The sequence below is a fragment of the Luteibacter yeojuensis genome, from assembly GCF_000964085.1.
GTDB classification, from domain to species: Bacteria; Pseudomonadota; Gammaproteobacteria; order Xanthomonadales; family Rhodanobacteraceae; genus Luteibacter; species Luteibacter yeojuensis_A.
This window is the reverse complement of sequence record NZ_JZRB01000009.1, coordinates 1-57,671: the sequence shown is the minus strand read 5'-3', so window position 1 is coordinate 57,671 and position 57,671 is coordinate 1. Positions and strand designations below refer to the sequence as shown.

Sequence of the window (57,671 nt, the reverse complement as noted above, 5' to 3'; positions counted from 1 at the left end):
TCAAGATTGTTGAGCTGGTCGGCCGGTTCGCGCAGGTAGTTCGCGGGCAGGTAGATCTCCGCCGAGCTGGCGTGTTCGATGCCGCCGGCGGAGAAGTTGTCGTCCAGCACCACCAGGCCGTCGAAGTGCGCGTAAGGTGGCGGGCCCATCACGGCGCGCGTTTCGCGCACCAGCTTGCGTAGCTTGCCGACAGCGTCTGGTGCGACGGGCAGATCGGCTGGGTCGGTGGCGATCAGGTCCAACTGCATGGCCGGCTGGTTCGGGTCGCCCAGCGGTACGCGTTGGATATGCCGCGCGGCGAAGGCCGGTGAATCGAGCAGCGTTTCCAGCGTCGTTTCCGCGAAGCGCGTGGTGGTGCCGCTGGTGCCCGAAGCGGTAAGCGAGGTCGCGACCGAAAGGCCCCCGGGCACCTTAAGGCTCGCCTGCACGGGGATGTTCCGTGCGAACCAGCCCGCCGGGTACACAAGCAGGCGTTGCCACGCCACGTTGACGAGGTCGTCGCGGATCAGCGCGTCGTCCGCCCGCGTGATGAACTGGAAGTCCACCACCAGGTTTGCCGCGCCGGGCGGCACGTCCACGTGGAAGGCGTGCATGTCGACGGGGTCGCGTTCCCACGCGACAGGCTGGCCACCGGCGGTGACCACCAGGCCGGCAAGGTTCGCCGCCGAGACGGTTCGGCCGTGGCTCGAGAGTTCCCACTCCGGGTAGAGGAGGGTCACCGGCCCCGGCTGCACGGGCAGCGTTTCGTGGATGCGGAAGATTTTCTGCACGGTGTCCGTCGCGTCCACCGCCAGTTCGATGTGGCCGGGGAACGCGTGGTCGACCGGAGCAGGGATGGTTGATGCGAAGGGTGTGTACGTGGGGCCGTCGGTGGCTAGCGCGGCGAAAGGGCAGGCGGCGAGCCAAAGGCACGCGGCAAGACGGATCTTCAACGGCGTTTCTCCCGACGGGACGCCTCGGCCCCGTCAGCGTGGAATTCGATGGCCACGACGGCACCGTTCGCATCCCGTGCCACATGGATGAAGTCGGTGCCGTCGCCGGCGTAGTAGAGGATGTCGCCCTGCGCGGTGACCAGGCCTTTGGTCGGGCCGCCGCTGCGCCGGATGCGCAAGGTACCGCCCTGCACGGTGATGACGTGCTGGCTGCCGTCGCCGATGTCATAGCTGCCAGCCACGGATGCCAGTGCCGTCGAAGACCACGTGGCAGGCGTGAATGTGGGGTAGGGCTTCCCGATCGCCAACGCGGCGATGCGGCGGGCGAGGGCGCGCGCGGGGACCGCCGGCGCATCGGAGTTTTCGAGAACGGCCACGCTGGTGTCTTTACCGGGTATATAAACGTAGTGCGCGGTGAAACCTTCGATGCCGCCCGAATGTTCGACCACCGGCGTACCGCGCAGCGTGCCCGGCACCGTGCCGAGGCCGTACGGGAGCATGGTGTCGCCCACGCGCGCCGGCGTAGCCATGGCCTTGAACACCGACGGCCACGGGGCTGCGGCCGTCGCGAGCTGGTGCGGCAGCAGCGCGACAGCGCGCGCATCCGCCGTGAGTGAGCCGGCGGCACCGGGGCCGGCGATGCTGTAGAGCACCGGCCGCGCCAGCTTGCCGTCGGCGCCAACTGTGTAGCCGGCCGCGAGGCCCGGTATCACCGCGGTGTCGCCGTGGTACCCCATCGTGGGGATGCCGAGCGGCTGGAGCACCAGGGCTCGCTCGGCCTCGTCCCACGGCTTGCCCGTGATCTTCTCGAGGATCGCGCCCAGCACCATGTACCCCGAGTTGCTGTAGCTCCAGTCGGTGCCGGGTGCGAAGCCGGGCTTTGCCTTGCCGATCAGTGCCAGTCGCGCCGGCGTATCCAATACGTCGGTGAGTGGCGCCTCCCATTCATCGCTGACGCCCGAGGTGTGGTTGAGCAGCTCGCGCACGGTGATGGCCGTCGCGTTGGGAAACGTAGGCAACCACGTGGCGATCGGCTTGTCGATATCCAGCCGGCCGTCGGCAGCCAGGCGCAGGATGGCGGCGGCGGTGACGGTCTTCGTGATCGAGCCGATGCGGAACTGCGTGGCCGGCGAAAGCGCCGCGCCGAGCTCGACGCTGGCGAAGCCGCGCGAGGCTTCATAGGTCACGGCCGAGCCCTGCGTCACGACTACCGCGGCCCCCGGCCCATCATTCGGTATAGCAGCGAGAAGGGCATCCGCCTGCGCGCGCCAGGCAGGCTTCGGAGCCGTTACCGCCATAACGGGAAGGGCGAGGAGCGCCGCCGTAGCTAGCAAGAATCCATTCGTGCGCATGGTGTCCTCTCAGCGATGGGTAGCGGCATGATCGCACCATTCGCTCGAGGTTGAGATGGATCTCACGAGTCGCCGTCTGCTGTATGAATGGGCGATTTTACGGGTGGCGCTCGTTTCATCGAGTCGCCCTAGGATGGCGATTGTTTTCCTGACCCGTGAGCAACATGCTCGTTGATTATCTCGAAACGATCCGGCACCGGATCGAGAAAGATCCTGCGTTCGCCAAGGCATTGCTCACCCCCGATACCGCAACGCCTCCACCAGCAACGAAAGCGCCGGCGAGCCCTGTCGGCGGTTAGGGTAGTAAAGGTGGTAGCCGTCGAACGGCTCGCACCACTTTTCCAGCACGCGCACCAGCGTGCCCTCGGCCAGGTGCGGTAGCACCAGGTCCTCCGGCACCCATGCCAGGCCCAGCCCGCGCAGTGCCGCGCCCAGCATCTGCGTGCCGTTGCTGACGACAAGCTGGCCGTCGACGCGCACCTTCACGTCGCGCCCGCCGCGGGTGAAGTCCCACACGGCGAGGCCACCATGCGTCGGCAGCCGCAGGTTGATGCAGTTGTGCGCGGTGAGGTCCTGCGGGGTCTTCGGCGGCTTGCGGCCGTCGAAATACGATGGCGCCCCGACCACGGCCATGCGCATGTCGGGCCCGATGCGCACCGCGATCATGTCCTTTGCCACCTGCTCGCCGAGGCGGATGCCGATGTCGAAGCGCTCGGCGACGATGTCGATCATGCCGTAGTTCACGTCCACGTCGACCGAGATATCCGGGTACCGCGGCAGGAAGGTTTCAAGCACCGGCCAGATGATGGTGTTGGCCGCGTGCTCGGCCGTGGTGATGCGCAGCTTGCCGGCGGGCTTTTCGCGCAACTCGCCGAGGGCGTCCATCGCCTCCTCGATCTCGTCGAGGCGGGGCCCGACCGACACGAGCAGCCGCTCGCCTGCCTCGGTGGGGGAGACGCTGCGCGTGGTGCGGGTGAGCAGCCGCACGCCCAGCCGCGCCTCGAGCCCGCGCACCGTGTGGCTCAACGCCGACTGCGAGGTGCCGAGTTTCGCCGCGGCGCGTGTGAAGCTGCGTTCGCGGGCGACGGCGATGAAGGCGATGATGTCCTGGATATCCTTGCGCATGGTCATTTATATCAGGATTTCATAAGCCCTAGCTTAGTGATGTGGCTAGTTCACCAGCGGGCGTGGGCCTACATTGGGTGTCTACCTTCCCCAATGCCCCCTTCCACGAGGTGATTTATGCAGAAGCGCACGCTAGGCAACAGCGGGCTGGATGTCTCCGCCATCGGCTTTGGCTGCATGGGCCTGAACTTCGGCTACGGCACGGTGACGCCGGAGGCCGAGGCCATCGACCTCATCCGCGCCGCGTTCGATCGCGGCGTGACGTTCTTCGACACGGCCGAGGTGTATGGCCCGTTCACCAACGAAGTGGTGGTGGGCAAGGCGTTGGCGCCGATCCGCGACCAGGTGGTGATCGCCACGAAGTTTGGCTTCGCCATCGATGCCGATGGCAAGCAGCAGGGGCTGGATAGCCGCCCGGAACATATCAAACAGGTGGCCGATGCCTCTCTGAAGCGCCTGGGCATCGACACCATCGACCTGCTGTACCAGCACCGCGTGGACCCGAACGTGCCCATCGAGGAGGTGGCGGGGGCGGTGAAGGACCTCATCACCGCGGGCAAGGTGCGCCACTTCGGCCTCTCGGAGCCGGGCGTGGAAACCATCCGCCGCGCGCACGCGGTGCAGCCGGTGGCCGCGCTGCAGAACGAGTATTCGTTGTGGACGCGCACGCCGGAGACCAACGGCATCCTGGCCACGTGCGAGGAGCTGGGCATTGGCCTGGTGGCCTACAGCCCGCTGGGCAAGGGCTTCCTCACGGGCGCCATGAACAAGGAGACGCCGATCGGCGAAGGCGATTTCCGCAAGATCCTGCCGCGCTTCACGCCCGAGGCCATGCAGGCGAACCAGGCACTGGTGGACCTGCTGCAGGCCATCGCGAAGGACAAGGCCGCGACGCCCGCCCAGGTGGCACTGGCATGGCTGCTTTCGCGCAAGCCGTGGGTGGTGCCTATCCCGGGTACCACCAAGCGCCACCGGATGGAGGAGAACGTGGCGGCGGCCGGGCTGGTGCTGTCCGCGCAGGATCTTGCGCACATCGAGGCGGCCGCCGCCGCCATCGAGGTGACGGGTGAGCGTTACCCCGAGCACCTGGCGAAGCTGCTGGGCCGGTAAGGGTTTGTGCGCGGGTAGGCACTTTTAATGTGACGTACGTCTCAATTACTATCGCGTCCGGCCGATAACCGACTATCGGCCGGCTTTTGGTCGACGTAATGGACGACAGGGGCGTCAGGCCTATCGCGACGAGATGACAGGGGCTGGGGGGCGGTAGCCGGCAGGGCCGGGCCGTTAAATGAACCACACGAGTGCGCGACCACCAACCGCCCCGCGCGGCCTGAGGTGGCGCCGCCGTGCATGCGTTCGCCAGTGCCACCTGCGCATGCCGTTGCCGGCCCCCAAGCGGGGGCAAGGCGGTTGCCGCTGTACGTCCGGCCTCTCATGAGAGAACAGGACGCACTTCGCAATGAACCACATCTACCGCCTCTGCTGGAACCGTACCCTCAAGGCCTGGGTTCCGGCCTCGGAACTTGCGAAGAGCAACACCGGCGGGGTGCAGCGCAGCCCGCTCGGCCGCCGCGCCCTCCTGCTCTGCTTCCTGTCGGCCTCGCTTGGCATGACGGGGCTTGCCCAGGCCGCGAACGCGCCGGGCGGCGGCCAGGTGGTGGCGGGCTCGGGCTCAATCAACCAGGTGGGCAACACGACCACCATCCAGCAGGGCAGCCAGAAGCTGTCGATCAACTGGCAGACCTTCGACATCGGCGCCGACCAGACGGTCAACTTCGTGCAGCCGGGCGCCAGCGCCATCGCGGTGAACCGCGTGCTGGGCAACAGCGGCAGCGAGATCTTCGGCCACCTCAACGCCAACGGCCAGGTGTGGCTCATCAACCCGAACGGCGTGCTGTTCGGCAAGGATGCCCAGGTGAACGTGGGCGGCATCGTCGCATCCACGCTCGACCTGGCCGATGACGGCTCGGCATCGGGCACGGTGCGCTTCGCCGGTAACGGCCGCGGCAAGGTGGTGAACCAGGGCAGCATCACGACGGCGGCGGGCGGCTATGCCGCGCTGCTCGGCAACGACGTATCGAACCAGGGCGTGATCCGCGCGCAGCTGGGCACGGTGGCGCTCGCCGGCGGCACCGCGGTGACGCTCACGTTCGCCGACAACCACCTGATGCACCTGGTGGTGGACGAAAACACCGTGCGGAGCCTGGTGGAGAACCGCCACCTCATCGTCGCCGATGGCGGCACGGTGCTCATGACCGCAGGCGCCCGCGCCTCGCTGGTGGCCAGCGTGGTGAACAACACCGGCGTGGTGCAGGCCCAGGCGGTGCAGGAGCACAACGGCACCATCACCCTGCTGGGTGGCATGGAGGCGGGCACCGTCCAGGTGGGCGGTACGCTCGATGCCAGCGCCCCCACGGGTGGCAACGGCGGCCTCATCGAAACCTCGGCGGCGCACTTCGAGCTCGCCCATGACGCGGCCATCCGCGCGTCCGCGCCGAAGGGCGCGGCGGGCACCTGGCTGGTCGATCCGGTCGACCTGACCATCGACGCGGCCGCCGCGTCGACCATCTCAAGCACGCTCAACAGCGGCACCAATGTGACGGAGACGACGACGGCCACCACCGCGTCGGGCCCCGGCACGCAGGCGCCTGGTAACGGCGATATCAACATCAACGCCGCCGTCAGCTGGAACAACGCCGCCGCCACCTTCCAGCTGGATGCGTTCCGCAACATCAACGTGAACGCGGGCGTCACCGGTACCGGCGGCATCGTGATGAACGCGCCGAACGGCACGCTGGCCATCGGCAATGCCGGTGGCCTTTCCGCGGGCGCGGGCGCGAAGCTGCAGGCCAGCAAGTTCACCAACAGCGCGGGCGCCGGCGCGCTCGGCAGCAACTGGAAGCTTTACACGGTTAACCCGGCGGCCAACACGCTGGGCGGCCTGGCCCCCAACTTCATCCAGTACAACGCCAACACCAGCTCGACGCTGGCCGGCACCGGCAATGCGCTGGTGTACTCGGTGGCGCCGACGGTACAGATCACCGGGCTAACCGGCACGGCGGCCAAGGTATACGACGGCGGCACCTCGGGCACCATCGGCACGTCGAACATCACCGCCACGGGCCTGCTCGGTGGCGATACGGTCGCCTCCGCCACCGGCACCTGGGCATCGGCCGACGTGGCGACGGGTATCAATGTCACCTCGCCCTCGTCGATCGGCAACATCGCCATCACCAACAACGGTGCCACCGTTTACGGCTACACGCTGGGCGGCGCGCCGGTCACGGCCGCCATCGGCCAGGTGACGCCGAAGCAGCTGACGGCCTCCATCGTGGGCAACCCCACCAAGGTGTACGACGGCACCACCACCGCCACCCTGTCGTCGTCGAACTACCAGATCGACGGCTTCATCGGCAGCGACGGCGCCACGGTGAAGCAGCCCAGCTCCATCGCCTACGCGGGCTCGGATGCAGGCGTGGAGGCGGTCAACGCGACCTTCTCGGTGACGAACTTCACCGCCACCGGCAGCACCAAGCTGTCGAACTATGCGCTGCCCACCGCGGCGACGGGCCTGGGCTACATCAACCAGGCGCCGCTGCTGATCAGCGGGCTGCTGGCCAACAACAAGACCTACGACGGCACCACCAACGGCTCGGTGAACACCAGCGGCGCCAAGCTGTTCGGCGTCATCGCGCCCGATTCGGGCCAGGTCACGCTCGACAGCAGCGCGGCCGTCGGCACGTTCTCGCAGGCCAATGTGGGCAATGGCCTCGCCGTGTCGCTTTCCGGCTTCGTGCTCAATGGCGCGAAGAAGAACAACTACGTGCTGACCCCGCCCACGAACCTCACGGCGAACATCACGCGCAAGACGCTGAGCGTGGCCAGCGGTTCGGTCACGGTTGGCAACAAGACCTACGACAACACCACGGCGGCCACGCTGAACACGGCCGCTGGCCGCCTCAGCGGCGCCATCGCCGGCGATGACGTGAGCCTGGCCACGGCCGGCGCCACGGCGCGCTTCAGCCAGGCCAACGTGGGCAACAACCTGACGGTGACCGCCACGGGGTTTGGCCTGGGCGGCACCGCCGCCGGCAACTACGCGCTGAACCAGCCGACGTTCGTGGCCGCGATCACGCCCGCCGTGCTCACCATCACCATGCGTGGCACGCCCGAGAAGACCTACGACGGCACCAACGCCGTCACGCTCGGTGCCGCCAACTTCACCATCGCCGGCTTCATCGGCACGCAAAGCGCCACGGTGGCCCAGAGCTCCGCCACCTACGCCAGCGCCAACGCCGGCAACGGCATCGATGTCACCGCCCGCCTGCAGCCGTCCGACTTCACGCCGGCGTCGGGCACCCTCATGTCGAACTACACGTTCGTGCCGACGGTGCTGGGCTCGGGCCTTGGCAAGATCGACCCGCTGCAGCTGACCGGCCAGGTCGTCAACAACCCGACCAAGGTGTACGACGGCACCACCACCGCGGCGCTCGCTGCGAACAACCTGGCCCTGAACGGCTTCGTCCCGGGCGAGGGCATCAACGCCAGCTTCGGCGGTACTGTCGCCGGCGCGTACGACAGCAAGGATGCCGGCGCACGCGGCGTGACGCTGGGCTCGGTGGCTGCGGGTAACTTCACCGCGGCCAACGGCACGCTGCTGTCGAACTACCTGCTGCCCACCACCTGGACCGGCTCGGGCACGATCACGCCTGCGCCGCTCACCGGCTCGTTCGTGCTCAACGCGGGCATCGTCAACGCCACCAAGGTGTACGACGGCAGCACCAGCATCACTCTCAACAGCAACAACTTCACGCTCAGCGGCTTCGTCAACGGCGATAGCGCGGTGGTGAACGATGGTATCCAGGGCACGTTCGGCCAGAAGAACGTCGGCACCAACGTGCCGCTCTCCGCGCAGCTGGCGATCACCGACCTCACGGGTACCAACGGCACGACGCAGCAGGAGCTGGGCAACTACCAGATCAACACGCCGGTGCTCGGCGTGGGCAACATCACGCCGGCCGCGCTGGTGGTGTCGATCACCGGCACGCCGACCAAGGTCTACAACGGCTCGACGGCCGTGGCGCTGACCTCGGGGAACTTCACCATCGGTGGCTGGGCCAGCAACGAGGGTGGCTCCATCAACCCGACCGCGACGGCGGGCTACGATTCGGCCAACGCGGGTGCGCGTACCGTCACGGCACAGCTCACCCCGGGTAACTACCTGGCCAACAACGGCACCCTGCTGTCGAACTACACGCTGGCCACCAGTGCGCAGGGCCCCGGGCAGATCAACCAGGCGCCGCTGTTCATCACGGGCATCTTCGCCAATAGCCGCACGTACGTGTCGGGCTCGACCACCGCGACGCTCAACACCGGCAATGCCCGCCTGGCCGGCCTGGTCGACAGCGACGCGGGCGACGCCAGCAAGGTGGCGGCGAACTTCAGCGGCGTGACCGCCAACTTCGCCACCGCCAACGCGGGCAACGGCGTCGCCGTGACGGCGACGGGCTTCGCCATCACCGGTTCGCAGGCCGCCAATTACCTGCTGCAGCCGATCACCGGCCTCAGCGCGAACATCAACAAGGCCACCCTGACACTCAGTGGCATCACGGCCAACAACAAGGTCTACGACGGCAACGCCAACGCGGCGCTGACCATTGCCGGCAACGCCGCCCTCAGCGGCGTACAGGGCAGTGACGTCGTCGGGTTCGACGGCACCAACGCCAAGGGCACCTTCATCACCGCCAACGCCGGCGATAACCTGGGCGTGACGGTCACCGCGTTCTCGCTCACGGGCGGCAGCGCCAGCAACTACGCGCTCACCCAGCCGGCCGGCCTGAAGGCGACGATCAACCCGGCCCCGCTCACCGCCGTCATCATCGGCAGCCCGACCAAGATCTACGACGGCACCAACTCGGCCACGCTCACCGCCGCCGATTACCGCCTCGACGGTTTCGTGGGAGCCGATGGCGCCACGGTGCCGCAGTCGGCGACCGCGAATTACACCACCAAGAACGTCGGCACCGGCCTGGGCGTGGAATCCACGCTGGTCACCTCCGACTTCCTCGCCAACGCGGGTACCAACCTCGCGAACTATGCGCTGCCGTCCACGGGTGCCGGCAACAACGGCATCATCCAGCCCAAGGCCATCGACCTCACCGGCAGCCGCGTGTACGACGGCACCACCACGGGCGCAGGTTCGCTGTTTGGCGTGCTGCAGGGCGTGAATGGCGAAACCCTGGGTGCCACGGGCAGCGGCACGCTTTCCAGCAAGAACGTGGGCAACCGCTGGTCGTTCAGCAGCCTGGGCAGCCTGGCCCTCACCGACGGTGGCAACGGCGGCCTGGCCAGCAACTACACGCTCGTCGGCGGCACCGATTGGGTGACGATCACGCCGCGCGCGCTGTCCGCCACCTTCACCGCCACGGACAAGACGTACGACGCCACCACCAACGATGTGCTCACCAATGCCGCCCTGACCACGGATAACGGCACGTCGGGCCTGGTCGCGGGCGACGACGTGGTGCTGAACAACGCCACCGTGGGCAAGTTCGATACCAAGAACGTCGGCACCAACAAGCTGGTGACCGGCAGCATGACGGTCGGCGGCGCCGACGCCGGCAACTACACCTTCACCAACGGCACGGCGCGGGCGGCGATCAACGCGCTGCACATCACCGCCACGGCCACGGGCGCCAACAAGCAGTACGACGCCACCGTGAACGACCCCGGCGCGACCGTGGCCAGCGCCGGCGTCATCGCCGGCGATACCGTCAACTTCATCTACGGCTCGGCCACGTTCAGCGACAAGGACGTGGGCAACGGCAAGACGGTGACCGTCACGGGTGTCAACAAGAACGGCACCGATGCGGGCAACTACGTCATCGACAACACCACGCTGACCACCACGGCGAATATCACGCCGCGCGTCATCAACCTCACCGGCACGCGGGTCTATGATTCGACGACCCACGCCGATGCCGGTCTCTTCACCACGGGCGGGCTGATCAACACGGGCTTCGGTGGCGAGTCGCTGGCGATGAGCGGCAGCGGCAACCTGGCTGACAAGACCGTCGGCAACAACAAGACGTTCTCTCTCGGCACCCTCGCGCTGGGTGATGGCAACAACGGTGGGCTTGCCAGCAACTACACCCTCATCGGTGGCACCGACAAGCTCACGGTGACGAAGGCGGCGCTTACCTACGCCTTCACGGCGGCAGACAAGGTCTATGACCGCACGACCGCGGCCACGATCAGCAACCAGACCCTGACGGGCTTGTTCGCCGGGGACACCATCTCGATCATCAACCCCAATACCGCGCACTTCTCGGACAAGAACGTCGGCAACAACAAGACCGTCACCGGCGACATGACGTTTAGCGGTACCGATATCGGCAACTACAACGTCACGGTCCAGACGGCGCAGGCCAGCATCACGCCGGCCACGATCACCGTGGGGGCGCAGGGCGTCAACAAGGTCTACGACGGCACCACGGCTGCCACCACGCTGCTGAGCAGCGCGGGCGTCAAGGCGGGCGACACGGTGAACTTCGCTGGCACCAGTGTGTTCGACACCAAGGATGTGGGTAACGGCAAGAACGTGGCGGTCAGCGGCGTCAACGCCAGCGGCACCGACGCCGGTAACTACACGCTTGCCAATACGACGGCCAGCACCACCGCCAACATCACGCCGTACATCATCAACCTGCACGGCACGCGCGTTTACGACGGCAGCACGGTCGTGGCCTCGGGCCTGTTCGGCAGCAACGGCACGCTCAACGGCGTGGCGGGCGAGCAGGTCATGCTGACCGGCAGCTCCACCGTGGCCAACAAGAACGTAGGCATCAACAAGGGGTTTGCTGGTGCGACGGACATGGCCCTGCAGGGCGTGAACGGTTCGCTGGGCAGCAACTACGCGATCGGCACGTCCAGCCTCGACATCACCCAGCGCGCGATCACTGGCGCGATCACGGCTGACAACAAGGTCTACGACAGCACGCGCACGGCAACGACCCATGGCACGCTCACGGGCGTGCTCAATGGCGATACCGTGGCGTTCATCACCGGTGGTACGTTCGGCGACAAGAACGTGGCCAATGGCAAGCAGGTGAGCCTTGCCAGTTCGCTGGGTGGCGCCGACAGTGGCAACTACAGCTACACGGCCAATGCCACGACGACGGCGAACATCACCCCGCTAGGCATCAACGTGGTCGCCACGGCGGCGGACAAGACCTACGACACCACCACCTCCGCGCTGCTCACGGGCCTTGCGAGCCAGGGCGTGCTGGCCGGCGACCAGGTGCACTTCACGGCGGCCTCGGCGGATTTCAACGACGCGAACGTCGCCAACGGCAAGACGGTCAACGTCGTTGGCATTGCCAAGAGCGGCGCGGACGCGAACAACTACACCATCAATACCACCGCGCAAACGCTGGCGAACATCACGCCGGTGGTCCTCAATCTGTCGGGTACGCGCGTTTACGACGGCAGCACGGGCGCGGCCGCTGGCCTGTTCGGCAGCAATGGCGTCATCGCTGGTATCGCGGGGCAGACCGTGAACCTGGTGGGCGCCGGCATGCTCGGCGACAAGAACGTGGGGAACAACAAGCCCTTCGCCAGCCTGGGTACGCTGGCCCTGCAGGATGGTGGCAATGGCGGCCTGGCGCAGAACTACACGCTGGTCGGGGGGCTGGATTCGCTGACGGTCACGCCCAGGGCGTTGACGGCCACGAGCACGGCGCTGAGCCGCGATTACGACGGCACCAACCTTGCGGCGCTCAGCGGCTCGGCGCTGTCGGGCCTTATCGCAGGCGACGACGTCGCGCTGGGTAACGCCACGGTGGGCACGTTCCAGGACAAGTCGGTCGGGGCAGGCAAGGATGTCACCACGAACATGACGATCTCGGGTGGCGATGCCAGCAACTACCTGTTCACGCAGCCGTCCAACCTCTTCGCGAACATCAACCCGCTGGCCATCACGGTGGCCGTTGCGGCCGCGGACAAGAACTACGACACCACGAGCAATGCCGTCCTCACCTCGATCGGTAGCAACGGCGTGCTTGGCAGCGATGATGTGAACTTCACGTACGGCTCGGCCATGTTCTCCGATGCCAACGCGGCCAACGGCAAGACCGTCGCGGTCACGGGTATCGCGAAGAACGGCCAGGACGCGGCCAACTACGTCATCAACACCGTCGCGCAGACCACGGCGAATATCCTGCCGCTGGTCCTTGATATCTCGGGCACGCGTGTCTACGACGGCACCAACGGCGCCGCCGCGGCGCTGTTCGGCAACCACGGTGTGATCACCGGTATCGCGGGCCAGACGGTGCAGCTGGTGGGCAGCGGCACGGTGGGCGACAAGCACGTGGGTAACAACAAGGCCTTCACCAGCCTGGGTACGCTTGCGTTGCAGGATGGCAGCAACGGTGGGCTCGCCCAGAACTACACGCTGGTCGGTGGCACGGATGACCTCACCATCACGCCGAAGACGGTGGCAGTGGCAGGTGCCGTCGCGAACAAGGTGTACGACACGACGGCGGACGCCACGGTCACCTCGCTGACCAGCGGTGGCGTGGTATCGGGCGATGACATCACGTTCGCGTCCTCGGCGGCGATGTTCGGTGATGCGCATGCCGCCAACGGCAAGACGGTGACGATCTCGGGCATCACGGCCAGCGGCCAGGATGCCGGTGACTATGCCTTCGCGGCGAGCACCACGGCGCTCGCGGACATCACGCCCTACGTGCTCGACCTCGCCGGTACGCGCATCTACGACGGTAGCGTCGACGCCGCGGCCAGCCTCTTCGGCAACAACGGCGAGCTGGCCGGGCTGAATGGCCAGACCCTGAACCTCAGTGGCACGGGCCATGTCGCCGACAAGAACGTGGGCACCCACAAGGCCTTCGCGAACCGCGGCACGCTGGCGCTGGCCGACGGCAATGGTGGCCTGGCCAGCGATTACACGCTGGTGGGCGGCAACGACACGCTGAGCATCACGCCCAAGGCGATCGACGTGGTGGCCACGGCGGGCAACAAGGTCTACGACACCAGCACGGGCGCGACGGTCACGTCGCTTACCAGCCAGGGCGTGGTGGCCGGCGATAGCGTGGCCTTCACCGCCGGCGGCGCGACGTTCGGTGATGCCAACGTGGCCAACGGCAAGACGGTCACCGTGACCGGCCTTGCCGCGGGCGGCACGGACGGCGGCAACTACGTGCTCAACAGCACCACGGTGGCCGCGCTGGCCAACATCACGCCCTATGTGCTCGACCTGGCTGGCACGCGGATCTACGACGGCAGCGTCGACGCCGCCGCCGACCTGTTCGGCAACCACGGCGTGCTGGCCGGCCTGAACGGCGAGACGCTCAACCTTTCCGGCACGGGCCATGTCGCCGACAAGAACGTGGGCGCGCAGAAGGCGTTCGCCAACCTCGGTACGCTGGCGCTGGCGGATGGCGGCAACGGCGGCCTGGCAGGTAACTACACGCTGGTCGGCGGCAACGATACGCTCAGCATCACGCCGAAGGCCCTGGGTGCCACGGCCACGGCGAACGACCGCGTCTACGACGGCGGCACCGTGGTGGGCCTCTCCGGCGCGGCCCTGGTCGGGCTCGTGGCGGGCGACCAGGTGACGCTGGGCAACGCGGCGCAGGGCACGTTGCAGGACAAGAACGTGGGTACCGGCAAGGCCGTGGCCACGCACATGACGGTGGCTGGCGCCGACGCGGCGAACTACACGTTCACCACGGCGACGGGCCTCACTGCCAACGTCACGCCCAAGTCGATCCTGGTCAGCGCCACGGCCGGGGACAAGGTGTACGACACCGGCACGCGCGCCACGGTCACGTCCCTGGGTAGCCAGGGCGTGGTCGCCGGCGACGTGGTGGCCTTCGGGTACGGCTCGGCGAACTTCAGCGACGCCAACGCCGCCACCGGCAAGGCGGTGCTCGTGGCCGGCCTGACCAAGATGGGCGTGGATGCCGGCAACTACGTGCTCGGCAGCACCACCACCACGACCACGGCCAGCATCACCCCGTATGTGCTCGACCTCACCGGCACGCGCGTCTACGACGGCACGGTGGATGCCGCGGGCAGCGTGTTCGGCCAGGGCGGCGTGCTGGCGGGCCTCAACGGTGAAACGGTCAGCGTGGCCGGCACCGGCCACGTGGCCGACAAGAACGTGGGCAACGGCAAGGCCGTCACGTCGCTCGGCTCGCTGGCGCTGGTGGATGGCGGCAACGGTGGCCTCGCGGGCAACTACACGCTGCTCGGTGGCAACGACACGCTCACCATCACGCCGCGTGCCATCACGGTGGATGCCACCGGCACCAACAAGATGTTCGACGGCAATACGCTCGACGTGGTGACGCTGGGCGCGAACAACGTGGTGCCGGGCGACGTGCTGCAGTTCCTCATGGGCGGCGCCAACTTCGACACCGCGAACCTCGGCACCGGCAAGCCGGTGCTGGTGACCGGGCTGGCGCTGGGCGGTGCCGATGCAGGCAATTACACCCTGACCAGCACCACGGCGATGACCCAGGCGGATATCACCGGCGCCCGTGGCCCGGATTTCGGCATCGACCAGGGCGTGGTCGCGCAGGCGTATGCCGTCACGGGCCGCGCGGTGCTGCCGACGCCGTATGGCCTGGCCGACGACGACACCGTGGGCATCTACACCGGTAACAACAAGAAGTGGCACCGCCAGGTGGAACGCAACCGTTCGCGCGACGACTTCACTTCGGGCATGGCCCTGAAGGTGGTCGACGGCGGCGTGCGCATGCCGGCGCAGGTGCAGTAACCGCATGACCCACGCACGCATTCCCATGGAACACATGAACACGAAGCCTTTCCCCCTGGCCCGCCTGGGCGCGCTGGCCATCGCTACCGCACTGGCCTTCCCGGGCGGCGCGCACGCCCAGTCCCTGCCGGGCGGCACCCAGCTGCCCAACGCCGGCCTGCTCATGCAGCAGCTGCCGCAGCAACCGGCCACCGTGCCGCCGTCCGACCTCGACCTGCGCATGGCGCGGCCGGGCTACCAGCACGCGAAGGATACGCACGCGTTCCAGGTGAACGGGATCCAGGTCGTCGGCAACACCTTGCTGCCGGCCGGGACGCTGCACGCGCTGGTGGCGGGCAGCGAAGGCAAGCGCCTTTCGCTCGATGACCTCGACGTGCTGGCCGACCGCATCAGCGACGCGTACCTGAAGGCGGGCTACCCGCTGGTGCGGGTGTATGTGCCGGCGCAGACGCTCGAGAACGGCATCGTGAAAATCGCCGTGGTCGAGGCGCGTTACGGCAAGGTGGTGCTGCAGAACGGCAGCACGGTCAGCGACGATACGCTGCGCGCCACGCTGGCGCCGCTGCAGGCCGGCTCGGCCGTGGCCAACGGCACGCTGGAGCGCAGCCTGCTGTTGCTGTCGGATATCCCGGGCGTGCAGCCCAGCTCGGCGATCCGCCCGGGCGACGAGCCGGGCACCTCCGATCTCGTGGTCGACGCGGCGGGGACGTCGCGCTACACGGGCACCGTGGGTGCCGATAACTTCGGCAACGCCTACACGGGCCGTGCGCGCGTGGGCGGCAACTTCTACGTGAACAGCCTGCTGCACCGTGGCGACTTGCTCGATTTCAGCGCACTGAGCTCCGGCGGCGGCATGAATTACTTCCAGGGCGGGTACCGCTACCTGCTCAACGGCCAGGGCACCACCTTGCGTGCCGCCGTGTCGGCGCTGCATTACCACCTCGGCGACGACCTGTCCGCGCTCGATGCCTCGGGCTCGGCCAAGGTGGCCAGCCTGACGCTGACCCATCCGTTCGTGCGCACCACGGCCGGCAACCTGTACGGCCAGCTGGAGTTCGACCACAAGCTGCTCAAGGACGATATTGGCCTGGTCGATATCAATAACGACCGCCACGCCAATGTGTGGGTCGCTTCGCTGGCCGGTGATGAGCGCGATGACCATGGCGTGACGAACTTCAACGTCAGCGCCTCGCACGGCAAGGTGACGATCACCGATGGCCTCGCGTCGCTGATCGATACGCTGACCGCCCGTACCAGCGGCACCTACAACAAGTACAGCCTATCGCTATCGCGCCTGCAGCAGCTGGGCGCGAACGATGCGCTCTACGCCGGTTACAGCATGCAGTGGTCGAGCAAGAACCTCGATACCTCCGAGCAGTTCTTCCTCGGTGGCTCGAACACGGTGCGCGGCTACGACACGGGCGCGCTCTCGGGTTCGCAGGGCAACCTGTTCACCGCGGAATACCGCCACGATTTTGGCTTCGCCAGCGTGCCGGGCCGCTTCCAGGCGTCGCTGTTCGCCGATTCGGGCCGGGTCGCGCTGTACAAGGATGCCTTCACGCCCGGCGTCAACCGTGGCCGGCTGAGCAGCGCGGGCCTGGGCCTGCGCTGGGCGGCACCGGGCAACTGGATGGTCGCGGCCACCGCGTCGCACAAGATCGGCAACACGCCGGTGGTGCTGCGCGATGCCGACACCAAGTCCCGCTTCTGGATCCAGGTGCAGAAGGGCTTCAACTAAGCCCTTCTGCAGACACGTAGGAGCCCACACTGTGGGCGACAGCTTTTCGCGAACAGCTGTCGCCCACAGGGGTGGGCTCCTACGTCATGGGTCGGGGCTTGGCTTAATCGCGGCGGGCCAGCAGCATGCCGACGAGGATGCCCACGCCGAAGCCGCTGAGGATGGCGCCGAGCGGACGGTGGGCCACGGCGTCACGGACGTGCTCGACGGCGTCGCCTGCCTTCTGTTGGACGCGGCCGGCGGTCTCGCGGATGGCGCCTTCGCCTTCAAGGCCGTGATCGCCTGCCAGGGCGCCAGCGGCGCGCTGCACACGGCCGCCAATGGTGTTCGCGGCACCGCGGATCTGGTCTTCGTTCATGGTGGGTCCTCCTTCCGTCATGGGTTGACCGTGCAAAGGTGCCTGCGACGGAGTGCACGATTCGCCAAATCGACGTCAAACCTTCACCGCCAGTCCATGCCGCAACGCGTCATAATCGACCACCTCTCTGGTTGAACAAGGGGTGTGCCCTCCCATGGAAGCCACGAAAGGCCGTTCCCCCGGGCCCGGCGCGGCCGCCTGGCCCGAGGCCACGATCCAGCGCGGCCCAGTGCGTTTCACCGTGCTGACGCCGCGGCTCATCCGCCTGGAATGGAGCGCCGACGGGCAGTTCCGCGATATCCGCACCCAGGTGGTGGTGCACCGGGCGCTCGACGTGCCCCCGTTCCATATCGACGAGGACGAGGCCACGCTGCAGGTCGATACCGGCCTGCTGCGCCTGCGCTACACCAAGGGCAGCGGCCGCTTCAGCGCCGAAAACCTGCAGATCCTCGTCCGCGGCCCGGGCCGCGAGGCCACCTGGCACCCGGGCGATACCCAGGCCCAGAACCTGGGCGGCACGTTCCGTACCCTGGACCGCTACGACGGCGATACCTGGCAGGACGGCAGCAAGCTGCCCCTGGAGGAGGGCCTCATCGCCCGCGATGGCTGGCATGTGGTCGACGACACGGCCAGCTTCGGCATCGATGACGAGGGCTGGGTGGCCGAGCGCCCCGAGGGCGAGCGGCAGGATTGGTATTTCATGGGCTACGGCCATGATTTCCGCGCCGCGCTGGCCGATTTCGCCGCCATCGCGGGTCCACAGCCCATCCCGCCGCGCTTCGTGTTCGGCTACTGGTGGTCGCGCTACTGGAATTACTCCGACGAGGAGCTGCGCACGCTGGGCGCCCGGTTCGAGAAGGAGCGCATACCGCTCGACGTGCTGGTGCTGGACATGGACTGGCACACCACGCCAGGCCTGTCGCTGCGGCCCGGCCACGAAGAAAAAGACGTGTTCGGCGAGCAGAGTGGCTGGACGGGCTACACCTTCAACCGCAGCCTGTTCCCCGACCCGAAGGCCTTCATGCGCTGGGCGCATGGCGAGCACCTGCGCATCACCCTGAACCTGCACCCCGCGTCGGGCGTGATGCCGCACGAAGAAAAATACGAAGCGATGGCGAGCGCGCTGTCGTGGGATACCTCCACCCAGGCGCCCATCCCGTTCGAAGGCGCATCGCAACCCTACATGCGCGCATTGTTCGATACGGTGCTGCACCCGCTGGAGCAGGAGGGCGTGGATTTCTGGTGGCTCGACTGGCAGCAGTGGAAGGAATCGAAGGCGTTTCCGGGGCTGTCGAACACGTGGTGGCTCAACCATGTGTTCTTCACCGAGATGCAGCGCGGCGGCGAGCAGCGCGGGCTCATCTACCACCGTTGGGGCGGGCTGGGTAACCACCGCTACCCCATCGGTTTCTCGGGCGATAGCGTCATCAGCTGGACCTCGCTGGCCTACCAGCCGCATTTCACGGCCATGGCGTCGAACGTGCTCTACGGGTACTGGAGCCACGACATCGGCGGGCACACGTTCCACAAGCACATCCCGCGGCCGGAGCGCCACCTCGACCCCGAGTTGTATGCGCGGTGGATGCAGCTGGGCGTGTTCTCGCCCGTGCTGCGCACGCATTCGGCGAAGGAGGCCAGCCTGCACAAGGAGCCGTGGCACTTCGGGCCGCCGTACGGCGACGCGGTGTTCGCGGCCATCCGCCTGCGATACCAGCTGGCACCGTATATCTACGGCGCCGCGCGCGATGCGTACGATTCGGGCATGTCGCTGGTGCGGCCCATGTATTACCACTGGCCGGAGCACGAGGAAGCCTACGCGCACCCGGCGCAATACATGTTTGGCAACGACGTGCTGGTGGCGCCGGTGACGGCGCCGGTGGGCGCGGATGGCACGGCCCCGTTCCCCGTGTGGCTGCCGCCGGGGCTGTGGTACAGCCGCGATGGCGCCGAGGCCTTCGAGGGCGGTGGCATGCTCGAGCGCTCGTACACGCTCGAGGAGATCCCCATTTTCGTACGGCCGGGCAGCGTGGTGCCGTTGTACCCCGAGGGCATGCGTAACCTGGCCAGCGTGCCCAGTACGCTCATCCTGCAGGTGTTCCCGGGCGAGGATGGCTCCACGGCGCTGTACGACGACGATGGCGCCACCCAGGGTTACCAGGATGGAGAGTTCGCGCGCACCTGCGTGCGCAGCCGCCGCGGCGATCGCGCGCACCGCGTGCACATCGATGCGATGGAAGGCCAGTACAAGGGCCGGCCCACCACGCGCCGCTACGTGGTGGAACTGCTCGACGCGGGCATCCCCGAGAGCGTGGAAGTGAACGGCGAGGCGCTGCCGTACAGCGCGGAACCGCAGCCGCGCACGTGGCTGTTCGATACGGCGTCGCTGAGCATCCGCATCGACCTGGGCCCGCGCCTCGTCGATCGCGCGCAGGACATCGTCGCGCGCTTCGCGCCCGAGCACGCCATGCCGCGCGGCCTGCTACACCGCATGCGCCGTGCGGGCGAGGCCGTGTTCTACCTGAAGCAGGTGTGGGGCGATATCTCGGCGCTGCCCGACGACGTCGACCTCGCCAGCCAGGCCGCGCGCGTGCTGGCCTACGCGGTGGAGCAGGGCGACGACGAAGGCCGCGCGCAGCGCTTCACCGACGCGGTGGCCGAGTTCGAGGCGCGTTTCAAGGGCCTGCCCGCCAGCGTCAACGCCACGCCCATCGACGACGCGTTCAAGCAAACCTTCGCGGATCTGCTAGGCCGCTGATGCGCACCCCCCGTAGGAGCCCACCCCGTGGGCGACATCTTTTCGCGACACCCCACACGCCCTGTGGCGGTGTCGCGAAAGGCGTCGCGCACGGGGTGCGCTCCTACATGGCTGCCTTGCTGTTCGTGGTGGGAGGGGTGCATGGGCAGGAAGCCGTGCGCGTCGGCTCCAAAGCCGACAACGAAGGCGCCTTCCTCGGCCAGGTGGTGCTGCAGGTATTGAAGGCCCAAGGCATCCCGGTCGTCGACCGCACGCAACTGGGGCCTACGTCGATCGTGCGCCGCGCGCTGCTTGGCGGCGACCTCGACGTGTACCCGGAATACACAGGCAACGCCGCGTTTTTCTTCCACCGCGAAAGCGACCCGGCGTTCCGCGATGCCGCGAAGGCCTATGCGCTGGCCGCCCGGCTGGACCAGGCCAACCACGTGACATGGCTCACGCCCGCGCCGGCGGACAACCACTGGGCCATCGGCGTGCGCAAGGATGTCGCGGCCGCACAGCGCCTGCGCACGCTCGACGATTTCGCCCGCTGGGCGCGCGCCGGCGGCGTGCTGCTGGCGGGCTCGGCGGAATTCGTGGAGAGCGATGCGGCGTTGCCCGCCTTCCAGAAAGCCTATGGCTTCGCGCTCACCGGCGAGCAGCTGCTGGTCGTGGCGGGCGGCGATACCTCGGCCACGATCAAGGCCGCGGCCGAAGGCACCTCCGGGGTGAACGCAAGCATGGTTTACTCCACCGACGGCGCCATCGCGGTGACCGGCCTGGTGGTGCTGGAGGATCCGAAACGCGTGGAGATGGTGTACCAGCCCGCGCCCGTGGTGCGCGACGCCGTGCTCAAGCGCTACCCCGCCATGCGCGGCGCGCTGCAAGCCGCGTTCGCCCCGCTCACCGTCGAGCGCCTGCGCCAGCTCAACGCCCGCACGCAGATCAACGGCGAGGATGCGTCAGAGGTGGCGGCTGACTATTTGCGCCAGCAGGGACTCACCCAATGACAGGGCATGCCTCTGTAGGAGCCTACCCCGTGGGCGACGCTTCTCGCGAAAACGGCACAGGGCCTGTTGCGCCTCGCGAAAGGCGTCGCGCACAGAGTGCGCTCCTACAACAGCGGTTGCCGGTCGTGGTGCTTTGTGTGATCGGCCTCGTTGCCGGTCTTGCGCTGCCTTTCCTCAACATCGCGCCGAATCGCTTGCTCAGCGGCCACGCCAGTGGCGGGCAGCAGGGCGTGTTCGCTTTGCTTTGGCTCGTGGCGGCCGCCGCGGGTGGGTGGCGGGGTGGGGCGGTGGCGGCTGTCCTTCTGGCGTTGGTGCTGCCATTGATCGCGGCGGTGGATGCGACGTTGCTGCTGCACCACAAGCCACCCACCACACGCATCCAGCTGGGCGCGGGTTTCTGGGTGATGTGGCTCGCCGCCGCCTTGTTGCTGCTTGATCGCCTGCGCCATGTGCGTGCCGGGTGGCGAGCCGTGGCGTGGGCGGTCGTGGTGGTATCGCTGGTCGTTGGTGGCTGGCAGGGTGTCTTCGACGACCTCGCCCTTGTCCGCGAATGGCAGGCGCAACGCGGCGCCTTCACCGATGCGCTGGCCTCGCACGTCACACTGTCGCTCATCACGCTCGGCGTCGCCCTCACCATTGGCGCGCCGCTGGGCTACCTCGCATGGCGCGCGCGGCGTGCGGGCGGCACCCTGCTCAGCGTGCTGGCGTTCCTGCAGACGATCCCGTCGCTAGCGCTGTTCGCGCTGCTCATCGGCCCGTTCGCGTGGCTGGCGCGCGAATGGCCGGCGCTGGCCGCGCTCGGCTTCGGCGGTACGGGTGCGGCGCCGGCGGTGTTCGCGCTGGTGCTGTACGCCTTGCTGCCGGTGGTGCGTTACACCGTGACCGGCCTCGACGCCGTGCCCGCCGATACGCGTGAAGCCGCGCGCGGGCTGGGCATGACGCGCGGCCAGCTGCTGCTTCGCGTGCAGCTGCCACTGGGCTGGCCCGTGCTGCTGGCGGGCCTTCGCATCGTCGCCGTACAGACCATCGGCCTGGCCGCCGTCGCCGCGCTGATCGGCGCGGGTGGCCTGGGCCGCTTCGTGTTCCTTGGCATCGGCCAGGGCGCGACCGACATGGTGCTGCTCGGTACGCTGGCCATCATCGGACTGGCGCTGGCCGCCGATCTTCTCTTCCAGGCCATGATGGCCGCCACGGGGCGCCGCGCATGATCGAGTTCGACCACGTTCGCAAGGCCTTTGGCGACCACGTCGTCATCGAAGACCTCAGCCTGCGCGTGGAGGATGGCGAATTCTTCGTACTGGTAGGGCCTTCGGGTTCGGGCAAGTCGACGCTGCTGCGAACGGTGAACCGGCTGGTGCCGATCGACGGTGGCCGCGTGCTCGTCGATGGGCAGGACGTGGCGACGCAACCCATCGAGGCGCTGCGCCGTGGCATCGGCTACGCGATCCAGTCGGTGGGCTTGTTCCCGCACCGCACGGTGGCGGAGAACATCGCGGTGGTGCCGCGGCTGCTCGGGTGGCCGGAAGCCGAGATCGACGCACGTGTGGCGGAGCTCATCGCGTTGCTCAAGCTCGACGAGCCCGGTATCGCCGGCCGTTACCCCGATACCTTGTCGGGTGGCCAGGCGCAGCGTGTCGGCGTGGCGCGCGCGCTGGCGGCGCGGCCGAAGATCGTGCTGATGGACGAGCCCTTCGGCGCGCTCGATCCGCTCACGCGCGAATCGCTGCAGGCCAGCGTGAAGCAGATCCAGCGCGAAACCGGCACCACCATGTTGTTCGTCACGCACGACATGGATGAAGCGTTCCGCCTGGGCGATCGCGTGGCGCTGATGCTCGATGGCCGGCTCGCCCAGGTGGGCACGCCGCTGGCGCTGATCCGTTCGCCGGCCGATGAGCGGGTGAATGAGTTCGTCGGCGGCACGCGTGCGTACCTGCGCGAACTGGCCGTGCGGCGCGTCCGCGACAGCATGCGCCGCGATGAAGCGGCGGAAGGCGACGCGGTGTCGCCCGACGCGACGCTGCAGGATGCGCTGGGCGTGATGCTGGCCGAACGCCGCGAGCGCCTGCCGGTACAAGGCGGCGGGGCGATTCTGTTGAGCGACATCGTGGTGCGGCCACGATGACCCGGGCTTCTGTAGGAGCCCACTGCGTGGGCGACATCTTTCGCGAAAACGCTACAGGCCCTGTTGCCTTGTCGCGAAAGATGTCGCCCACAAGTGGGCTCCTACAGGGATGGGGTGCCGTCGCTTGAGGGCCCTGGCTCCCCTGCTCATCCTCATCGCGTTGCTGGTGGCGTTGCCGCACGCCGGCGGGCTTTTCCACGCGTGGTTCCCGGAGCTCTCGCATCCGCTTTACTGGCGCACGTCGTTCGTCGAACTCACGCTGGCGCACGCGGCGCTGGTGGGCATCGCTACCCTCATTGCCGTCATCGTCGGGCTGGCCCTGGGCATCCTCGCCACGCGCGAAGCGGGGCGGTCGCTCTTGCCAACCGTGCGCGCGGTGGCGGTGATCGGGCAGACGTTCCCACCCGTGGCGGTGCTGGCCATCGCGGTGCCACTGCTGGGCTTCGGTGCCGCGCCGACCTTGCTGGCGCTGTCGCTGTACGGCGTGCTGCCGGTGCTGGGGCAGACGGTGGCGGGGCTCGACCAGGTGCCGGCCAGCGCGCTGCACGCCGCGGATGGCATGGGCTACGGGCGCTGGCGGCGGCTGTGGGAGGTGGAACTGCCGCTGGCCGCCGGGCCGATCATGGCGGGCGTGCGGCTGTCGGCGATCGTCAGCGTGGGCACGGCGACGATCGGTTCCGCGGTAGGCGCGGCGACACTGGGCGCGCCGATCGTGGAGGGGCTGGTGGGTAACAACACCGCCTACGTGGTGCAAGGTGCGTTGCTGGTGGGCGCGCTGGCGTTGTCGGTGGATGGGTTGCTGGGTTTAGCCGAGAAACGTATTCGGCGACATCCCTTGTAGGAGCGCGCTTTGCGCGCGACGCCTTTCGTAAAGCCGCCACAGGGTTTGTGGATCTTTCGCGAAAGGATGTCGCCCACTAGTGGGCTCCTACAGGTGAGCAGCATTCCGCCATGAAGAAAAAGGGCCCCGTCAGGGGCCCTCTCCTTGTTACCAGATTTTCACCCGCTGGTTCGGGTCGAGGTAGAGCTTCTGGCCGGGCTTGGGCTTGAACGCGTCGTACCACGGGTCGAGGTTGCGCACCGTCTGCGCGCGGAAGTTACCGGGGGCGTGCACGTCGCCGACCAACTGCGAGCGTAGTGCGGCGTCGCGGGTCTTTTCGCGCCAGCTCTGGGCGAAGGCGAGGAAGAAGCGCTGGTCGCCGGTGAGGCCGTCGACCACCGGGGCCTCCTTGCCGCCCAGGCTCTGCTTGTACGCGGCGTAAGCGATGGTGAGGCCGGAGACGTCGGCGATGTTCTCGCCGAGGGTCTGCTGGCCGTTCACGTGCACGCCCGGCAGGGCCTCGTACGCGTTGAACTGTTCCACCAGCTTCTGGCCGGCTTCCTTGAAGTGCTTCTGGTCGGCCTCGGTCCACCAGTTGGCGAGGCGGCCCTGGGCGTCGAACTCGGCGCCGAGGTTGTCGAAGCTGTGGCTGATCTCGTGGCCGATGACGGCGCCGATGGAACCGTAGTTCGAAGCCGGGTCGGCCTTCGGGTCGAAGAAGGGCGCCTCGAGGATGGCGGCCGGGAAGTTCAGCGCGTTCTGCAGCGGCAGGTTCACGGCGTTGACGGTCTGCGGGGTCATCCACCATTCGTCGCGGTCCACCGGCTTGCCCAGCTTGGCCTTCTGGTGGGCGAACTCGGCGAGGCTGGCGCGCTCGGCGTTACCCGCGGCATCGTCGGGCTTTACCACCAGCTTCGAGTAATCGCGCCAGGTATCGGGGTAGCCCACGCCCACCTTGATGGTGGCGATCTTGGCCTTTGCCTTCTGCCGCGTGGCGGGGGTCATCCACTCGAGCTTGTCCACGCGCTGGTCGAACGCGGCGAGGATGTTCTTCACCATGCCCTGCACCTCGGCGCGCGAGCTGGCGGGGAAGTACTGCTTCACGTAGATCTGGCCCACGGCATCGCCGAGGTCGGCGTTGACGCGGCCCACGCCGCGCTTCCAGCGGTCGCGCATCTTCGGCGTGCCGGTGAGGGTCTTGCCGTAGAAGTCGAACGACAGCTCGTCGAACTTCTTGCCGATGAGGCCGCCGGCCACTTCGTTGATGGCGTGGAAACGCAGCCAGGCCTTCCAGGTGTCAACCGGCTCGCTGCCGACGAGCGCGGCCAGCCTGGTCACGGTGGCCGGCTGCCACACCACGAAGGTGGGCTGGTCGGCCAGGCCCGCGGCGGTGAAGTAGGCATCCCAGTCGATGCCCGGGGCCTTGCTGGCGAAGGCGGTGCGCGGCCACGGGTTGTTGGCCTTGTGCACGTCCTCGCTGTCGACGATGGATTCCTGCGCTTGGGCAATCTTCATCTCCAGCGCGACGATGGCCTTTGCCTCGCCCGCCGCGTCCTTGTCGCCGGCGGCGGCGAGGATCGCCTGCACGTAAGTGGCGTACTTGGTGCGCGCGTCAACCATGTCCTTGTCGGTCTTCAGGTAGTAATCGCGGTTGGGCATGCCCAGGCCGCCCTGGAGCAGGTAGGGCACGTTCTTCGAGGGGTCTTCGAGGCCCTGGGCCACGAACAGGCCCAGCAGGTGCTCGGTATGCAGGTTGGTGGCGTTGATCGGGTCCACGTCGGCGCGCAGCTGGGCGCCCAGGGCGGTGGAGAGGGCCTTCTTGTCCCTGATGGCGGCGATGGCGTCGAGCTGCGGCTGCAGCGGCTTCAGCCCGTTCTTCTCGATGCCGGCCTCGTCCATGTAGGCCTTGTAGTAGTCGGCGATGAGGCGCTCGTTGCTGCCCGCGGCGGGGTTGCCGGCGCCGGCGGCCTTGATCAGGTCGGCGTTGCGCTTCTCGGCTTTCTGGAACACCTCGAGGAACACGCCCGTGCTGGCGCGGTCGGCCGGGATCTGCGCCGTCTTGATCCAGGCGCCGTTGGCATAGCCGTTGAAATCGTCGCCGGGCTGCACCGCGTGGTCGATGCCCTTCAGGTCGATGCCGGATGGGCTGGCGGCGAGGGCGCCGGTGCTGGCGAGGCCGCAGGCGATGGCTGCGGCGAGGATCGAGGCTTTCATGGGTAACAGACCCTAAATGGCATGGCTGGGGCGCCCACGATAAGCCCACCAACGTCTAGGTGGGCCCATGACGTTTGGCCTAGACGAATGCCTCGCTCTCTAAAGACAGATGTGAAGAACCGTTGTGCGCTAATGGGTGTCCGGCACCCGCAATGGGGCCGGTAATGGGGCGGGCCGCGGGTCGCCCGGGCTCGCCCGGACCTTCAATTGGCAGCAATGATCTTTAGGGAGATCGAACATGAATGCACGTTTTGAACTGACCGGCCCGCAGATGGACATCGCCAGCTATCCGACCTGGGCGCAGGACATGGTGTCGTCCTGTGAGGATGCTCGGCGCGCCATCGTCAACCACGAGATGTGGGGTTTGATGACGACGGCCCAGCTGGACCCGGAAGCCACCCGCAACTTCATGGTGGGCGTGTGGCCGGTCATTGAGCGCTTCCCGGGCTACATGGCCCACAGCCTGCTGAAGACCCGCTTCGGCCGCAGCCCGGGCGATGACCTGGCCCGCCGCTGGCTGGTCCGCAATATCCGCGTGGAACAGAACCACGCCGAGTACTGGCTGAACTGGGCCGAGTCCGCGGGCGTGCCGCGCGCCGAGGTGCTGGCTGGCCAGCCGCCTAAAGGTTCCCAGGCGCTGGCCGATTGGTGTGAGGAGGTGACTCGCCACGATTCGCTGGCCGCCGGCATCGCCGCCACCAACTATGCGGTGGAAGGCGCCACCGGCGACTGGTCGCAGATCGTCTATGAAAGCGCGGCGTATGCCGAAAGTCTGCCGATTTCCGGCCGTAAGGCCGGCCTGCGCTGGCTTCAGCTGCACGCCGCTTATGACGATACCCATCCGTGGGAAGCACTCGAGATCGTCTGCACCCTCCTCGGCACCAACCCGCCGGTGGACCAGGTGGAGCACGTGATGGAGTGCGTCCGTCGCAGCTATATCAGCATGGCTATCACGCTGGATCGCTGCATGGACGTGGTTGGCTCGTTCCAGATGCCGAACGAAGTCGCCGCATAACTCGCAAGTTGGGTACGAAGTAGCGCACTATCACCACGGGACCGGGAATCCAGCTAGACCATGCTCCGCGTTCAAGCCAACCAGCTGCAACCGCTCACCAGGCGCCTCCGGCCCCTGGCGTACGCGCTTGTCGCCGGCGCGGTGCTGGTGCTGGCCCTGACCTGGGTGGCATTGCAAACCCAGGTGACTCTCGCCGGTTTCCTCAACGGCGAGAGTCTCTGGTCGAAGGCGCAGAAGCAGGCGGTGATCGATCTCGACGCCTACGCTGCCCACGGCCGCCAGGCCGACCTGGACGGGTTCCGGGCCAACTACGGCGTGATGATGGCCGACCGCTGGGCCCGCGACGCCATCGCCAGCGGCGATTACGTCCAGGCCGAGGTGGAGGATGCCTTCGCCCGTGGCGGGGTCATCCCCGAGGCCATCCCGGGCATGGTCTTCATCTTCGCCCACTTCAGTTCCATGCCCTACGTGCGCGAGGCCATCGCCGAGTGGCGCTCGGTCGACGCCAGCCTGGCCGACCTGGAAGACACGGCCGACCGCCTCGAGCACGCCTATGGCGCGCATACGGTCGACCCGGCCATGGTCGAGCGCGAGCGCGAACACATCGCCGACCTGAACACCTTCATCGAGCCGCGCGCCGAGGCCTTCTCGCTGGATATCGCCAATGGCGCCTCCTGGCTGGGCCGCGTGCTGTTCTTCACCGTAGTGGGCGTGGCCGTGCTGGCCGCCCTGCTGTGGATCCGCTTCGCCCTGCGCGTGCTCGCCGGCATCCGCGGCACCGAGGAGCGCTACAGCCTGCTGTTCGACAGCGCGGCCGATGCCATCTTCATGGTGGACGAGGCCACGGGCGCCGTGCTCGACGCCAACGGCCGCGCCGCGGCGTGGGTGGGCTGCCCCCGGCACGACCTGATCGGCCTGCCGCTGGCCAGCCTGTTCCTCGAGGGCTCGCCGCACTCCGGCGCCGGCGTGCTGCGCAGCACCGATGGCGGCACCCGCCCGGTGGAAACGCAGAGCAGCCTCGTGGTGTGGGGCCAGCAGCAGGTATGCCAGGCCATCGTCCGCGATATCTCCGATCGCGTGGCCATGGAGCAGGAACGCAAGATCGCCGCCGAGGCGCTGGCCAGCATCGCCGAGGGCGTCATCATCGCCGACGCCGACCGCCGCGTGACCACGGCCAACGCCGCGCACCAGAAGCTCACGGGCATCCCGCTCGCCAGCCTGCGCAACCACCGCCTCGACGCCACGCGCACGCTGCCCGATGGCCGGCCGCTGCCGCAGTCGCTATGGGACGAGATCGCCGCGGGCGATAACTGGCTGGGCGAGGTGGAGAGCCGCCGCGCCGATGGCAGCACCTACCCCGAGCTGATGAGCATCAGCAGCATCCGCGACAAGGATGGCCGCCCGCAGCACTACGTGGCGGTGGTGTCCGATATCACCACGCGCAAGGCCGATCGCCTGCGCCTGCAGCATCTTGCGAACCACGACCCGCTCACCGGCCTCGTCACCCGCTCGGAGTTCGAGCGCCGCTGCGCCGAGGCCATCACGCGCGCCGCGCATGCGCGTGGCGCCGTGGCGGTGCTGTTCGTCGACCTCGATGCCTTCAAGGTGGTGAACGACAGCTACAGCCACGCCACGGGCGATGCGCTGCTCATCCGCGTGGCCGAGCGCATCAAGGCGCTCATGTCGCCGCACGACGTGGCCGGGCGCATCGGCGGCGACGAATTCACCGTGCTGCTCACCGACCTGCGCTCGCGCGAGGAAGCCCTGGTGGTGGCCGAGGCCCTGCTCGCCGCGCTGTCGCGCCCGTTCGACCTGGGCGATTACGAGCTGTTCGTGTCCGCCAGCATCGGTATCGCGGGCTACCCGCTCGATGGCAACGACGCCGTGACGCTCATCGCCAACGCCGATGCCGCCATGTACGTGGCCAAGATGGAAGAACGCAACGCGCTGCGCTTCTACACGCCCAAGATGCACGCCGACGCGCGCCGCCGCCTCAAGCTGGCGGCGGAGCTGCGCCAGGCCCTGCAGCGCAACGAGTTCCACCTGGTGTACCAGCCCAGCGTCGAGATGAAGACCGGCCGCGTGGTGGCCGTCGAGGCGCTGCTGCGCTGGCAGCACCCCGAGCGCGGCATGGTGCCGCCCGATGAATTCATCCCCATCGCGGAGAGCCTCGGCCTCATCCGCCAGATCGACCAGTGGGTGCTGCAACGCGCGTGCGAGCAGCTGCGCCTGTGGGACGACGCGCGCCTGCCGCCGCTGCGCATGGCGGTGAACGTCTCCGCCAGCTCGTTCAGCCACCCCGATTTCCTGTCGGGCGTGGGCCAGGCGTTGCTCGCCAGTGGCGTCCCGCCGAAGCGCCTGCTGGTGGAGCTCACCGAGAGCGCCATCCTGCGCATGGGCGAGGACACCGAGAAGGCCATGATCGCGCTGCACAACCTCGGCGTGGCCGTGGCCATCGATGATTTCGGCACCGGCTATTCGTCGCTGGCGTACCTGAAGCTGCCGGCCGTGGCGTTCCTGAAGATCGATCGCTCGTTCGTCACCGGCCTGCCGGCCAGCAGCAACGACGTGGCCATCACCGAAGCCATGATCGCCATCGCCCGCAGCCTCGGCCTGCACACCGTGGCCGAAGGCATCGAAACCGAATCGCAACACGATTTCCTTCTCCGCGCCGGCTGCCAGGAAGGCCAGGGCTACCTCTACTCCCGCCCCGTGGCACCCGAAGACATCGCCCGCATGCTGGCGCCCAAGCCCGGCGCCTCGGGCGGCAAGCACCTGAGCGTGGTGCCGCCGCGCAGGGCGTGACGATCCCCTGTAGGAGCGCGCTTCGCGCGCGACGCCTTTCGCACAGCCGCCACAGGGTCTGTGGCTCTTCCGCGAAAGATGTCGCCCACAAGTGGGCTCCTACATGGGCGTGGCGCGTACAAGACCCCTTCACCCCCTGTGGTTCACGCTACCCATCCCCATATGTAGGGCCAACGCCCCGTGCAAGGATCCGACGTGTCCACCCACGACCCCATTGTCTTCCTGTTCGATGTCGACAACACGCTGATCGATAACGACCGCTTCAGCGCCGACCTGGCCGCGCAGCTCGAGCAGCGCTTCGGCCATGACGGCCGCGAACGCTATAACGCCATCGACCAGGAGGTTCGTGCCCAGGTGGGCTACGCCGATTACCTCGGCGTGCTGCAGCGCCTGCGGGGTACGCAGAGCGGCATCGATTTCATGGAGATGAGTTTCTTCCTGCTCGATTACCCGTTCGACGAGCGCCGCTTCCCCGGCGCGCTGGAAACTATCGACCACCTGCGCACGCTGGGCCGCCCGGTGATCATGAGCGATGGCGATACCGTGTTCCAGCCGCGCAAGATCCGCCGCGCCGGCCTGTGGGATGCCTTCCGCGGCGACGTGCTCATCTACGTGCACAAGGAAGAGATGCTCGACGACATGCAGGCGCGTTACCCGGCGGATCACTACGTGATGGTGGACGACAAGCCGCGCATCCTCGTCGCCATCAAGAAGCTGCTCGGCAGCCGCGTCACCACCGTGTTCGTGAAGCAGGGGCATTACGCCACGGCGGCGGGCCATGCCATGGACGAGACGCCGCCGGATATCGTTGTCAGCGGCGTGGGTGAGTTGGCGGCGATGGGGCGTGAGGCGTTTGTTGCTGCTGCTTGAAGGTAGGGCATCGCGCGCAAGCGCGCTCCCACAGGAATACATCGCGCGCAGGCGCGCCTCCCTAGCTGTGGGAGCGCGCTTGCGCGCGATAGCGGTGCATCAGGCATCAAACGCCCCACGAACCCACTCAACCCCATCACCCTCGAACGCCACCACGTCGAACCGGCACGGCCGTTGCGCATCCCACGGGTGCGCCCGCAGCCACACCTGCGCTGCGCGGATCATCCGCTGTTGCTTGCGCGCCGTGATCGAGCCCAGCGCACCGCCGTACGCGCTGCTGCGCCGGTAACGCACCTCGACGAACACCAGCATTGCGCCGTCGCGCATCACCAGGTCGAGTTCGCCCAGGCGGCAGAGGAAGTTGGCGCGCACGAAGCGCAGGCCCCTGGCTTCCAGATACGAACGCGCCGCGGCTTCGAAGCGGTCTCCGATGGCGCGGCGCGGGGTTTTCTTTGCTTGGTCTTGCACGCGGAACTCCTTTCCGCGCCGGGGTAGGGAAGGGTTTAGCCGCCGCCGTTCTCGACGTTCGGCGCTGTGGCCGGCGCTTCGAGTTCAAGGCTACCTGCCACCGGGTGGGCAACGCCGTCAGCGAAACGCGCCCAAATGAGTACGCGTCGGACCCGACCGAACTGATCGGCTACCAGCTGGCCCGTCGCACCCGGCAGGTACGCGCCGGCGTGGCCGCGCATCCAGTCGATGTACGGCACGAGGCCCCATGCATCCATGCCGAACGCGAACAGGCGCGCGGCCACGCCACGCGTGGCGGGCAGCGCGTTGGCCAGGTCGGCGCGGCGCGGCAGGCCCGGCTGCGCATCGAACAGCCACGGCGCATCGCAGAACTCCACGCCTTCCAGGTCGCGGTCGGCCGTGGCGTCTTCGCCACCGGCGTAGACGTGCGAGGTGGCGAACACCGGCAGGTTGTTCTTCGCCAGGCGCAGCTGCGGCAGCAACAGGCGGGCCTGCTGCGGCTTCATGCTGATGAAGACACCGCTGGTGCTGGCATCGTCTTCGGTGGGCACGGCGAGGGCGCCGAGCTGCGCGCCGAAGTCGATGCTGTTGGCGTCGAGCGTCACCTGGTTGGCAAGCGTGCCACCGCGCGCCTGCCACTCCGCCTTGAAGGCATTGCCCGCGCGGCGGGCGAAGTCGTCGGTGCTGACGATGACCGTGGCGTTCTTGATGCCCTTGTCGGCCATGTGGTCGGCCACCTGCGCGCCTTCGGTCTCCGGCAGCAGGCCGAACTCGTTGGCGCCCGCGGGCGGCAGGTTCTTGCTATCGGCCGGGTAGTTCAGCGTGAGCATGGGCGCGGGCAGGGCGCCCTTGGCGAAGATGGCCGAGACGCCTTCGCGGTTGAGCGGGCCGACCACGAAGCGGGCGCCTTCGGCCACGGCCTTGTCGTACGCGGCCACGGCGTGCGCGGCATCGTTGCCGGCGTCGTACACCACCACCTGCGGGCGCGGCGCATTGGTGTGCCCCGCCTCCACGTAGTTGGTGAAGAAGCCATCGCGGATGGCGGCGCCGGCACCCGCCAGCGGGCCGCTGAGCGGCAGCAGCAGCGCCACCTTGTCGGGCACCTTGTAGCCTTCGCGCACGCCCTGGGCACCCGTCACCGTGCCGACGGCCTGGTCGAGCACGGCGGGCGAGCGGCTCACGTTGCCCAGCTGGGCTTCGGCCTCGGTGACCCACGGGCGCATCGGGTCGTTGCCGGCCAGGTCGTTGCCGCGTGCCGCCAGTTCCGCATTGCCCATGCCGGTGAGCAGGGTGAGGATCTCGCGGCGGTTCTGTTCGCGGTCAAGGCCGCGCAGCTGGCCGTCGAGCTCGACGCGGGTCTGCGCGGCGCTCCACGGATCGCCCGCCGCGGCCTGCGCACGGGCGCGCAGCTCGGCAAGGCGCTGGTCGATCTGCGGCGAGACCCGCGTGGCCGGCTTGCCGGTGAGCGAGAGCGCCGTCTTGGCATCGTTGTTCTTCAGCGCGATCTCGGCGCGCAGCGCGTCGAAGCGCAGGGCATCCTCGCCTTCGAGGTGCGAGCGGCGGATGTCTTCCACCACCGGCGCGGCCCGGTCGAGCGCGCCTTCCTGGCGGTAGGCCTCGCCCGCGAGCAGCTTGTAATAGTCGCGGTGGTCCGGGTCCTGCTGGGCCAGGGCCAGGTAGGCCTGCGCCGCCTGGTCGAACTGGCCCTTGGTGTACATCGCCTGCGCGGCCTGCGTGGCCTCGCCCGAGGGGCTGTGTGCTTCCGGCCGCGAGGCGCCCGGGGTCACGCAGCCCGCGAGGCCGGCGGTGATGAGGACGCACAGGGCGGTGGCGCGGATCGGTCGCATCGCAGGTTCCTTGGGGCGCAAGAGGCGCCGCTCCGGCGCCGAAACGAAGGGATCATAGCTGATTGGTTTGCGAGGCCTGCGTGAGCCCGCCCCAAATGTGGGAGCGCGCTTGCGCGCGATTAAGCCCCGTACAACGCCTTCCGCGCCGCCCCCGTGATCGCCGCCGCCAGCTTCGCCGCCTTGGCCGGTGGCAGCTCCTCCTTAAGGATCCCAAACACCCGCAACCCCTCGGCCAGCTTCTCGTCCTCGCCCGCCTCGCGCCCGGCCACCATCACCACGAACTCGCCCTTCTGCTGGTTCGCGTCGCCGGCGACGGTGCCCACCAGCTCGCCCAGCGGCGCGCCGAGCACGGTTTCAAACAGCTTAGTGAGCTCGCGGGCCACCACGGCCTCGCGGTCAGCGCCGAACACGTCGCGCATATCCTCCAGGCACTCGAGGATGCGGTGCGACGATTCATAGAAGATAAGCGTGCGCGCCTCGCCCGCCAGTTCGGCCAGCCGTGCCTTGCGGGCGCCGCCTTTTGCCGGAAGGAAGCCTTCGAACACGAAGCGGTCGCTCGGCAGGCCGGCCACCGACAGCGCCGCGACGACGGCGCTGGCGCCCGGCACTGGGCTCACCTTCAGCCCGGCCTGGCGCGCCGCGCGCACGAGGCGGAACCCCGGGTCGCTGATGAGCGGCGTGCCGGCGTCGGAGACCAGCCCCACGTCGTCGCCGTTGCGCATGCGCTCCACCAGGCCATCGACCGCGGTGCGCTCGTTGTGGTCGTGCAGCGCCACCAGCGGCGTGTCGATGCCCAGGTGCTGCAACAGCGGCCGCGTGTGCCGCGTATCCTCCGCGGCCACCACCGCCACCGCGCGCAGCGTGGCCACCGCCCGCGCGCTGATGTCGTCGCGGTTGCCGATGGGCGTGGCGATGACGTGCAGGGTGCCTGGGCGGGGGGTGGGCATGGTGGGGCCTTGCTGGAGCGGACCGGCATTGTATGCCCTGGCCTGACTGTGGGAGCGCGCTTGCGCGCGATTTGGAGGCTTGCCGCTAGCACCCATCGCGCGCAAGCGCGCTCCCACAGGGAGGGTCCGCCGCCGTATAATCGGCGGTGGAGTCGGCCGGGCAGTCGCGTCGCGCCTTGTGCGCGTCGAGGAAAGTCCGGGCTCCACAGGGCAGGGTGCCAGGTAACGCCTGGGCAGCGTGAGCTGACGGCCAGTGCAACAGAGAGCAGACCGCCGATGGCCCCGCAAGGGGATCAGGTAAGGGTGAAAGGGTGCGGTAAGAGCGCACCGCGTACGGGGCTAACGTCGTACGGCACGGTAAACCCCACCCGGAGCAAGACCAAATAAGGGGATCATGATGCGGCCCGTATCGTCCCCGGGTAGGTTGCTAGAGCCTGGCGGTGACGCCAGGCCGAGAAGAATGACTGCTACGCCGCAAGGCGCACAGAACCCGGCTTACAGGCCGACTCCAACTTCTCTTTAGGTAGGTGTGGGAGCGCGCTTGCGCGCGATGGGTGCTGCGACAGGCGCCCATCGCGCGCAAGCGCGCTCCCACATTGTTTCTGGCTGCCACATTGTTTCTGGCTTCAGATTTGTGGCGAAAGTGGGGCGATCGCCCACGAGAACGTGTTCACCGTGTGAACGTGAAGTAAGTCACATGCCCGATTTCGCCATCGGCTCCCGCCCGATGGTGTGTAGGAAAAATCAAAAAATCCCCGCGATTCAAACACCTTCCGTTTATTGCTCAGAAATGGCTGGAAATCGTGATGAACAGGAGCTTTCTCCTTGATTCACAAGAAAAAATTCCTTGACAGTCTCAGGACCCGAGACTATCGTGGGCCCCAGTGTGAAATCGTGGGATTTGGTGGGGCGGGCAACCAGACATGTTCCAAGGCGAAACAGCCATCACGGTCGACGACAAAGGTCGTCTGACGATTCCGACCTCGTATCGGGATCAGGTGGCCGACGCCTGCAAGAACCGCCTGGTGGTCACGTACAACCCCTTCGAAATCGGCTGCCTGTGGATCTTTCCGTACGCGGAATGGGAACGGGTACGCGATGAAGTCAACGCGCTTTCCTCGGTCAAGGCCGTGCACCGCAACCTCCAGATGAAGCTGGTGGGCGCCGCCACCATCGTCGAACCCGACGGTGCGGCACGCATCCTTCTTCCAGCCAGCCAGCGCGCATCGGCCGGGATCGAGAAAAAAGCCGTGCTACTCGGCATGGGCAGCAAGTTCGAGCTTTGGAGCGAACAGGCCCACCTCGCGAAGATCCGCCAGACGATCACCGAGGACGAGATCAGCGACGACATGGCGGAGCTCAGGCTGTAACGACAAAAACCCATAAGAAGACGTTGTAAGTGGAACGGGAGCGGGATGTAGCGATGGCGGGGCGCGATGTGCACATCCCGGTGATGCTCGACGAAGCGGTGGAGGGCCTCGCCTTGCGCGAGAACGGGCGCTACCTGGACGGAACCTTTGGACGCGGCGGCCACGCCACGGCCATCCTTTCGCGCCTCTCCAGCGAGGGCCGCCTGTTCCTGATGGACCGCGACCCGACCGCCATCGCCGTGGCCGAAGCTGGCCTCGCCACCGATCCGCGCGTCACCCTGCGCCACGACAACTTCGCCACCATGGGCGAGTGGGCCGCGCTCGCGGGCGGCCTCGACGGCATCCTGCTCGACCTCGGTGTCTCGTCGCCGCAGCTGGACGATGCCAGCCGCGGTTTCAGCTTCATGGCCGATGCGCCGCTCGACATGCGCATGGACACAACGCGCGGCATCAGCGCGGCCGATTTCCTGCGCGATGCCGACGAAGCCGAGATCGCCGACGTGCTGTGGCAATTCGGCGAGGAGCGCTTCAGCCGCCGCATCGCGAAGCAGATCGTCGAGCGCCGCGCCACGCAGCCCATCACCCGCACGGGCGAGCTCGCCGAGCTGGTCGCGCGTTGCGTCGGCCGCCGCGAGCCGGGCAAGAACCCCGCCACCCGCACGTTCCAGGCCTTGCGCATCCGCGTGAACGAGGAGCTCGGCTCGGTGGAGCGTGGCCTCGACGCCGCGCTCGAGTTGCTGAACCCGGGTGGCCGCCTCGCCGTCATCAGCTTCCACTCGCTGGAAGACCGCATGGTGAAGCAGTTCATCCGCGCGCACGAGGGCCGCGTGCAGGGCAGCCGTCGCGCGCCGCCCACCGAGGCGCCCGCCGCGCGCCTGAAGCCCGTGGGCAAGGCGATCTTCGCCTCCGACGCCGAGGTGGCCGCGAACCCGCGTTCGCGTTCCGCCGTGTTGCGCGTGGCGGAGAAAATCGCATGAAGACCTTCGGCGCCATCTGCCTCACGCTGCTGCTGCTGGCCGTCATCGGCAGCGCCATTGGCGTGGTGTGGACGCGCCACGAGAGCCGCGTGCTGTTCGTCGAGCTCAGCCGCCTGCAGACGCAGAAGGATGACCTCGGCGTGGAGTACGGCCGCCTCGAACTGGAGCAGGCCACCTACGCCGAGCCCAGCCGCATCGACGGCGACGCCCGCGAGAAGCTCGGCATGCTGCCGCCGAAGCCGCAGGATATCCAGCTGGTGCGTCGATGAGGGCGCGCCAGGGCAAGCCGGTCGTCCCCAGCCGCCGCCGCGGCCAGGGCCCCAGCCCGCGCAAGCGCATGACGGTGATGGTCGCCGTGCTGTGCGTCGCGGCCAGCGGCCTGCTCGTGCGCGCGTTCGACCTGCAGGTGGTGCGCAAGCAGTTCTACCAGGACCAGGGCGACGCCCGCTTCCTGCGCGAGATGCCCATCGCCGTCTCGCGCGGCACCATCTTCGACCGCAACGGCGAGCCGCTCGCGGTGTCGACGCCGGTCGCGTCGCTGTGGGCCAACCCGCCCGAGTTGCTCGAGAACGCCGACCGCATCCCCGACCTGGCCAAGGCGCTGCATGTCGACGCCGACGACCTGAAGTCGAAGATCGAGGCGCGCGCCGACAAGGAGTTCATGTACATCACCCGCCAGATGCGCCCGGAAGACGCGCAGGCGGTGATGGACCTGAAGATCCCCGGCATCAATTCGCAGCGCGAATACCGCCGCTACTACCCCTCGGGCGCCGTCAACAGCCACATCCTCGGCTTCACCAACATCGACGACCACGGCCAGGAAGGCCTGGAGCTGTCGTACGACCAGTGGCTGGCCGGCAAGCCGGGCGCCAAGCGCGTCATCCGCGACCGCAAGGGCCACGTGGTGGAAGACGTCGAGTTGGTGCGCGAGCCGCAGCTCGGCCGCGACATCACGCTGTCGATCGACCGCCGCATCCAGTACCTGGCCTACAGCGCGCTCAAAGACGCGCTGGACAAGAACAAGGCCGATTCCGGCTCCATCGTGGTGATGGACGTGCACACCGGCGAAGTGCTGGGCATGGCCAACCTGCCGTCGTTCAACCCGAACGCGGTGCGTGGCAGCAGCCCGTCCGATCGCCGCAACCGCGCCGTCACCGACGTGGTGGAGCCGGGCTCGACGATGAAGGCGTTCACCATGGCCGCCGCGCTCACCAGCGGCAAGTACACGCCCACGTCGCCGCTCATCGAGACCTCGCCCGGTACCTGGATGATGGGTGGCCACCCCGTGCGCGATACCCACAACTGGGGCACGCTCACGCCCACCGGCGTCATCACGAAGTCGTCCAACGTCGGCGCCGCGAAGATCGCGATGACGCTCGACACCGACCAGATGTACGGCATGTTCAAGGCGTTCGGCATCGGCAACAGCACCGGCAGCGGCTTCCCTGGCGAAGCATCGGGCTACCTGCCGGTGGGCCGCACCTGGAAGCCGATCGAGAAGTCGCGCATCGCCTACGGCTACAACCTCAACGTCACCCCGCTGCAGCTGGCCACGGGCTACGCCGCCATCGCCAACGGTGGCGCGTACCGCGCGCCCAGCTTCATCAAGGGCGCGGATAATCCGCCCAACCAGGTGGTGACGCCCGAGGTCGCCCACGAGCTGGTGCGCATGCTCGAGACCGTGACGGCCCCGGGCGGCACGGGCTACGGCTTCGCCTCCGTGGCCAACTACAGCGTGGCCGGCAAGACGGGTACCTCGCACAAGAACTCCGCGGGCGGCTACTACGCCAACAACTACATCTCGCTCTTCGTCGGCATGGTCCCGGCCAGCAACCCGCGCCTCGTCACCGTCGTCGTCATCAACGACCCGAAGGGTGGCCGCTACTACGGCGGCTCCGTGGCCGGCCCGGCGTTCGCCAACGTCATGACCGGCGCGGTGCGCCTGCTCGATATCCCGCCCGATAACGTGGGCCGCTGGTATGCCGGTGGCCCGAGCCAGGGCGGCATGATCGGCACGAACAACGCACCCCCCGCCGCCGATGACAGCGCGGCGGAAGAGGTGGTGCCGTGAGCCACATGATCCTCAACGAACTGCTGAACGGTTTCGCCGACGCCCAGGGTGCCGGCGAAATCAGTGTTTCCGGCCTCTCGCTCGATTCGCGCGCCATCACCGAGGGCCAGGCCTTCGTGGCGCTGCGCGGCACGAAGGGCCACGGCATGGATTTCGCGGCCAAGGCCGTCGAGAACGGTGCCAGCGTGATCCTCGCCGATAGCGCGTTCGACGCGGCCGCCGCGGGCGTGCCCGTCGTCGCCGTCGACGGCCTGCGCGAGCACACCGGCGCCATCGCCGCGCGCTTCTTCGGTGAGCCGACCCAGGCGCTCGATGTCATCGGCGTCACCGGCACCAACGGCAAGACCTCCACGGTGCAGCTGATCGGCCAGGCGCTGGCGTTCCTGCACAAGAAGCCGGCCACGGTCGGTACGCTGGGCGCCGGTATGCATGGCGCCATCGTGGAAGGCGAGCGCACCACGCCGGACGCCATCAGCATGCAGGGCCTGTTCGCCGGTTTCCGCGACGCGGGCGCCACGCACGTGGCGATGGAGGTCTCGTCGCACGCGCTGGAGCAGGGCCGGGTGAACGCCGTGGCGTTCGACATCGCCGTGTTCACCAACCTCACCCGCGACCACCTCGACTACCACGGCACCATGGAAGCCTACGGTGCCGCCAAGGCGAAGCTGTTTGCCTTCGCCGGCCTGCAGGCCGCGGTGATCAACGTCGACGACGCATTCGGCGTGAAGCTGGCGAAGGGCCTGCCCGAGGGCGTGGCGAAGTTGCGCACCTCCATGGCGCACGACGCCACCGAGAAGGATGCCGAGGTCCGCGCCGACATCATCGTCACCTCGGCCAAGGGCCTGTCGTTCAACCTCATCACCCCGTGGGGCATGCGCACCGTGCGCAGCGCGCTGCTGGGCCGCTTCAACGTGGCCAACCTGCTCGCCGTCGCCGCGGTGCTGGGCGCGCTGGGCGAGCCGTTCGAGCGCATCCATGCCGCGCTGGAAGCGCTGCAGCCGGTGAATGGCCGCATGAGCCGCCTCGGCGGCGATGGCAAGAAGCCGCTGGTGGTGGTCGATTACTCGCACACGCCCGATGCGCTGAAGCAGGCGCTGCTGGCGCTGCGTTCGCACACCAAGGGCAAGCTCATCTGCGTGTTTGGCGCCGGTGGCGACCGCGACGCGGGCAAGCGCCCGATCATGGCCGGCATCGCCGAGCGCCTGGCCGACGTGGTGATCGTCACCGACGACAACCCGCGCAGTGAGGATGGCGACGCCATCGTCGCGCAGATCGTCGCCGGCTTCGTCCATGCCGAGACGGTGGCCGTCGAGCGCGACCGCGCCAAGGCCATCGCGCTGGCGCTCAACGGCGCGAAGGTCGACGACGTGGTGCTTATCGCCGGCAAGGGCCACGAAACCTACCAGGAAGGCCCGGAGGGCAAGCTGCCGTTCGACGACCTCGCCGTGGCGCGCGAGCTGATGGCCCCGGCCGCGAAGGGGGCACGCGCATGATGCGTCTCTCCGCCGTCGCCCTGTGGACCCGCGGCCGCCTGCAGGGCGCCGATGCCGAGGTCACCGGCTTCGCCATCGATACCCGCAAGCTGAAGGCCGGCGACCTGTTCGTCGCGCTGCCGGGCGAGCACGTCGACGGCCACGATTACGTCGCCGCCGCCGCGAAGGCCGGCGCCGTCGCCGCGCTGGTCACCCGCCCCGTCGCGGTCGACCTGCCGCAGGTGATCGTCAACGATACGCAGCTGGCCCTGGGCGACCTGGCCAGCGCCACCCGCGCGCAGGGCAATGTCCGCGTCATCGGCATCACCGGCTCGAACGGCAAGACGACGGTGAAGACGCTCACGGCGTCCATCCTGTCGCGCCACGGCCGCACGCACGTCAACGCCGGCAACTACAACAACGAGATCGGCATGCCGCTGACGATCCTCGCCATGCCGGCCGATACGCAGTACGCCGTGCTCGAGATGGGCGCCGGCAAGCCGGGCGACATCGATTACCTGGCCGCCATCGCGCGGCCCGATATCGGCCTCGTCAATTCCATCGCGGCCGCGCACCTTGAGCGCATGGGCACGATCGAAGGCGTCGCTGAAACCAAGGGCGCGCTGTACCAGTCGCTCCCCGCCGATGGCGTGGCCATCATCAACGCGGACGACGAGCGCTTCGCCGGCTTCTTCACCGGCCTGGCCGGCTCGCGCCGCGTGCTGCGCTACGCGCTGTCGCACCGCGCCGACATCGGCGCCGACATCGTCGAGGAGCGCATCGACGGCACCCACTTCGTGCTGAGCACGCCGCACGGCGACGGCGATGTCCGCCTGCCACTGGCCGGCCGCCACAACGTGGCGAACGCGCTGGCCGCCGCCGCCATCGCGGTGGCGCTGGACGTGCCGGTGGCCACCATCGTCGACGGCCTGGAGCAGGTGCCGCACGTGGCGGGCCGCCTCAACCTCGAGCCGATGCCGGGCGACTGGACCCTCATCGACGACAGCTACAACGCCAATCCAGGTTCGGCCGCCGCCGCCATCGAGACCCTGGCGCTGGCCCGCGGCGAGCGCTGGCTCATCCTCGGCGACATGGCCGAGCTGGGCACCGATACGTTGAAGATGCACGCTGCCACGGGTGCGCTGGCGCGCCAGCGCGGCATCGAGCGCCTGCTGGCCACCGGTGTGAAAAGCGCCGCGGCCGTCGAGGCGTTCGGCGCCGGCGCGCAACATTTCGCCACGCAGGAAGCGCTCGTCGAGGCCGCGTGCGCACAGATCCACGAGGGCGTCACCGTGCTCGTGAAGGGCTCGCGGTCGTCCGGCATGGAGCGGGTCGTCGCGGCGATGAAGTCGTACGCTGAAGGAGCATCCCATGCTGCTTGAACTGGCGGAATGGATGGCTCGGCACTTCACGTCGCTGCATCTTTTCCAGTACATCACCTTCCGCGCCATCATGGCGGCGCTGACCGCGCTGTGCGTGTCGCTGCTGCTCGGCCCCGCGCTGATCCGCAAGCTGGCCGCGCTGAAGGCGGGCCAGGTGGTGCGCAGCGATGGCCCGCAGACCCACCTCTCCAAGGCCGGCACGCCGACCATGGGCGGCACGCTGATCCTGTTCGCCATCGGCATCGCCACGCTGCTGTGGGCCGACCTGGCCAACCGCTACGTGTGGGTGGTGCTGCTGGTGACGCTGTGCTTCGGCGCCATCGGTTTCTACGACGATTACCGCAAGCTGGTGCTGAAGGATAGCCGCGGCCTCGCCAGCCGCTGGAAGTACTTCTGGCAGTCGGTGTTCGGCCTGGCGGCCGCGCTGTTCCTGTACCACACGCACCAGCTGCCGGCGGAAACCGCGCTGTACCTGCCGCTGTTCAAGCAGGTGGCCCTGCCGCTCGGCCTCATGTTCGTGGTCATCGGCTACTTCATCATCGTGGGCTTCTCCAACGCGGTGAACCTCACCGACGGCCTCGATGGCCTGGCCATCATGCCAAGCGTGCTGGTCTCGGGCGCGCTGGGCATCTTCGCGTACCTCGCCGGCAACAAGCTGTTTTCGGAATACCTCGGTATCCCGAGCATCCCCGGCGCGGGCGAGCTGGCCATCTTCTGCAGCGCGCTGGCCGGCGCCGGCCTCGGGTTCCTCTGGTTCAACACCTACCCGGCGCAGGTGTTCATGGGCGACGTGGGCGCGCTGGCCATCGGTGCCGCGCTCGGCTGCGTGGCGCTGATCGTGCGCCAGGAGATCGTGCTGCTGGTGATGGGCGGCGTGTTCGTGATGGAAACCGCCTCGGTGATGCTGCAGGTGGCCAGCTTCAAGCTGCGCGGCAAGCGCATCTTCCGCATGGCCCCCATCCATCACCATTTCGAACTGAAGGGCTGGCCCGAGCCGCGGGTCATCGTCCGCTTCTGGATCATCAGCGTGGTGCTGGTGCTCATTGGTCTGGCTACGTTGAAGGTGCGCTGAGAAACCATGTTCGGCTTCGGCAACAAGCAGGCACAGCGCCGCCAGGGCCCGCGGGGTAGCTTCGATACCCCGTTGCTCGTGGCTGCGCTCGCGCTCGCCGCCATCGGCGTGGTCATGGTCACGTCCAGCTCCATCGCCGTGGCCGATGGCTCGCACGTGGGCGCCTTCTACTACCTGAAGAAGCACATCGGCTTCCTCTTCGGCGGCTGCATCCTCGCTGGCGTGGCCATGCGCACCGAACTGAAGACGATCGAGAAGCACAGCACGCTGCTGCTCCTGCTCGGCGTCGTGGGCCTGCTGCTGGTGTTCGTGCCGGGGTTCGGCATGCGCATCAACGGCGCGCGCCGCTGGATCAACCTGTTCGTCACCAGCTTCCAGCCGGTGGAGGCGATGAAGGTCATCCTCGTCGCCTACCTCTCCAGCTACCTGGTGCGCCACCGCGAAGGCGTGGAATACGAACTGTTCGGCGTGGTGAAGCCCATCGGCGTGGCCGGCTTCATCGTGCTGTTGCTGCTGGCCCAGCCCGATTTCGGCTCGGCCGCCCTGGTCGTGGCCACCACCGTCGGCATGGTGTGGCTGGCCGGTGCGCGCATGCGCAACCTGTTCCTGCTGGGCCTGCCGCTGGTGCCGCTGCTCATCTACGCGGCCACGGCCGAGGATTACCGCATCAAGCGCCTCACCTCGTTCCTCGACCCGTGGAAGGATCCGTTCAACGACGGCTTCCAGCTCACCCAGGCGCTGATCGCCGTGGGCCGCGGCGAGTGGCTGGGCGTGGGCCTGGGCAGCAGCGTGCAGAAGCTGTTCTACCTGCCCGAGGCGCACACCGACTTCATCCTGGCCGTGCTCGCCGAGGAGCTGGGCCTGGCCGGCATCGCCACCGTCATCGCGCTGTACGTGGTGCTCGTGGGCCGCGGCCTCTACATCGGCCTGAAGGGCGTCGAGCTTGGCCACCGTTTCTCCGGCTACGTGGCCTACGGCATCTCGCTGATGCTCGGCTTCCAGGCCATGGTCTCCATCGGCGTGAACCTCGGCGTGCTGCCCACCAAGGGCCTCACGCTGCCGCTGATCAGCTCGGGCGGCTCGTCGGTGTTGATGACCTGCTGCATGGTGGGCGTGCTGCTGCGCGCCACCTTCGAGATCAACCGCGCCGAGGACGCCCGCCAGACGGCGGTGCGCAACCCGGCCGCCGCCGTGCCCACCGCCAACGCCATCGGGGGTATCGCATGAGCGGCCCCGTACTCGTCATGGCCGGCGGCACCGGTGGCCACATCTTCCCCGGCCTGGCCGTGGCCGATGAACTGCGCGCGCAGGGCGTGCCGGTGGCATGGCTGGGTGCTGCGGGTGGCATGGAAACCCGCGTGGTGCCCGCGCACGACATCACGCTGCACACCGTCAAGGTGGGTGGCCTGCGTGGCAAGGGCATGAAGACGCGCCTCATGGCGCCGCTGATGCTGGCGCGCGCGCTGTTCGATTCGCTGGCGCTGCTGCGCAAGCTGCGCCCGCGCTGCGTGCTTTCGATGGGTGGCTACGTGGCCGGCCCCGCCGGCGTCGCCGCGCGCCTGGCCGGCATCCCGCTGGTGGTGCACGAGCAGAACGCCGTCGCCGGTTACACCAACCGCAAGCTGGCCGCGTTCGCGAAGCGCGTGCTCACCGGCTTCCCCAACGTGCTGCCCGGCGCGGAGTGGGTGGGCAACCCGGTGCGCGCGGCCATCGCCGCCTTGCCGGCACCGGCCGTGCGCTTCCACGCGCGCAGCGGCGCGCCGCGCCTGTTGGTGCTCGGTGGCAGCCTGGGCGCCCGCACCTTGAATGCCGCCGTGCCGAAGGCGCTGGCCCTGCTCGCGGCGCACGACGTGCGCCCCGACGTGGTGCACCAGACCGGCGAGCGCGGCCTGGCGGAAGCCGTGGACGCCTACACCGCCGCCGGCGTGGCGGCCAATGTCGTGCCCTTCATCGACGACATGGCCGGCGCGTACGAGTGGGCCGACGTGGTGGTGTGCCGCGCCGGCGCGCTCACGGTGGCCGAACTGTGCGCCGCCGGGCTCGAAGCCGTGCTGGTGCCGTTCCCGCACGCGGTGGACGACCACCAGACCGCCAACGCCCGTGCCATGGTGGACGTGGGCGGCGCGCGCATCGTCACCGATGCCTCGCTCAACGAAGCCGATGCCGCGCGTTCGCTCGCGCAGCTGCTTGTCGACCTGTTCGCCGACCGCGAACAGCTCCTTACCGCCGCGAGCGCCTCGCGCACGCTGGCCAAACCCGACGCTGCATCAACGATTGCCCGTCACTGCATGGAGGTTTCCGCATGACGCCCGGTCGTTTGCGCGCCCACGATGATTTCATGACCTCGTTCCGCCGCGTCCACTTCATTGGCGTGGGCGGCGTCGGCATGAGCGGTATCGCCGAAGTGCTGGCGAACCTTGGCTACAGCGTGTCGGGCTCCGACCGCGCGCCGTCGCCCACCACCGAGCGCCTGGCCAAGCTGGGCGTGGACGTGCGCATCGGCCACGAGGCCGCCAACATCGACGGCACCGACGTCGTGGTCATCTCCAGCGCCATCCGCCAGGACAACCCGGAGCTGGTGGCTGCCCGCGCCGCGCGCATCCCCACGGTGCCGCGCGCCGAGATGCTGGGCGAGCTGATGCGCTTCCGCCGTGGCATCGCCATCGCCGGCACGCACGGCAAGACCACCACCACCAGCCTCGTGGCCAGCGTGCTCGCCGAGGCCGATTACGACCCGACCTTCGTCATCGGTGGCCAGCTCAACGCCGCGGGTGCCAACGCGCGCCTGGGCACGGGCCAGTACCTGGTGGCCGAGGCCGACGAGTCCGATGGTTCGTTCCTCATGCTCTCGCCGGTCATCGCCGTCGTCACCAACATCGACGCCGACCACCTCGAGAACTACAACGGCGACTTCGCCCAGGTGAAGAAGGCGTTCCACGATTTCCTGCACCGCCTGCCGTTCTACGGCATGGCCGTGCTATGCATCGATGACGAAGAGACGAAGAAGCTGGCGCAGGACACCTCGCGCCGCGTCATCACCTACGGCATCGACAACGCCGGCGCCGATGTCACCGCCGCGAACGTGCGCCAGGTGGGCTTCCAGATGCAGTTCGACCTGCGCCTGCCGGGCCTGGGCGAGCCGGTGCCCGTCACGCTGAACCTGCCGGGCCGCCACAACGTGCAGAACGCGCTGGCCGCCGCCGCCGTGGGCTGGCAGCTCGGCGTCGAGCCGAGCGCCATCGCGCACGCGCTGGCCGCGTTCGAAGGCGTGGGCCGTCGCTTCCACCGCCGCGGCGAGATCGCCCTCGACCAGGGTTCCGCGCTGTTGGTGGATGACTACGGACACCACCCGCGCGAGCTGGCCGCCGTGTTCGCCGCCGCCCGCGGTGGCTGGCCCGATCGCCGCCTGGTCGTCGCGTTCCAGCCGCACCGCTATAGCCGCACGCGCGATCTGCTCGACGATTTCGCCAACGTGCTGGCCGAGACCGATGTGCTGGTGCTCACCGAGGTGTACCCGGCCGGCGAATCGCCGATCGCGGGCGCCGACGGCAAGGCCCTGGCCCGCGCCATCCGCGCGCGCGGCAAGACCGACCCGGTGCTGGTGGACCACCCGCGCGACCTGCGCACCACGCTCTCGGCGCTGGCGCGCGACAACGACCTGATCCTGCTGCTGGGCGCCGGCGACATCGGCGCCGCGGCGGTCGAGCTCGGCAACGCAGGTAACTTGAGGACCATGAAGTAATGGGCACCACTCGCTTCCCGCGCCGTGTCACCGATGCCGCCGATTTCGGCCGCGTCGCCGTGGTCATGGGCGGCAACTCGGCCGAGCGCGAGGTCTCGCTGAACTCCGGCGCTGGCGTGCTGCAGGCGCTGCGCGGCGCGGGCGTCGATGCGCATGCCATCGACGGCATCCCGGCGCTGCTCGACGCCGTGCGCGCAGGCCACTTCGCGCGCGTGTTCAACATCCTGCACGGTGCGGGCGGCGAGAACGGCGAGCTGCAGGGCGCGCTGCAGTCGCTCGGCATCCCGTACACCGGTTCGGGCGTGCTCGGTTCCGCGCTCTCGCTCGATAAGGTTCGCGCCAAGCAGGTGTGGATCGCGCTCGGCCTGCCCACGCCGAAGTTCAAGGCGCTGCCGCGCGGTGCCGACGTGCACGCCGCGGCGCGCGAGGTGGGTTTCCCGCTGATCGTGAAGCCGGCCTGGGAAGGCTCCAGCGTGGGTGTCACGCGCGTGTTCAAGGAGGAAGACCTCGACGCCGCCGTGGCGCTCGCGCAGCGTTACCCCGGCGACATGCTGATGGAAACGCTGATCGAAGGCGACGCGAGCGAGGGCGGTGAATTCACCGTCGGCATCGTGGGCCGCGACGTGCTGCCCACCATCAAGATCGTGCCGGCCGGCGAGTACTACGACTACAACGCCAAGTACATCTCGGACGAAACGCAGTACCTCTGCCCGGGCCTGGCCGGCGATGCCGAGGACGCCATGCGCGCGCTGGCGCTGCAGGCGTTCGATGCGCTGGATTGCTTCGGCTGGGGCCGCGTCGATGTCATGCGCGACCGCCACGGCAAGAACTGGCTGCTCGAGGTGAACACCGCCCCGGGCATGACGTCGCACTCGCTGGTGCCGAAGGCTGCCGCCGCGGCGGGCCTGGATTACCCGGGCCTGTGCTGGCGCGTCCTCGAAACCTCGATGGAACGAGGGGGCCTGAAATAATGAAGGGTGCCGCCGCCACGCGGATCGTCGCATGGGCTATCGCCATCACCCTGGTGGCGTTGCCGATCGTGGGCGTGATGCAGGGCTGGTTCGCCGTCGGCCGCTGGCCGGTGACGCAGCTCAAGGTGGAGGCGGAGTTCGCCCATGTCAGCGCGGAGCAGATCCGCAGCGCGGCCATCCCTTTCCTCGGCAAGGGCTTCTTCGCCACCAACCTCGAGGATGTGCGCGCGTCCATCGGCGCGCTGCCGTGGGTGGAGTCGGTGGAGGTGCGCAAGCGCTGGCCCGATACGCTGCTGGTGCGCATCTACGAGCGCCAGCCGTTCGCGCGCTGGAACGAAGACCGTCTTATCAGCCGCCAGGGCCTCGTGTTCGATGCCCCGGGCGCCGACCAGATGGGCGACCTGCCGCGGCTGTCGGGCCCGGATTCGCGCCTGGCCGAAGTGGTGAGCTTCTACGCCCAGGTGCGCAAGGCGTTCGAGGGCAGGGCGGGGCTGTCGGTCACCGGCGTCTCGCTCACCCAGCGCGGCAGCTGGAGCGTGATCATGGATAGCGGCGCGCAGATCGTCATCGGCGACCGCGAGCAGGCCGACCGCCGGCTCGCCCGCTTCCTCGATGTGTACCCGCAACTCATCGCAGGCCACCGTGGCGGCTTCGCCTACGCGGACCTGCGTTACACCAACGGATTCGCCATCCGGTGGCCGCCATCGGACAACACGGCCACACCCAAGGTCGGAACCTGAGCTAGAACATGAGAAACAAGAACGACAAACAGCTCGTCGTCGGCCTCGACATCGGCACCTCCAAGGTGGTCGCCATCGTGGGTGAATACGAGCCGGGCGAACCGATCGAAGTCATCGGCATCGGCACGCATGTCTCGCGCGGCATGAAGCGCGGCTCGGTGGTGGATATCGAATCCACCGTGCATTCGATCCAGCGCGCGGTGGAAGAAGCCGAGCTGATGGCGGGCTGCGACATCCGCTCGGTGTACGCCTCCATCTCGGGCAGCCACCTGGAAACCCGCAACTCGCACGGCACCGCGGCCATCCGCGACCGCGAGGTGATGGCGGCCGACCTGGAGCAGGTGCTCGAAGCCGCCAGCGCCGTGGCCATCCCGGCCGACCGCAAGGTGCTCTACAAGGAATCGCAGGAATATCGCATCGACGGCCAGGACGGCATCCGCCACCCGGTGGGCATGAGCGGCGTGCGCCTGGAGGCCAGCGTGCACCTCGTCACCGGTGCTGCATCGGCGGTGCAGAACATCTCCAAGTGCATCCAGCGCTGCGGCCTCTCGGTCGATGAGCTGGTGCCGGCGGCGGTGGCCAGCGCGAAGTCGGTGCTCACCGAAGACGAGCTCGAGCTCGGCGTGTGCCTGGTCGACATCGGCGCCGGCACCACCGACATCGCCATCTACACGCAGGGCGCCATCCGCTACACCAAGTCGCTGCCGGTGGGCGGCGACCAGGTGACGAACGATATCGCGTATGGCGTGCACACACCCACCGCTCACGCGGAGGAGATCAAAATCAAATACGCGTGTGCGCTCGCACAGCTTGCGCACGCCGAAGAAACCATCCAGGTGCCGAGCGTGGGCGATCGCCCGCCGCGTCGCCTGGCCCGCCAGGCGCTCGCCCAGTCGGTGCAGGCACGCTACGAGGAGATCTTCGAGATGGTGCAGGACGAATTGCGCCGCTCGGGTTACGAGAGCCTCGTCGCCGCCGGCATCGTGCTGACGGGTGGCGCGGCGCGGATGGAGGGCGCGCTCGAACTGGCGGAAGAAATTTTCCACAAGATGGTCCGCGTCGGCGTGCCGCAGCACGTCTCCGGGCTGGGCGACGTGGTTTCCAGCGAACTGCACTCCACGGGCGTGGGCCTGCTGTTGCACGGTGCGCGCGCCTCGGGCGGCGTGCGCCACAACAACTCGCCGGTCGGCAACGTGGGCAACGTGGTCGAGAAGTTCCGCAGCTGGTTCGCGAAGAACTTCTAAAACGCTTCACCGGATCGTCGGCGCCCGAAGGAAAGGGGCGCCGGGGCAAGAGGATGGCCCGCCACCCATGGTCGACAGGAGTCGCCCCTGGGCAACACACCTAAAAAAACTACAAGTTCTGCGGAGGACGGGAAATGTTTGAACTGATCGAAAAGCTGGCACCGAATGCGGTCATCAAGGTCATCGGCGTGGGTGGTGGCGGCGGCAACGCCGTGGCCCACATGGTGAATTCCAACATCGAAGGCGTCGAGTTCGTCGTCGCCAATACCGACGCCCAGGCCATGAAGAGCTGCGGCGGCCGTACGCACCTGCAGCTGGGCGGCAACGTCACCAAGGGCCTTGGCGCGGGCGCCAACCCGGAAGTGGGCCGCCAGGCCGCGCTGGAAGACCGTGAGCGCATCGAGGACATGCTCGAAGGCGCCGACATGGTGTTCATCACCTGCGGCATGGGTGGTGGCACGGGCACGGGCGCGGCGCCGGTCGTCGCGCAGCTCGCGAAGGAGAAGGGCATCCTCACGGTCGCCGTGGTGACCAAGCCGTTCCCGTTCGAAGGCCGCCGCCGCATGCAGGTCGCCCTGAAGGGCATCGAGGACCTCTCGCAGCACGTCGATTCGCTGATCACCGTGCCGAATGAGAAGCTGCTCTCGGTGCTGGGCCGTGAAGTGACGCTGCTGAACGCCTTCAAGGCCGCCAACGACGTGCTGCTCGGCGCCGTGCAGGGCATCGCCGACCTGATCACGGCCCCGGGCCTGATCAACGTCGACTTCGCCGACGTGCGCACCGTGATGAGCGAGATGGGCATGGCGATGATGGGCTCGGGCACCGCCCGCGGCGACGACCGCGCGCAGGCCGCCGCCGAGGCCGCCATCAACAACCCGCTGCTGGAGGACGTGAACCTGGCCGGTGCCTGCGGCATCCTGGTCAACGTCACGGCCGGCCCGAACCTCACCATGCGCGAGTTCGACGAGATCGGCCGCGTCATCCACGATTTCGCCTCGGAAGACGCGACCGTGGTCATCGGCACCTCGCTCGACCCGGAAATGCAGGACGACGTGCGCGTCACCGTGGTGGCCACCGGCCTCAACCGTGGCGTCGCCGCCAAGCAGCCGGTTCGCCAGCCGGTGCAGCAGCAGGTCGAGATGCGCCAGCGCCCGCGCCCGGTGGTGTTGCGCACGGGCACGGGTAACGAAGTGGTCGATTACGCCCACCACGCCGAGCCGACCATCACGTCGAACCCGCGCGCGGACGTCGCCGCCCCGGCCCCCGCGCCGAAGCAGGCCGAGCCGGCCATCGATTACCTCGATATCCCGGCCTTCCTGCGTCGCCAGGCCGACTAAGCGGTACTAACGCTCTAGAACACCAGGCACGCCATGGATGACGTGGGGCAAGGGCGGCAAGACGCCGCCCCGCCCGGGATCCCCGCCGCCACCCGTCCGGGCGGCGGGGCGCCTCCCCGACCCCAGCAGAACGGACAGAAACGGCCCATCCATCGGGCAACAACCCGTAGGAGCCCACCCCCGTGGGCGAAAAGCCTACAAAGCGGTGACGCGGAATCCCCGGGGTCAACCCGAGGCCCCCCGCAGACGTTCCCGACCCCGCCAAACGAGAACCGCTCTCAGTTGATTCTGAAGGGTTGGTGAAAGCGACACGAAACTGTACCGTCTGGTTTGTTTATTCCGAGGTTAAGACTGTGTTAGCATTCCTGCCGCACCTGGCTGCTGCCACCAAGGTTTGACCCATCATGATTAAGCAGCGCACTCTAAAGAACGTCATTCGCGCCACCGGCGTCGGCCTGCACACGGGCGACAAGGTATACATGACGCTCCGCCCCGCGGCGCCCAATACGGGCATCGTGTTCCGCCGCACCGACCTCAGCCCGCCGGTTGAGCTCAAGTCGCGCCCGGAAAACGTCGGCGATACCCGCCTTTCCACCACGCTTATCCATGGCGATGTCCGCGTATCCACGGTCGAGCACCTGCTCTCGGCGATGGCGGGCCTCGGCATCGATAACGCGTACGTCGATCTGTCGGCTCCCGAAGTGCCGATCATGGACGGCAGCGCCGGCCCCTTCGTCTTCCTCATCCAGTCCGCTGGCATCGAGGAGCAGGATGCGCCGAAGCGTTTCATCCGCATCAAGAAGCCGGTCGTGGTCCGCGACGGCGACAAGTGGGCGAAGCTCGAGCCGTTCGACGGCTTCAAGGTGGGCTTCTCGGTCGAGTTCGACCACCCGCTGTTTAACAAGCGCAATTCCCAGGCCGAGATGGATTTCTCGACCACGTCGTTCGTCAAGGAAGTGAGCCGCGCCCGCACCTTCGGTTTCATGCGTGATATCGAAGCGCTGCGCGAGCGCAACCTCACCCTGGGCGGTTCGATGGATAACGCGGTGGTGCTCGATGACTACCGCGTGCTGAACGAGGATGGCCTGCGTTACGACAACGAGTTCGTGAAGCACAAGATCCTCGACGCCATCGGCGATATCTACATGCTGGGCCACAGCCTCATCGGCGCGTACTCGGCGCACAAGTCGGGCCACGAGCTCAACAACAAGCTGCTGCGCGAGCTCATCGCGGATGCCGCGGCATGGGAAGAGGTGAGCTTCAAGGACGCCGCCAAGGCCCCGATCAGCTACGCCCACCCCGCCCAGGCGGTGTAAAAAAGCTGTATGTAGGAGCGCACTCTGTGCGCGATGCTCTTAAAAAAGCCCGGCTATAAGCCGGGCTTTTTTTTTGTCGGTTCATTCGCTGAAGCGAATGCGTGTTTCCAGCGGCTTGCGCCGCCTTAAGCTGGCCGGGTTTCGCCAGTCGGTGACGGGCAGGCCCCTGGGGCCGCCAGTCGCGGACCTTCGGACCGGGCCGTAGCCCCGCTGTCGCGATAACCCATTGCCGGGCGGCCCTCCGCTCATGTCGGCCCCAAGGGCCTGCCCGCCCCCGAGTCGATGCGCCTCGTTTCGTGTGGCACAAGCTGGTGCTGCATTGCGCGGTACTCGTCATCCACACCGCGTTCCGGTACGGGTAAAGGCCGACGTGCGTGACGAGACCGGCGCCAGATCACGAAGGTCACCAGATGGATCGGCCCGGCCTCGGGCACCCAGTTACTCCATGAGAAACATTGGCCGCTCTCGCACGCCATGCGATGAAGCATGGCGAATGCGGTGACCTCAGCCCATCGGCGCAGCACCTGCCAACCTGTAAGGCAATCCTCCAAAGCACGCGCTCTTGCCCCACGAAACGAGGCGCGTGGACTCGGTGGCGGGTGGGCCCCTGGGGCCGACACGAGCGGAGGGCCGCGCAACATCAGATCATGGCGATAACGGCGCTACGGCCCGGTCCGAAGGTCCGCGACTGGCGGCCCCAGGGGCCCACCCGCCGCCGACTCGCGACACCCCTCCAGCCAAAGGCGGCGAACGCCGCTGAAGACATGCATTCGCGGAAGCGAATGAACCGATCTGAGAGCATCGCCAGCAAGCTGGCTCCCACATGAGTCGGCTGGGGTGCGATTTGCGTCAATTTTGTGTGCACGCAAGGTGTTCGCGCCGTGCATGCATGCTATAAAGACCCCCCGCCGGTGGATCCGGTGGTGCTTACGGACGCATGCCGAAATCTCTTAGGTATCGGTTTTATCAGGCTTTTCGGCCACGGAGGCCAATCCAAGGAAGAGATCCCGCAACGTGGGATCGGAAAGTGACGCCGCGGCCGCCCGCAGATGACGGGCCGCCCCGGCGGAAAGCGGTTTAAGCGGGTCGGGCCCTGGGGGTTCGACCGGCAGGGGGGCCACTTTCACGGCAACCGAGTAGGCCGACGCGTCGATGGCGCGGGCAGCTTCAAGGATCTGCGCCTGGTACAGGCGCACCCGCGAAGCCCAGGCCGACGAGGGCGCAAGGAAGACGAGCCGGCCGTCGCGCAGGTCCGCAAGGCGGACATGGTCGCGCAGCGGCACCGGCAGCGTCGCGCGCAGCTGGCGGTCCAGCATGTCGAGCTCGCGAGCCCGGTGGGCAAGCTTGGCAACAGGGCCAACGTCCGCGATGGATTTCAATCCACGCGTGGGACGGCGACGGCCTGGCTGTGGCGGCTGTGGCATGAACCGACTGAACTTATTCGATGACGTGACAATGCAGATCATACTCGTACCACGCGGCCACCAAGGCCCGAAAACGCTCGACCTGGCTTGCCGGCGCATGCGCTGCAAGCTGGCCGCCATGGTGGTGGCCGGTGCCGTCGGCATCGCGGGCGTCGGTGCCGGCCTGGCGCTCGCCATCGCCTCGCCGCATCGGCCTGCCGCCACCGCGCCGAGTGACGCCGATGCCCGCATCGCGAAGGTCAAGGCCGATGCCCAGCGCGATATCGACGCCCTGGCTGTCAAGCTCGGCCAGTTGCAGGCGCAGTCGGTGCGCCTCAACGCCCTCGGCGAGCGGCTCACCCAGGTGGGCAAGCTCGACGACGGCGAGTTCAACTTCAACGAGGATCCCGGCCAGGGCGGCCCGGAGCTCACCGTGGGCAAGGATGAAGGCGCCATGGCGCCGGCCGCGCTCACCCAGGGCATCGACGACCTTGCCGGCCAGTTCGACGCCCAGCAGGCCCAGCTCGAAGCCCTGAACGACCTCCTGCTCGACCGCAAGATCGAATCCAGCCTGCGCCCCACCGGCATGCCGGTACAGGGCTACATCTCGTCGTTCTTCGGCGGCCGCCCCGACCCGTTCAGCGGCCACAGCGCCCGCCACACCGGTATCGATATCGCCGCGCCCACGGGCACGCCGGTCACCGCCGTGGCCGAGGGCATGGTCACCTTCGCGGGCCAGCGCAGCGGCTACGGCGACGTGGTGGAGATCGACCACGGCAACGGCTACATGACCCGCTACGCCCACAACAGCAAGCTCGTGGCCACGGTGGGCCAGCGCGTGCACGTGGGCGACGTCATCGCCCGGGCCGGTTCCACGGGCCGGTCCACCGGCTCGCATGTCCATTTCGAGGTCTGGTACCACGACCGGGTGGTGAATCCGCTGGCGTTCGTTCGCAGCCACCGCTGAGACGGCCTTGAACGGCGCCCCGGCGCCGCCATAAAAGGCATGTTGGGGGCGCCCGTAGTATGATCGTCCCTTCGTGCCGGTAAGGTTTTGGTCCTGCTGGCAATCCTTTCAGTTCCAGATCCGGATGATCGATGTTCAATCGTGCCCTGACGAGCATTTTCGGCAGCCGTAACGACCGCGTGCTGCGCGACCTTTCCAAGACGGTCAAGCGCATCAACGCCCTCGAGCCGGAGTTCGAGAAGCTTTCCGACGACGCCCTCCGCGGCAAGACCGATGAGTTCCGCCAGCGCCTCGCGGCCGGCGAAACCCTCGACAAGCTGCTGCCCGAAGCCTTCGCGGTCGTCCGCGAGGGCGCCAAGCGCGTGCTCGGCATGCGCCACTACGACGTGCAGATGATCGGCGGCATGGTGCTCCATGGCGGCCGCATCGCCGAAATGCGCACCGGCGAAGGCAAGACCCTCGTCGGCACGCTGCCGGTGTACCTCAACGCGCTGGAGGCCAAGGGCACCCACGTCGTCACGGTCAACGATTACCTGGCCCGCCGCGATTCGGCGCAGATGGGCAAGCTGTACAACTTCCTCGGCCTTTCGGTCGGCGTCGTGTACCCGGGCATGGACCACGCCGACAAGCGTGGCGCCTACGCCGCGGATATCACCTACGGCACCAACAACGAGTTCGGCTTCGACTACCTCCGCGACAACATGGCGCTCAGCCGCGACCAGCGCTACCAGCGCGGCCTGCACTACGCCATCGTCGACGAGGTCGATTCCATCCTCATCGACGAAGCGCGCACCCCGCTCATCATCTCCGGCCCGGCCGAGGATTCCCCGCAGCTGTACATCGCGGTGAACAAGGTGGTGCCGCACCTCAAGCGCCAGGAAGCCGAAGACGGCGCCGGCGATTACTTCGTCGACGAGAAGCAGAAGCAGGTGCACATGTCCGAAGAGGGCATGGAGCACGCCGAGCAGCTGCTGCGCCAGGCAGGCGTCATCGAGCCGGAAAGCGGCCTGTACGATTCCAAGAACCTGGCCGTCGTCCACCACATGAACGCGGCGCTGCGCGCCAACGCCATCTACCAGCGCGATGTCGACTACATCGTGCGCGATGGCGAAGTCATCATCGTCGACGAGTTCACCGGCCGCACCCTGGCCGGCCGTCGCTGGTCCGATGGCCTGCACCAGGCCGTGGAAGCGAAGGAAGGCGTGCCCATCCAGCGCGAGAACCAGACCCTCGCCACGGTCACGTTCCAGAACCTGTTCCGCATGTACAAGAAGCTGGCTGGCATGACCGGCACGGCCGATACCGAGGCGTACGAGTTCCAGTCGGTCTATGGCCTGGAAGTGGTGGTCATCCCCACCCACAAGCCGATGGTCCGCAAGGATACGCCCGACATGGTCTTCCTCGGCCCCGACGCCAAGTTCAAGGCCGTCATCGCCGACATCAAGGAATGCCACGAGAAGGGCCAGCCGGTGCTGGTGGGCACGGCGTCCATCGACGTCTCCGAACTCGTCTCGGGCCTCCTGAAGAAGGAGCGCATCCCGCACGAGGTGCTCAACGCCAAGCAGCACGAACGCGAAGCGCACATCGTGGCCCAGGCCGGTGCGCCGGGCGCGGTCACCATCGCCACCAACATGGCCGGCCGCGGTACCGACATCGTGCTGGGCGGCAGCCTCGAGGCCGCCATGGCCGCGCTGCCGGCCGAGGCCACCGACGCCGAGCGCGAGAAGCTCCGCGCCGACTGGAAGCTGCGCCACGAGCAGGTGCTCGCCTCGGGCGGCCTGCACATCATCGGTACCGAGCGCCACGAAAGCCGCCGCATCGACAACCAGCTGCGCGGCCGTTCGGGCCGCCAGGGCGATCCGGGTTCCTCGCGCTTCTACCTGTCGCTGCAGGATAGCCTCATGCGCATCTTCGGCGGCGAGCGCATCGGCCGCTGGATGCAGATGTTCGGCATGAAGGAAGACGAGGCGCTCGAAGACCGCCTCATCACGCGCCAGATCGAAAAGGTGCAGCGCAAGGTCGAGCAGCACAACTTCGACATCCGCAAGAACCTCCTCGATTTCGACGACGTCGCCAACGACCAGCGCAAGGTCATCTACGCGCAGCGCGACGAACTGCTCGAGGCCGAGGATATTTCCGACATGGTGGGCGACATCCGCCTCGACGTCGTCGAAAGCCTCGTCCGTCGCTTCGTGCCGGCCGACAGCATCGACGACCAGTGGGATATCGCCGGGCTCGATCGAGAGCTGGCCAGCGAGTTCAACCTGCGCCTCGACGTGGCCCACTGGCTCGAGGGCCAGAAGGATGCCGACGCCGAAGCCATCATGGAACACGTGCGCCAGGCCGTGGACCAGATGTTCGCCGAGAAGGAAACCCAGGTCGGCGCCGAGACCATGCGCTCGCTCGAGAAGCACGTCATGCTCTCGGTGGTCGATAACGCCTGGAAGGAACACCTCGCCAGCATGGATTACCTGCGCCAGGGCATCTACCTGCGTGGTTACGCGCAGAAGCAGCCGAAGCAGGAATTCAAGCGCGAGTCGTTCGAGCTGTTCTCGGAAATGCTCGATCGCATCAAGCTGGAAGTGGTGCAGATGCTCGCCCGCGTCCGTATCCGCAGCGAGGAAGAGGTTGCCGCGATGGAAGCGGAGCAGCAGCGTTCGGCCGATGCCCAGCGCCTGCAGTTCCAGCACGCCGACGCGCAGGCTGCCGGCGCCGGCAACGCGGTGGCCGAGCAGGCTGTGCCGACGTCGCTGGCGGAGGGCCCGAAGGTCGGCCGCAACGACCCATGCCCCTGCGGCAGCGGCAAGAAGTACAAGCACTGCCACGGCCAGCTGACGTAAGACCCGGTGGCCTCGTGATCTTGTGACCTTGTGGGAGCTTGCTTGCAAGCGATGCTCTTAAAGAAAGCCCGGCTACATGCCGGGCTTTTTTTTCGGTTCATTCGCTGCGCGAACGCATGTCTTCAGCGGCTTGCGCCGCCTTAGGCGGGTAGGCCGTTGGCAGTCGGGAGCGCGCAGGCCCTTGGCGCCGCCAGTCGCGGACCTTCGGACCGGGCCGTAGCGCCGCTGTCTTGATAACCGATTGCATGGCGGCCCTCCGCTCATGTCGGCCCCAAGGGCCTGCCCGCCCCCGAGTCGATACGCCTCGTGTCGCGTGGCACAAGCCGGTGCAACGTTGCGCCTCACGCATTCAAGCGCATGGCGCGTCTATGCATGGAGAGACACCAGGCTCGACGGATCGCGCTCGCCGTATTTGTTACGGCTCGCCTCGCCCCTGCTTTTGCTTCTGCTACACGAAACCATGCGTGTGGACTCGGTGGCGGGTGGGCCCCTGGGGCCGACATGAGCGGAGGGCCGCGTAACGTCATGTCGTGGCGATAGCGGAGCTACGGCCCGGTCCGAAGGTCCGCGACTGGCGGCCCCAGGGGCCCACCCGCCGCCGACTCGCGAC

General features: G+C 67.9%; 38 protein-coding genes and 1 other RNA gene (1 of these 39 running past the window's edge). 30 read left to right on the top strand and 9 right to left on the bottom strand.

Features of this window, described 5'->3' with window-relative positions:
* The 3 genes from VI08_RS05135 to VI08_RS05125 form a co-directional block, all read right to left on the bottom strand.
* Nucleotides 1-932: the 5' end (the start) of a PDZ domain-containing protein gene (locus VI08_RS05135; protein WP_045828488.1), read on the bottom strand. It extends 946 nt beyond the left edge of the window; only the first 932 of its 1,878 coding nucleotides appear in the window; it begins with the start codon at nucleotides 930-932; its stop codon lies beyond the left edge, outside the window.
* Entirely contained in the window at nucleotides 929-2,230 is a 1,302-nt protein-coding gene (locus tag VI08_RS05130; protein WP_269745824.1) for a serine hydrolase domain-containing protein, read from the bottom strand. The genes VI08_RS05135 and VI08_RS05130 overlap by 4 nt, the downstream gene beginning before the upstream one ends.
* A 288-nt stretch (nucleotides 2,231-2,518) precedes the next feature.
* Nucleotides 2,519-3,415: a LysR family transcriptional regulator gene (locus VI08_RS05125; RefSeq protein WP_045828486.1), complete on the bottom strand. Its 897-nt coding sequence runs from the start codon at nucleotides 3,413-3,415 to the stop codon at nucleotides 2,519-2,521.
* Nucleotides 3,416-3,526: 111 nt separating this feature from the next.
* Between VI08_RS05125 and VI08_RS05120 the strand changes: the two genes are divergently transcribed.
* The 3 genes from VI08_RS05120 to VI08_RS05110 all read left to right on the top strand — a co-directional run bounded on the left by VI08_RS05120 (nucleotide 3,527) and on the right by VI08_RS05110 (nucleotide 16,947).
* Nucleotides 3,527-4,519 (top strand): aldo/keto reductase, encoded by a 993-nt coding sequence (locus VI08_RS05120; RefSeq protein WP_045828485.1) that lies wholly within the window; start codon nucleotides 3,527-3,529, stop codon nucleotides 4,517-4,519.
* A gap of 349 nt (nucleotides 4,520-4,868) precedes the next feature.
* The gene (locus VI08_RS05115; RefSeq protein WP_045828484.1) at nucleotides 4,869-15,209 is read left to right on the top strand and encodes a YDG domain-containing protein; all 10,341 of its coding nucleotides are present in this window, start codon (nucleotides 4,869-4,871) and stop codon (nucleotides 15,207-15,209) included.
* 34 nt (nucleotides 15,210-15,243) lie between these two features.
* The gene (locus tag VI08_RS05110; protein ID WP_052697699.1) at nucleotides 15,244-16,947 is read left to right on the top strand and encodes a ShlB/FhaC/HecB family hemolysin secretion/activation protein; all 1,704 of its coding nucleotides are present in this window, start codon (nucleotides 15,244-15,246) and stop codon (nucleotides 16,945-16,947) included.
* 103 nt (nucleotides 16,948-17,050) lie between these two features.
* On the opposite strand, the gene VI08_RS05105 is transcribed toward VI08_RS05110, so the two are convergent.
* Nucleotides 17,051-17,305 carry a CsbD family protein gene (locus VI08_RS05105; RefSeq protein ID WP_045828483.1) on the bottom strand — a complete coding sequence of 85 codons (255 nt, stop codon included), beginning with the start codon at nucleotides 17,303-17,305 and terminating at the stop codon, nucleotides 17,051-17,053.
* 154 nt (nucleotides 17,306-17,459) lie between these two features.
* On the opposite strand from VI08_RS05105, the gene VI08_RS05100 reads away from it, so the two are divergent.
* The 5 genes from VI08_RS05100 (at nucleotide 17,460) to VI08_RS05080 (ending at nucleotide 24,012) form a co-directional block, all read left to right on the top strand.
* Entirely contained in the window at nucleotides 17,460-20,060 is a 2,601-nt protein-coding gene (locus VI08_RS05100) for a glycoside hydrolase family 31 protein (RefSeq protein ID WP_045828482.1), read from the top strand.
* Nucleotides 20,061-20,167: 107 nt separating this feature from the next.
* Nucleotides 20,168-21,049, top strand: coding sequence for a glycine betaine ABC transporter substrate-binding protein (locus VI08_RS05095; RefSeq protein ID WP_045828481.1), 882 nt, complete (start codon nucleotides 20,168-20,170; stop codon nucleotides 21,047-21,049).
* Nucleotides 21,050-21,186: 137 nt separating this feature from the next.
* Nucleotides 21,187-22,257: an ABC transporter permease gene (locus tag VI08_RS05090; protein WP_198148840.1), complete on the top strand. Its 1,071-nt coding sequence runs from the start codon at nucleotides 21,187-21,189 to the stop codon at nucleotides 22,255-22,257.
* The gene (locus tag VI08_RS05085; protein WP_045828479.1) at nucleotides 22,254-23,171 is read left to right on the top strand and encodes an ABC transporter ATP-binding protein; all 918 of its coding nucleotides are present in this window, start codon (nucleotides 22,254-22,256) and stop codon (nucleotides 23,169-23,171) included. Before VI08_RS05090 ends, VI08_RS05085 begins: the two co-directional genes overlap by 4 nt.
* A gap of 124 nt (nucleotides 23,172-23,295) precedes the next feature.
* A complete protein-coding gene (locus VI08_RS05080; RefSeq protein ID WP_045828478.1) occupies nucleotides 23,296-24,012 on the top strand; it encodes an ABC transporter permease in 717 nt (238 codons plus the stop codon).
* A 147-nt stretch (nucleotides 24,013-24,159) separates the two neighbouring features.
* Here VI08_RS05080 and VI08_RS05075 read toward each other — a convergent pair whose 3' ends face one another.
* Nucleotides 24,160-26,205, bottom strand: coding sequence for a M13 family metallopeptidase (locus VI08_RS05075; RefSeq protein ID WP_052697698.1), 2,046 nt, complete (start codon nucleotides 26,203-26,205; stop codon nucleotides 24,160-24,162).
* 238 nt (nucleotides 26,206-26,443) lie between these two features.
* Between VI08_RS05075 and VI08_RS05070 the strand changes: the two genes are divergently transcribed.
* From VI08_RS05070 to VI08_RS05060, 3 genes are all read left to right on the top strand, one after another.
* Nucleotides 26,444-27,220, top strand: coding sequence for a TenA family transcriptional regulator (locus VI08_RS05070; protein WP_045828477.1), 777 nt, complete (start codon nucleotides 26,444-26,446; stop codon nucleotides 27,218-27,220).
* A 60-nt stretch (nucleotides 27,221-27,280) separates the two neighbouring features.
* Nucleotides 27,281-30,025 carry a putative bifunctional diguanylate cyclase/phosphodiesterase gene (locus VI08_RS05065; RefSeq protein WP_045828476.1) on the top strand — a complete coding sequence of 915 codons (2,745 nt, stop codon included), beginning with the start codon at nucleotides 27,281-27,283 and terminating at the stop codon, nucleotides 30,023-30,025.
* Between the two features lie 195 nt (nucleotides 30,026-30,220).
* Nucleotides 30,221-30,895 (top strand): HAD family hydrolase, encoded by a 675-nt coding sequence (locus VI08_RS05060; protein WP_045828475.1) that lies wholly within the window; start codon nucleotides 30,221-30,223, stop codon nucleotides 30,893-30,895.
* 99 nt (nucleotides 30,896-30,994) lie between these two features.
* On the opposite strand, the gene VI08_RS05055 is transcribed toward VI08_RS05060, so the two are convergent.
* The 3 genes from VI08_RS05055 to rsmI all read right to left on the bottom strand — a co-directional run bounded on the left by VI08_RS05055 (nucleotide 30,995) and on the right by rsmI (nucleotide 34,157).
* On the bottom strand, nucleotides 30,995-31,363 hold the full coding sequence (locus tag VI08_RS05055) for a YraN family protein (RefSeq protein ID WP_045828474.1): 369 nt from the start codon (nucleotides 31,361-31,363) through the stop codon (nucleotides 30,995-30,997).
* A gap of 35 nt (nucleotides 31,364-31,398) precedes the next feature.
* Nucleotides 31,399-33,210 carry a penicillin-binding protein activator gene (locus VI08_RS05050; protein WP_045828473.1) on the bottom strand — a complete coding sequence of 604 codons (1,812 nt, stop codon included), beginning with the start codon at nucleotides 33,208-33,210 and terminating at the stop codon, nucleotides 31,399-31,401.
* 119 nt (nucleotides 33,211-33,329) lie between these two features.
* Nucleotides 33,330-34,157 carry a 16S rRNA (cytidine(1402)-2'-O)-methyltransferase gene (gene rsmI / locus VI08_RS05045; RefSeq protein WP_045828472.1) on the bottom strand — a complete coding sequence of 276 codons (828 nt, stop codon included), beginning with the start codon at nucleotides 34,155-34,157 and terminating at the stop codon, nucleotides 33,330-33,332.
* Between the two features lie 148 nt (nucleotides 34,158-34,305).
* Between rsmI and rnpB the strand changes: the two genes are divergently transcribed.
* The 17 genes from rnpB to lpxC all read left to right on the top strand — a co-directional run bounded on the left by rnpB (nucleotide 34,306) and on the right by lpxC (nucleotide 51,851).
* Nucleotides 34,306-34,671: RNase P RNA component class A (gene rnpB, locus VI08_RS20745), an RNA gene on the top strand.
* A 183-nt stretch (nucleotides 34,672-34,854) separates the two neighbouring features.
* Nucleotides 34,855-34,986 carry a hypothetical protein gene (locus VI08_RS22345; protein ID WP_269745823.1) on the top strand — a complete coding sequence of 44 codons (132 nt, stop codon included), beginning with the start codon at nucleotides 34,855-34,857 and terminating at the stop codon, nucleotides 34,984-34,986.
* Between the two features lie 94 nt (nucleotides 34,987-35,080).
* Nucleotides 35,081-35,527 (top strand): division/cell wall cluster transcriptional repressor MraZ, encoded by a 447-nt coding sequence (gene mraZ / locus VI08_RS05040; RefSeq protein WP_045828471.1) that lies wholly within the window; start codon nucleotides 35,081-35,083, stop codon nucleotides 35,525-35,527.
* A 53-nt stretch (nucleotides 35,528-35,580) separates the two neighbouring features.
* Nucleotides 35,581-36,504: a 16S rRNA (cytosine(1402)-N(4))-methyltransferase RsmH gene (gene rsmH / locus VI08_RS05035; protein ID WP_045828470.1), complete on the top strand. Its 924-nt coding sequence runs from the start codon at nucleotides 35,581-35,583 to the stop codon at nucleotides 36,502-36,504.
* Nucleotides 36,501-36,773 carry a cell division protein FtsL gene (gene ftsL, locus VI08_RS05030; protein ID WP_045828469.1) on the top strand — a complete coding sequence of 91 codons (273 nt, stop codon included), beginning with the start codon at nucleotides 36,501-36,503 and terminating at the stop codon, nucleotides 36,771-36,773. Before rsmH ends, ftsL begins: the two co-directional genes overlap by 4 nt.
* The gene (locus VI08_RS05025; protein WP_045828468.1) at nucleotides 36,770-38,575 is read left to right on the top strand and encodes a peptidoglycan D,D-transpeptidase FtsI family protein; all 1,806 of its coding nucleotides are present in this window, start codon (nucleotides 36,770-36,772) and stop codon (nucleotides 38,573-38,575) included. Before ftsL ends, VI08_RS05025 begins: the two co-directional genes overlap by 4 nt.
* 5 nt (nucleotides 38,576-38,580) lie before the next feature.
* A complete protein-coding gene (locus VI08_RS05020) occupies nucleotides 38,581-40,068 on the top strand; it encodes a UDP-N-acetylmuramoyl-L-alanyl-D-glutamate--2,6-diaminopimelate ligase (protein WP_232309472.1) in 1,488 nt (495 codons plus the stop codon).
* Nucleotides 40,065-41,429 (top strand): UDP-N-acetylmuramoyl-tripeptide--D-alanyl-D-alanine ligase, encoded by a 1,365-nt coding sequence (locus tag VI08_RS05015; protein ID WP_045828466.1) that lies wholly within the window; start codon nucleotides 40,065-40,067, stop codon nucleotides 41,427-41,429. Before VI08_RS05020 ends, VI08_RS05015 begins: the two co-directional genes overlap by 4 nt.
* Nucleotides 41,419-42,501: a phospho-N-acetylmuramoyl-pentapeptide-transferase gene (gene mraY, locus VI08_RS05010; protein ID WP_045828465.1), complete on the top strand. Its 1,083-nt coding sequence runs from the start codon at nucleotides 41,419-41,421 to the stop codon at nucleotides 42,499-42,501. Before VI08_RS05015 ends, mraY begins: the two co-directional genes overlap by 11 nt.
* A 6-nt stretch (nucleotides 42,502-42,507) precedes the next feature.
* Nucleotides 42,508-43,728, top strand: coding sequence for a putative lipid II flippase FtsW (gene ftsW, locus VI08_RS05005; RefSeq protein WP_045828464.1), 1,221 nt, complete (start codon nucleotides 42,508-42,510; stop codon nucleotides 43,726-43,728).
* Entirely contained in the window at nucleotides 43,725-44,807 is a 1,083-nt protein-coding gene (gene murG / locus VI08_RS05000; RefSeq protein WP_045828463.1) for an undecaprenyldiphospho-muramoylpentapeptide beta-N-acetylglucosaminyltransferase, read from the top strand. Before ftsW ends, murG begins: the two co-directional genes overlap by 4 nt.
* Nucleotides 44,804-46,243, top strand: coding sequence for a UDP-N-acetylmuramate--L-alanine ligase (gene murC, locus VI08_RS04995; RefSeq protein ID WP_045828462.1), 1,440 nt, complete (start codon nucleotides 44,804-44,806; stop codon nucleotides 46,241-46,243). The genes murG and murC overlap by 4 nt, the downstream gene beginning before the upstream one ends.
* Entirely contained in the window at nucleotides 46,243-47,214 is a 972-nt protein-coding gene (locus tag VI08_RS04990) for a D-alanine--D-alanine ligase (RefSeq protein ID WP_045828461.1), read from the top strand. The genes murC and VI08_RS04990 overlap by 1 nt, the downstream gene beginning before the upstream one ends.
* Nucleotides 47,214-47,954, top strand: coding sequence for a cell division protein FtsQ/DivIB (locus tag VI08_RS04985; RefSeq protein WP_045828460.1), 741 nt, complete (start codon nucleotides 47,214-47,216; stop codon nucleotides 47,952-47,954). The genes VI08_RS04990 and VI08_RS04985 overlap by 1 nt, the downstream gene beginning before the upstream one ends.
* An 8-nt stretch (nucleotides 47,955-47,962) precedes the next feature.
* Entirely contained in the window at nucleotides 47,963-49,198 is a 1,236-nt protein-coding gene (ftsA, locus tag VI08_RS04980) for a cell division protein FtsA (protein ID WP_045828459.1), read from the top strand.
* Nucleotides 49,199-49,332: 134 nt separating this feature from the next.
* Nucleotides 49,333-50,535, top strand: a complete 1,203-nt coding sequence (gene ftsZ, locus VI08_RS04975; protein ID WP_045828458.1) for a cell division protein FtsZ — start codon at nucleotides 49,333-49,335, stop codon at nucleotides 50,533-50,535.
* 404 nt (nucleotides 50,536-50,939) lie between these two features.
* Nucleotides 50,940-51,851 carry a UDP-3-O-acyl-N-acetylglucosamine deacetylase gene (lpxC, locus tag VI08_RS04970; protein ID WP_045828457.1) on the top strand — a complete coding sequence of 304 codons (912 nt, stop codon included), beginning with the start codon at nucleotides 50,940-50,942 and terminating at the stop codon, nucleotides 51,849-51,851.
* A gap of 950 nt (nucleotides 51,852-52,801) precedes the next feature.
* Here the strand turns inward: lpxC and VI08_RS04965 are convergent.
* Entirely contained in the window at nucleotides 52,802-53,230 is a 429-nt protein-coding gene (locus tag VI08_RS04965; protein ID WP_232309468.1) for a DUF721 domain-containing protein, read from the bottom strand.
* Nucleotides 53,231-53,372: 142 nt separating this feature from the next.
* Here VI08_RS04965 and VI08_RS04960 point away from each other — a divergent pair, with 142 nt between their 5' ends.
* Nucleotides 53,373-54,221, top strand: a complete 849-nt coding sequence (locus tag VI08_RS04960) for a M23 family metallopeptidase (RefSeq protein ID WP_428992132.1) — start codon at nucleotides 53,373-53,375, stop codon at nucleotides 54,219-54,221.
* 131 nt (nucleotides 54,222-54,352) lie between these two features.
* Nucleotides 54,353-57,061 carry a preprotein translocase subunit SecA gene (gene secA / locus VI08_RS04955; protein WP_045828454.1) on the top strand — a complete coding sequence of 903 codons (2,709 nt, stop codon included), beginning with the start codon at nucleotides 54,353-54,355 and terminating at the stop codon, nucleotides 57,059-57,061.
* Nucleotides 57,062-57,671 lie beyond the last annotated feature (610 nt).

Excerpts from the sequence above, each read along its gene's own strand:
- mraZ (WP_045828471.1), top strand. The coding sequence starts at position 35,081 with ATGTTCCAAGGCGAAACAGCCATCACGGTCGACGACAAAGGTCGTCTG.
- VI08_RS05105 (WP_045828483.1), bottom strand. The coding sequence starts at position 17,305 with ATGAACGAAGACCAGATCCGCGGTGCCGCGAACACCATTGGCGGCCGT.
- VI08_RS05100 (WP_045828482.1), top strand. The coding sequence starts at position 17,460 with ATGGAAGCCACGAAAGGCCGTTCCCCCGGGCCCGGCGCGGCCGCCTGG.
- VI08_RS22345 (WP_269745823.1), top strand. The coding sequence starts at position 34,855 with ATGCCCGATTTCGCCATCGGCTCCCGCCCGATGGTGTGTAGGAAAAAT.
- VI08_RS04985 (WP_045828460.1), top strand. The coding sequence starts at position 47,214 with ATGAAGGGTGCCGCCGCCACGCGGATCGTCGCATGGGCTATCGCCATC.
- murG (WP_045828463.1), top strand. The coding sequence starts at position 43,725 with ATGAGCGGCCCCGTACTCGTCATGGCCGGCGGCACCGGTGGCCACATC.
- murC (WP_045828462.1), top strand. The coding sequence starts at position 44,804 with ATGACGCCCGGTCGTTTGCGCGCCCACGATGATTTCATGACCTCGTTC.
- rsmI (WP_045828472.1), bottom strand. The coding sequence starts at position 34,157 with ATGCCCACCCCCCGCCCAGGCACCCTGCACGTCATCGCCACGCCCATC.
- ftsW (WP_045828464.1), top strand. The coding sequence starts at position 42,508 with ATGTTCGGCTTCGGCAACAAGCAGGCACAGCGCCGCCAGGGCCCGCGG.
- VI08_RS04990 (WP_045828461.1), top strand. The coding sequence starts at position 46,243 with ATGGGCACCACTCGCTTCCCGCGCCGTGTCACCGATGCCGCCGATTTC.
- ftsA (WP_045828459.1), top strand. The coding sequence starts at position 47,963 with ATGAGAAACAAGAACGACAAACAGCTCGTCGTCGGCCTCGACATCGGC.
- VI08_RS05120 (WP_045828485.1), top strand. The coding sequence starts at position 3,527 with ATGCAGAAGCGCACGCTAGGCAACAGCGGGCTGGATGTCTCCGCCATC.
- mraY (WP_045828465.1), top strand. The coding sequence starts at position 41,419 with ATGCTGCTTGAACTGGCGGAATGGATGGCTCGGCACTTCACGTCGCTG.
- VI08_RS04960 (WP_428992132.1), top strand. The coding sequence starts at position 53,373 with ATGCGCTGCAAGCTGGCCGCCATGGTGGTGGCCGGTGCCGTCGGCATC.
- VI08_RS05020 (WP_232309472.1), top strand. The coding sequence starts at position 38,581 with ATGATCCTCAACGAACTGCTGAACGGTTTCGCCGACGCCCAGGGTGCC.
- secA (WP_045828454.1), top strand. The coding sequence starts at position 54,353 with ATGTTCAATCGTGCCCTGACGAGCATTTTCGGCAGCCGTAACGACCGC.
- rsmH (WP_045828470.1), top strand. The coding sequence starts at position 35,581 with ATGGCGGGGCGCGATGTGCACATCCCGGTGATGCTCGACGAAGCGGTG.
- VI08_RS05050 (WP_045828473.1), bottom strand. The coding sequence starts at position 33,210 with ATGCGACCGATCCGCGCCACCGCCCTGTGCGTCCTCATCACCGCCGGC.
- VI08_RS05025 (WP_045828468.1), top strand. The coding sequence starts at position 36,770 with ATGAGGGCGCGCCAGGGCAAGCCGGTCGTCCCCAGCCGCCGCCGCGGC.
- lpxC (WP_045828457.1), top strand. The coding sequence starts at position 50,940 with ATGATTAAGCAGCGCACTCTAAAGAACGTCATTCGCGCCACCGGCGTC.
- ftsL (WP_045828469.1), top strand. The coding sequence starts at position 36,501 with ATGAAGACCTTCGGCGCCATCTGCCTCACGCTGCTGCTGCTGGCCGTC.
- VI08_RS05075 (WP_052697698.1), bottom strand. The coding sequence starts at position 26,205 with ATGAAAGCCTCGATCCTCGCCGCAGCCATCGCCTGCGGCCTCGCCAGC.
- ftsZ (WP_045828458.1), top strand. The coding sequence starts at position 49,333 with ATGTTTGAACTGATCGAAAAGCTGGCACCGAATGCGGTCATCAAGGTC.
- VI08_RS05125 (WP_045828486.1), bottom strand. The coding sequence starts at position 3,415 with ATGACCATGCGCAAGGATATCCAGGACATCATCGCCTTCATCGCCGTC.
- VI08_RS05065 (WP_045828476.1), top strand. The coding sequence starts at position 27,281 with ATGCTCCGCGTTCAAGCCAACCAGCTGCAACCGCTCACCAGGCGCCTC.
- VI08_RS05095 (WP_045828481.1), top strand. The coding sequence starts at position 20,168 with ATGGCTGCCTTGCTGTTCGTGGTGGGAGGGGTGCATGGGCAGGAAGCC.
- VI08_RS05110 (WP_052697699.1), top strand. The coding sequence starts at position 15,244 with ATGAACACGAAGCCTTTCCCCCTGGCCCGCCTGGGCGCGCTGGCCATC.
- VI08_RS05015 (WP_045828466.1), top strand. The coding sequence starts at position 40,065 with ATGATGCGTCTCTCCGCCGTCGCCCTGTGGACCCGCGGCCGCCTGCAG.
- VI08_RS05070 (WP_045828477.1), top strand. The coding sequence starts at position 26,444 with ATGAATGCACGTTTTGAACTGACCGGCCCGCAGATGGACATCGCCAGC.
- VI08_RS05130 (WP_269745824.1), bottom strand. The coding sequence starts at position 2,230 with ATGGCGGTAACGGCTCCGAAGCCTGCCTGGCGCGCGCAGGCGGATGCC.
- VI08_RS05115 (WP_045828484.1), top strand. The coding sequence starts at position 4,869 with ATGAACCACATCTACCGCCTCTGCTGGAACCGTACCCTCAAGGCCTGG.
- VI08_RS05085 (WP_045828479.1), top strand. The coding sequence starts at position 22,254 with ATGATCGAGTTCGACCACGTTCGCAAGGCCTTTGGCGACCACGTCGTC.